We start from the raw sequence: 57,671 nt of genomic DNA, 5'->3' as shown, positions 1-57,671 counted from the left end.
TGACTTTGCATTAGGTCTTGATAAGACATTATCAGGTGATAAGTCCGGATGGAGAAACCACTTCTTGATGAACCAAACACTATAATTAAAGATATGAAGCACTTTAAAATAATCTTCACATTCGCATTACTTTTACTTTTCGGGTTAAACAATGCCCAGAAAATTGGGGTAGTGGATACCAATGAAATACTGAATAAATTACCTCAGTATAAAGAAGCTGAAGCAAGATTAAATTCTCAGATTGATACCTGGGAGTCTGAACTTCAGAGTCTTCAGTCTGAATATGAAAGAAAAAAAGCTGCTTTTGAAAGTGAAAAAGTATTATTGATAGGGGATCAACTTAAACTTCGCGAAAAAGAAGTTACAGACCTTGATAAAAATATTAAAACGACAACAAGCTTACGTTTTGGGGCTAACGGTGAAATTACAAAACTGAGAACAAATCTGGTTCAGCCTTTTCAGGATCAGATCTGGGAAGCAATCAAAACAATGTCCGAAAAAAATGGCTTGGGCATAGTTCTTGATAAAAGCAATAACATTAGTGTTATTTTCCTTCAGTCAAAGTATGATTACACTGAGAAAGTATTGTCTATTCTGTTGAAAGGAACAGACAAGAAGGAAAAAACAAATAGCAAAGGCAAAAAATAATAATAGAATTAACTTTTGCTATATTTTAAAATCTAAAAACAAATTAAATTATTTATTTACCAGTTATGAAAAAATTAAGTGTATTATTTGCAGCAGTAATGATGGTTGTATCTGTAGGTATGGCAAAAGCTCAAAAAATTGCTACTTTAGATGTAATGGGAGTTCTTAACGCAATGCCGGAGAAAAAGAAAGCAGATGCTGATCTTAAAACATTCTTAGATACTAAACAAGCTGAGATTAAGAAAAAAGCTGACGCAGCTCAGACTAAATATCAGCAATATCAGACAGAAGCTCCTAAAAAAACAGCTGATGAAAACAAAGCTAGAGAAGAGGAGATGAAAAAATTAGCTGATGAAATCCAGCAAATGCAGGAAAAAGCTCAAAAAGATCTACAGGCTAAGCAAGATGTAGCTTTCGGACCTATTGAGAAAAAATTAAATGATGCAGTAGAAAAAGTGGCTAAAGCTAACGGGTACGATTATATTATGGATGCAAACTCAACAGCATTCCTTTATAAAGCAGGACCGGATGCAACTCCAGCTGTAAAAAAAGAATTAGGAATTCAATAATTTCAGCAAATTAACAAAGATTTATAAAACCAACCGCCTCTTTTAGAGGTGGTTTTTTTATTTTTGCGGAATGGAAAAAGAAGTATCAACGACGGTCAAAGTTAGGTTTAGTGATTGCGATCCGATAGGTCATTTGAATAATGTAAAATATCTGGATTATATGTTTAATGCCAGAGAAGATCATGTAGAAACATTTTACGGATTCACCTACGAAGAATATACCAAGAAAACCGGCTGTACCTGGATTGCCATTCAAAATGAAATAGCCTATTTAAAAGAAGTAAGATACAATACGCAGGTAGTAATCAGCAGCAAAACCATCGATGTTCAGGATAGAACGGCAAAGGTCGAAATTCTGATGAAAAGTCTGGATGAAAAAACAATTCATGCCGTACTTTGGGTAACTGTTATTTATTTTAATGTCAAAACAAGAAAATCTGAAGTCCATCCTGAAGAGATCAAAGGAATTTTTGATAAATTCTATGTAGATCTGATCCAGAAAGACTTCCAGTCAAGAGTGAAGTTCCTAAGGAGCCAGAATGCCAAAAACTCTTAATCTCATTTCTTAAAGGTTCCAATTTAAAAATTAATAATAAACGAATGAAAAAAATAGCAGTAATAGGGAGTAACGGGCAATTAGGCAACTGCATAAAAAAGATAGCTCCTGACTTTGAACATCAGTATGAATTCTTATTTACAGACTCCTCTACATTAGATGTTACCAGTGAAGAACAGGTGAACGATTTCTTTTATGAAAACAAACCGGATTACTGCATCAATGCTTCAGCATATACGGCGGTGGATCTGGCAGAGAAGGAAAAAGAAAAAGCTTTCGCTGTGAATGCTGATGGAGTAGCCCATCTGGCTCAGGCCTGTGCTGAATATAAATCTACTTTGATTCATGTTTCTACGGACTATGTTTTTGATGGGACTACCAATCTTCCATATTCCGAAGATGATTTTACCAATCCGGTAGGAGTATATGGGGAATCAAAAAGAAAAGGAGAAGAGCTTGCCCTGGAAATCAATCCGAAAACAATTATTCTGAGAACCTCATGGCTGTACTCTGAATTTAATAAGAATTTTGTGAAAACCATGCTGCACCTGTTCTCGCAGAAAGATGAGTTGGGAATTGTAGCCGATCAGTTCGGGCAGCCAACCAATGCAAATGATTTGGCAGAAGCAATTATGCAGATTATCCAGACTCCGCAAAAGACCTACGGAATCTTCCATTTCTCAAACTATCCGGAGACAACCTGGTTTGAATTCGCCAAAAAAATTGCTGAGTTTTCAAAATCACCGGTAAAATTGAATGCGATAACTACTGATCAGTATCCTACTCCGGCTAAAAGACCAGTAAGAAGTACTATGTCTTTGGATAAAATTGAAGAGACATATAAAATAGAGCCCAAACATTGGGAAAACAGTCTTGAAGAATGTGTGGAAATACTTGCACACCAATAATAGATAATATGAAGAATATTGTAATCATCTTTTCCGTGTTATGTATCCAGCTGTGGAGCGCTCAGAATGTTTATATGACCAGAGTTGAAAAAACAAATGATAATTCAGATAAATTCTTTTACAGAAAAGAGGACGCAGCCACAGATGCTGTTTATTTAGGAGAAGTAGAAGTACAGGGATTTTCAAAAGATGATGCACTTGTATTTTCTCTCGTATATAAAAAAGCAAAAGAGATCGGTGCCAACACATTTCAATTAAAACCTTTCGAAAACGTTGACGGTACGCCTCAGCCATTCAATGCTGCCAATTATAAAGTTGCTTTATATTATACACCTAAAGAAAAATTGGCGGTTAAGCATGGAGAGATGTATATATTTGCATCCTCTGAAAAAGATCAGAAAATAAACATCAACCGTAAAGACTATACCATCCCGCCAAGAACATTTTTAAAATTAAAAGTAGTTCCGGGAGAAATCTATACCATCTCAACAAAAAAATTGTTAGGCTCTACAGTGAAAGTTCAGCCAAAAGCCAATGACGATAATCTTTATTTCCAGGTTTCATCTTTGAAAGTAAAGTCAGATAATACAGGAGTAGGAGGTCTGAATCTGAAATCGGGAGATATTATTGGCCTGGAAAAGTCTTATGCAGAATTTTTAAGCATAATTTATAAAGAGAAGCATCCATAAAAATCAATTATAAGAGCTGTTTTAGGATTCAATTTAAAAAAACACCTATTCAATAAATTTTTGTTTAAAATTTTTCTCCCTGCAATCCAGTGTTTTAAGAGTAAATATTACGAAACGGTAAAATTTATGTTAAATAAACTTGTTTTGCGTTGTAGGAAGTTGCTATCTTTGCCCCACTGAAAACGAGAGTAGAACAGTAAGCGCAGAAGAGCTTTTAGGTAAGCAGGAACATTATTTACTTCACAAGAGACAGACGAAAAAAAACTTTAAAACTTTTTGCAAAAAGAGTTGTAAGATAAAAAAGAGTTTGTATCTTTGCAGTCCGAATAAATCGGAGCGCAGGAGTAGAGAGATTGAGGGTTTGAGAAGGATTAAGGTTACTTAAAAAACTTTAAAATTTTCTTCAAAAACATTTGGTCATTAAAAAATAAAGTTTTACTTTTGCACTCGCAAATACGGAGCGCTACTGACAGAGAGGGTACTTCGGGAAAAGCGGAAGATATAAAGATCATTGACATACAATATAACAACCAAGTAAGGAAAAACTAAAGCGTTAAAAACTTTGAGTGAGTCAGACAAACATACAATGGAGAGTTTGATCCTGGCTCAGGATGAACGCTAGCGGGAGGCCTAACACATGCAAGCTGAGCGGTAGAGATCTTTCGGGATCTTGAGAGCGGCGTACGGGTGCGGAACACGTGTGCAACCTGCCTTTATCAGGGGGATAGCCTTTCGAAAGGAAGATTAATACCCCATAATATATTGAGTGGCATCACTTAATATTGAAAACTCCGGTGGATAGAGATGGGCACGCGCAAGATTAGATAGTTGGTGAGGTAACGGCTCACCAAGTCTACGATCTTTAGGGGGCCTGAGAGGGTGATCCCCCACACTGGTACTGAGACACGGACCAGACTCCTACGGGAGGCAGCAGTGAGGAATATTGGACAATGGGTGCGAGCCTGATCCAGCCATCCCGCGTGAAGGACGACGGCCCTATGGGTTGTAAACTTCTTTTGTATAGGGATAAACCTACTCTCGTGAGAGTAGCTGAAGGTACTATACGAATAAGCACCGGCTAACTCCGTGCCAGCAGCCGCGGTAATACGGAGGGTGCAAGCGTTATCCGGATTTATTGGGTTTAAAGGGTCCGTAGGCGGATCTGTAAGTCAGTGGTGAAATCTCACAGCTTAACTGTGAAACTGCCATTGATACTGCAGGTCTTGAGTGTTGTTGAAGTAGCTGGAATAAGTAGTGTAGCGGTGAAATGCATAGATATTACTTAGAACACCAATTGCGAAGGCAGGTTACTAAGCAACAACTGACGCTGATGGACGAAAGCGTGGGGAGCGAACAGGATTAGATACCCTGGTAGTCCACGCCGTAAACGATGCTAACTCGTTTTTGGGTTTTCGGATTCAGAGACTAAGCGAAAGTGATAAGTTAGCCACCTGGGGAGTACGAACGCAAGTTTGAAACTCAAAGGAATTGACGGGGGCCCGCACAAGCGGTGGATTATGTGGTTTAATTCGATGATACGCGAGGAACCTTACCAAGGCTTAAATGGGAAATGACAGGCTTAGAAATAGGCTTTTCTTCGGACATTTTTCAAGGTGCTGCATGGTTGTCGTCAGCTCGTGCCGTGAGGTGTTAGGTTAAGTCCTGCAACGAGCGCAACCCCTGTCACTAGTTGCCATCATTAAGTTGGGGACTCTAGTGAGACTGCCTACGCAAGTAGAGAGGAAGGTGGGGATGACGTCAAATCATCACGGCCCTTACGCCTTGGGCCACACACGTAATACAATGGCCGGTACAGAGGGCAGCTACACTGCGAAGTGATGCAAATCTCGAAAGCCGGTCTCAGTTCGGATTGGAGTCTGCAACTCGACTCTATGAAGCTGGAATCGCTAGTAATCGCGCATCAGCCATGGCGCGGTGAATACGTTCCCGGCCTTGTACACACCGCCCGTCAAGCCATGGAAGTCTGGGGTACCTGAAGTCGGTGACCGTAACAGGAGCTGCCTAGGGTAAAACAGGTAACTAGGGCTAAGTCGTAACAAGGTAGCCGTACCGGAAGGTGCGGCTGGAACATCTCATTTTAGAGCGTCGTTAGACGATAAAAAAATTAGTATCGCAAGATACAGAACTTACTTAAAGTTCAAGCTTTAGTTTTTTGTTTGGTTGATTTATATTAAAAATAAAACCCACTAGAAATTAGTAAACGGGAAGAGAAAACGAGTAAGAAGTAGAGTTGTAAGGTATATGAAAATAATTACTTATCGCTCATTACTCATCACTCATAATAGAGTCTCGTAGCTCAGCTGGTTAGAGCGCTACACTGATAATGTAGAGGTCGGCAGTTCGAGCCTGCCCGAGACTACTAATTAAAGCGGATAGCAAATAGGGACTATCTTCTGGCCACTAGCCAAAAGCAGGAAGCCATAAGCTAAAAGCACTAGAGGGGAATTAGCTCAGCTGGCTAGAGCGCCTGCCTTGCACGCAGGAGGTCAAGGGTTCGACTCCCTTATTCTCCACAGAGTGGATGGTTTAGTTTTAAAAAAGCAAATAGAGCCAAAAACAATATTTGCGAATTAAATCAGAAATAGATTTAAGATCATTGACATTAACGGTAAAGACATCACAAAGAGAAAACCGAGCGCATAAAGCGCTTGAGTAACCAATAGGAAAGAAATCGTTAAGGGCGTATGGCGGATGCCTAGGCTTTCAGAGGCGACGAAGGACGTGGTAAGCTGCGAAAAGCTGCGGGGATTGGCACACACGAATTGATCCGCAGATATCCGAATGGGGCAACCCAATACATTGAAGATGTATTACCTCGTAAGAGGAGCAAACCCGGAGAACTGAAACATCTAAGTACCCGGAGGAAAAGAAATCGAAGAGATTCCGTAAGTAGTGGCGAGCGAAAGCGGATTAGCCCAAAAGCTTTTATATGTTTAATAGAATGTTCTGGAAAGAACAGCCATAGAGGGTGATAGCCCCGTATATGAAAGGCATATTTGAGTGATAAATGAGTAGGGCGGGACACGTGAAATCCTGTCTGAATATGGGGGGACCATCCTCCAAGGCTAAATACTCCTGAAAGACCGATAGTGAACAAGTACTGTGAAGGAAAGGTGAAAAGCACTTCGAATAGAAGGGTGAAATAGAACCTGAAACCGTACGCCTACAAGCGGTCGGAGCAGCGTAATGCTGTGACGGCGTGCCTTTTGCATAATGAGCCTACGAGTTAATTTTACTAGCGAGGTTAAGGTATTAAGTACCGGAGCCGGAGCGAAAGCGAGTCTGAATAGGGCGCTTAGTTAGTAGGATTAGACGCGAAACCTTGTGATCTACCCATGGGCAGGTTGAAGCTCTGGTAACACAGAGTGGAGGACCGAACCGGTTGACGTTGAAAAGTCTTCGGATGACCTGTGGGTAGGGGTGAAAGGCCAATCAAACTGGGAGATAGCTCGTACTCTCCGAAATGCATTTAGGTGCAGCGTCGATGTTAAGTTTATTAGAGGTAGAGCTACTGATTGGATGCGGGGGTTTCACCGCCTACCAATTCCTGACAAACTCCGAATGCTAATAAATGTTCGTCGGCAGTGAGGGCATGGGTGCTAAGGTCCATGTCCGAGAGGGAAAGAACCCAGACCAACAGCTAAGGTCCCCAAATATATGTTAAGTTGAAACAACGCGGTTGGACTGCATTGACAGCTAGGATGTTGGCTTGGAAGCAGCCATTCATTTAAAGAGTGCGTAACAGCTCACTAGTCGAGCGGTCCGGCATGGATAATAATCGGGCATAAACATATTACCGAAGCTATGGATTTGTATTTATACATCTGGTAGGAGAGCATTCTATTTGCGCCGAAGCAGTACTGTGAGGTATTGTGGAGCGGATAGAAAAGAAAATGTAGGCATAAGTAACGATAAAGCAGGCGAGAAACCTGCTCACCGAAAGACCAAGGCTTCCTCAGCCATGCTAATCAGCTGAGGGTTAGTCGGGACCTAACGCGAACCCGAGAGGGGTAGTGGATGGACACAGGGTTAATATTCCCTGACTTGCTCACGATAAAAGGGGACGGTTGGATGTATCTGCTGGAGACTGACGGAATAGTCAAGGCTTAGCCTTCGGGCGAAGCTGCTGTAGAGTAATCTGATCCAAGAAAAGCCGAAGTGAAGCAACCCGTACCAAAACCGACACAGGTGGTCGAGGAGAGAATCCTAAGGTGCTCGAGTGAGTCGTGGCTAAGGAACTAGGCAAAATAGTCTCGTAACTTCGGAAGAAGAGACGCCATCAGCAATGGTGGCCGCAGTGAAGAGGCCCAGGCGACTGTTTATCAAAAACACAGGACTCTGCTAAATCGAAAGATGCTGTATAGGGTCTGACACCTGCCCGGTGCTGGAAGGTTAAGGAAGGTGCTTAGCGTAAGCGAAGGCATTGACTGAAGCCCCAGTAAACGGCGGCCGTAACTATAACGGTCCTAAGGTAGCGAAATTCCTTGTCGGGTAAGTTCCGACCTGCACGAATGGTGTAACGATCTGGGCACTGTCTCAGCCACGAGCTCGGTGAAATTGTAGTATCGGTGAAGATGCCGATTACCCGCAATGGGACGAAAAGACCCTGTGAACCTTTACTATAACTTCGTATTGACTTTGAGTAAGTAATGTGTAGGATAGGTGGGAGGCTTTGAAGCAGGCACGCTAGTGTTTGTGGAGCCGCCGTTGAAATACCACCCTTTACTTACTTGGAGCCTAACTTCTTTCAGAAGGACATTGCGTGGTGGGTAGTTTGACTGGGGTGGTCGCCTCCAAAAGAGTAACGGAGGCTTTCAAAGGTACCCTCAGCACGCTTGGTAACCGTGCGTAGAGTGTAATGGCATAAGGGTGCTTGACTGTGAGACCCACAAGTCGATCAGGTGCGAAAGCAGGACATAGTGATCCGGTGGTTCCGTATGGAAGGGCCATCGCTCATAGGATAAAAGGTACTCCGGGGATAACAGGCTAGTCTCCCCCAAGAGCTCACATCGACGGGGAGGTTCGGCACCTCGATGTCGGCTCGTCACATCCTGGGGCTGGAGAAGGTCCCAAGGGTTGGGCTGTTCGCCCATTAAAGTGGCACGCGAGCTGGGTTCAGAACGTCGTGAGACAGTTCGGTCTCTATCTATTGCGGGCGTTAGATGTTTGAGAGGGCTTGATTCTAGTACGAGAGGACCGAATTGAACAAACCTCTGGTGTATCAGTTGTACCGCCAGGTGCACCGCTGAGTAGCTACGTTTGGAAGAGATAAGCACTGAAAGCATATAAGTGCGAAACTCGCCTCAAGATGAGACATCTTTTAAGGGTCGTTGTAGATGACGACGTTGATAGGCTACAGGTGTAAAGACAGTAATGTCATAGCCGAGTAGTACTAATTACCCGTAGATTTATAGTCTATGGTTACTGTATCAGTAATATAAAATGACAAGTACTTTATGCGCAGTAAAGGTTTTGTCTTTGTGAAAGTTTTTATCGCTTAAAACGCAGATGGCGGATAGCAGTTAGCGAATGGCAATAAAGCCAATAGCCAGCAGCCAATAGCCGGATGCTATATACCTTCTTTAGGGTGGTTTTAGCGGTGGGGCTCACCTGTTCCCATTCCGAACACAGAAGTTAAGCCCACCAGCGCCGATGGTACTGCTAACGCGGGAGAGTAGGCCGCCGCCAGTTTTTATTTTATTTTTAAAAATCCTTTATCAAATGATAGAGGATTTTTTTTGCTTTATACCCAAGACAAGCTTATAAGCAATAAGTAATGAGTAATAAGTAATGAGTAATAAGTAATGAGTAATAAGTAATAATTGATAAACGATACATCAATCAACTATCAAGCATCAATTATCAACCATCACTTATCACTTAACATTCATCATTCATCACATACCCCATTGTCACTCCGTAGGAGTCTAAACAAAACGCAATAAACCGCATTCTCAAATAGCTTTGGAATTAGTTTCGTTGTTTACCTTTAAATCCTCAAGGCTCTAATAATTAAGCCTGGATTCCTGCGGAATTACACAGTAGAAAGAAGCAGCACAAATTAAAAGAAAGAGGCCAGTTGAACCACATTACAATTGGGAAGGGATGCTTTATGGCCCCAATTGGAAGATCATTACCTCGGTTCAGAATAAAATTTATTATTCTTACGGCTGATCATTCTTTGCTTTCACTACTATCGTTTATCCCACCCATCTGTCACTCCGCAGGAGTCTCTGCAATCCATTATTTTCTTCAACTCAATTCCCACAAAGTACTAGATTAGGCTATAACTTATCTGTCTTTAAATTTTACTTAATTATTTAAGTATCAAAAGCTTTACACTCATAACAGTGATTTAAGATGTTATTATTAAAAAGATTTGGTTGCTTTTATTAATGGATTTGGCATAAATAATTAATGATTGTATATTAATTTAATAATAATTACGTTATTTGTTGAAATATCTTGTGATATTATTAAATATATACCAAATCTAATTTTTATGAAAAAAACCATTTTTAAGGTTGGGCTGCTCCAATCCTTATTCTTTTTCGGTGGATTGTATGCACAAAGTGATTCAACTAAAGCGTCAAAGATTGATGAAGTAGTTGTTACAGCTTATGGTGTAAAAAAAGAAAAAAAAGCGCTTGGATATTCTTTCCAGGATGTGAAAGGACAAACTCTTGTCGATGCCAAAGAAAATAATGTTACCAATGCATTAGTAGGAAAGGTTGCCGGGTTACAAGTGATTAAAGGAAGTTTTGGACCAGGTTCTTCCTCAAAAATTAACCTGCGGGGATTTAATTCGTTTACAGGAGATAATCAGCCTCTTATTGTGGTAGATGGAGTTCCGTTAAGTAATAGCTTGGGATCAAAGGCTAAGCAGAATGGAAAAGATTCTAATAACGATTTCTGGAATCCGGATCTTGATATGGGTAATGGTTTAAGTGATATCAATCCGGACGACATTGAAAGTCTTTCTGTTTTGAAAGGTGGTGCTGCTTCTGCTCTTTATGGTTCCAGAGGTGGAAACGGTGTTATTTTGATTACTACAAAAACCGGTAAAAGAAAAGGGGGATTAGGAATTACATATTCTACAAGTTTAGGTTTTGAAAATATTTTTATGGAACCTGATTTGCAGCATAGTTTCGCACAAGGAAGTAATGGTTTGCCCAATCCACAAGGAGTTGATAACACAACTTCCTGGGGACCTGCCTTTGAGGGATCAAATATGACCGTCCATGATAACTTAAAAAATTTTTTTAAGACAGGAACTACCGCACAGCATACATTGAGTTTTCAGGAGAACTTAGGCGAAGGATCAAGCCTGTACACTTCAGCTAACTATTTAAACAGTAATAGCCAGATTCCGAACTCAAAATATGAGAGGTTCAATTTTATGGCAAAAATGAATTCTAACTTTGGGGCTAATAAAAGATGGACTACTGAGGTAAAAGCCCAGTATATGAGTGTTAAAGGTACAAACAGACCTTCTGCAGGACAAGGTGATGGAAATTACTACCCAAGAATCCTTCTGATGCCTCAGAATGTTGATGTAAGAGATTATCGTGAGGGACAGATGCAAAATGGAGTGACATCGCGCTGGATAACCTCTAATGGAATTAATCCCTATTGGACAGCTTATAATGCATTGAACGCGGATAAAAAAGACCGGTTTTTATTAAACGGATATCTTAAATATCAATTTAATAACTGGCTGAGCGCAGATGTAAGATTAGGAACGGATTTCTATTCCTTAAATAGTGATGCAAGGGTTTGGACGGGATCTGGCCGTAATAATTCTTACTCTACCGGTCAGGAAAAGTTTTATGAAAATAATTATATCATAAGTCTTAATGCTAAAAAAGATGATATTGTTGGTAAATGGGGAGGATCGCTTTCAGTTTATGGACAGATGATGGAAAGTAGGGATAAAGCATTATATTTTTCCACACAAAATCTCGTTGTTGCCAATGTTTTCAGCACATCTAATACGAGTGATCTTGCTTCTGTTACGACGACTGAAGTTGATCTGTGGAAAAAAATTAATTCAGTATTTGCTGCTGCTGAAATTAATTATGACGGATATTGGTTTCTGAATGCTACGGCAAGAAATGATTGGTCTTCTACTTTGAATATAAATAACAGGTCTTATTTTTATTCTTCCGTGAGCACTTCATTAGTTTTGACAGATATGCTGAAAAAATTAAATGGTACTACTTTAAGTGCCTTAACATTTGCTAAGCTTCGCGCGGCCTACGCAATTGTGGGTAACTCTTTACCTCCTCAAAGCTTGTATAATACATATATTGCTTCTACTGATCCAAACGGACATATTGTACTTGCAAGAAACAAGATACTTTTTAATCCGGATTTACATGCGGAAAAGCTTAAGACTTTTGAAGTTGGAGCAGACATGAAGTTTTTTGACAGAGTGTCTCTGGATGTAAGTTATTTTAATAATAATGCCACCGATCAGCTTATAGCCATTCCGATAAATCCACTTTCCGGATATGAAAGAATGATGATTAATTCAGGAGGGCTGCATAACAAAGGGTTTGAATTCGTTATGAATACGGATATATTTAAGAAGGAAAGTTTTGTATGGAATGTCAATGCCAATTTTTCAACGTTAAAAAGCAATATCGATAAAATTGATGGAATTGTTTCAAAATATCCTTTATCAGGTTTTGATAACGTTGCTTTCTTCGCAGAAGTAGGAAAACCTTACGGAGCCATTTACGGAACAAAATTCTTAAGAGTAGAAGATACCAGCAGTCCTTACTACGGAAAGTTGATTGTGGATCAAAACGGGTTACCGCGGGCAACGCCTGATCAATATTATTTAGGAGATCAAACCCCGAGAGCTTTGTTTGGTTTTGCAAACAGCTTTGTTTATAAAAATATTGGACTTTCATTTTTAATTGACGGGAGAATCGGAGGTAAATTTTTCTCTGCAACACAAGCTGCACTACAAGCGAATGGACTTGCTGCAGACACTGCGCCCGGAGGAAAACGTGATAATATGATTTTGGATGCCGTAGTGGAGGGAAATGGTGGTTATATATCAAATACAAAAGAAATTACTCAACAGGATTATTGGGGAGCTGTGACATCCGGAAATTTAGGAATTACAGAGCAAAACATTTATGATGCTACCAATATTCGTTTAAGAAATATTCAGCTGACCTATAATTTCCCTAAAAGTATTTTCCAAAAACTAGCCTTACAGAGCGCTAAAGTAGCTTTTACAGCAAATAACGTATGGATGATCTACAGTAAAGCCAAAGGAATCGATCCGGAATCTGTATTCGCAATTAATTCTAATGCTACAGGATTTGAAAACCTTGCTTTTCCTACTTCAAGATCTTATTTATTTACAATTACTTTAGGCTTTTAATTAACAACTGAAACAATGAAAAAATATATCTTATCATTTTTTACGATTGGTTTACTATGTACTTCATGCAATGATTTTGAAGACATCAATAATAACCCGTTTGCCGTAGACGCCAATAAGGCAGAACCTGAATATTTATTAAATAACTCAATTCTCGGTGCTCAGCAAGATCCTAATATTGCAGAACGTGTTTTTGTTTTATATTGGAAAACAGCAGCAAGACAACATTTAACAACCGGAATTGCAGGTGGAACTTACGACGATTCCTGGACTTCCGAATATTGGAAATACATTTCAGACTGGCTGAATAATGCAAATGCGGCCATTCAATTGGCTAATGAAAAAAAGGCGGCAGGACAAGGAAAACCTTATTATGATAATATCATTCAGGTTTCCAGAATTTGGAGAGCTTACTTAATGAGTGAATTTTCGGACAATTTCGGACCTCAACCTATTCAGGCTTTTCAGGGAACGAATCCTACTTTTAATTCTGAAAAAGAAGTGTATTATTTTATTTTGGAAGAATTAAAAGATGCAGCCGCAAAAATGGACACAACCCAGGGAGTACCATCCAATGCAAATGCCTATGATATGGTGTATGGATTTAACTGGACTCAGTGGGTAAAGTATGCCAACTCTATGAGGATGAGAATTGCCATGAGAATTGCCGAAGTAGATCCTTCAAAAGCAAAAACAGAATTTGAAGCTGCGGCTAATTCAAATATGTTTATCGCTACAAGTGCAGATAATTTTAAAGTTGCTGAAAAACCGGGCTGGGATGCGCTAACAGGCGTAATGTCCAGAGAATGGAACTCTCAGATTTTATCAGCAACCCTTAATAATTTATACATTGGCTTGGGAGGAGTAAATTCTACAGACCAATTACCAGCGGCTCAACATGCACAGGTAAAGGCATCTGATTATATTGGTATAAAATATGATCAACAGTTCACTACAATGACCAATGATCCAAGTGCAGGCTACTGGCTGGACGGATTACCTAATAAAATCGACCCAAGAGCATATAAAACATTTTATATTCCGGGGGATCTTACAAGTCCGGTTTATTCATTGTATCCGACGTATACCAATCAGGCAACTACCAATCACGGAGATCTTACGTTTGAAGATAATTCTAAAATAACAATAAATACCGTAAATACCTGGAATGCCTATACCATTGGAAATTGGGGTGTAAAAGGGCAGAGAAATGGCTTAAGAAATGTAGTAGGATGTATGCCGGCTTTAGGTAAGCAGTATAGAGAAAGTAAGAATGCAAGAATATTTTTTGCAAGCTGGGAAACCTATTTCCTTTTGGCTGAAGCTGCATTGAAAGGCTGGACCGTTCCAATGAGTGATGAAGCTGCTTATAATAAAGGAATTCAGGAAAGTTTTATTTATAATGGAGTTTCACAATTCTATGGTCAATATATTGCTTCAACGGATTATAACCGTGACGGTACTTCTGTTTCTTATAGTCATATTACAGAACCGGGAGTAAGCCATGCGATGAAATATAAAGATCCTGTAACCGGTAACTTGGTTTCTGTTGAAATTAAATATCCTGTGAATACCATTTATAAGAACGGATCGGTAAAAAATGATAAACTGACAAAGATTATTACCCAGAAATATATTGCCAATATGCCTTGGTTACCGTTAGAATCCTGGAATGATCAGAGAAGACTTGGCCTGCCGTTTTTTGAAAACCCGGCCATCGAAACTCCATTGCCCAACCTTCCTAATCTGAGCTCAGGGAACTATATGACGAATTCTATTCAGAACTTCCCTCAGAGATTAAGATATCCAAGTACTTTCAGAAATACTGATCAGCCTGGATATGATAAAGCTGTCCAATTACTTGGTGGTGCAGATGCTGTACTGACTCCTCTTTGGTGGGCCAAACATTAATTAAATTCAAATACTAAAAAACAATCCTTTTCTGATTTTGAAAGGGATTGTTTTTTTAGATACAAATTGACTGAATATCTCTTTAATGTATTATTTAATTCTGATAAAAGTAATGTATGGATTGGCCTGGGAGTATTAATTGGCTCCAATAGTAAAAACAACCTGTGTACTATATGCTGTCGCAGGAATTGTCACAGAAACGCCACCTATTTCCAGCTGTACATTAATGCCTGAATAATCTACACTGTTACCCAGTCCAAGAACTCCGGTAAAGGTAATTGTTGAAAGGGTTGCGGCACTAGCTTGTGGTATTTCTATATAATTAGCCGTACCGCCATTAATTGTCGCCGTACACAAAACACAAAGGCCATTGATTGTTGCTGTACCGCCACTTCTTTTTGCATAAAGTTTCAGAGAGCTGTTCCAGGAAGTAGGAGCAAGCTGCATGCTGATTCTGGCTCCGGAACTTGTAAGAAGATTCAGAAAAGATCCGGGCAAATGGCCTGATAATGTTAACAGGCTGGGATTGTCATAAGTTCCGGCATAATTAGTTCCGGCTTCTGTAATAGTGGGTACAGTTGCCGTCCAACTGGTTCCCGTAATATTAATGGTTTGTCCATTAAGACTGATTCCCATTATTAAAGTAATAACGTATAGAAATCTTTTCAGGGATGGTTTTATGATGGGAATTTTAGTGTTCATTTTCGGTTTACTCTGTAATGGTGTAGGTGATGACAATAGCTGTATTGGCCTGTGCAACTAAATTGGCATAAGTATTTGTGGCCAGTGAAATGGTGAGTGCATGTCCGTTATTGGCACCATTCCCTGTATAAGCTCCTCCAATACCACTAATGATAGTGACAGGAGTAGTTGTAAGGATCACCTGGCCAGATGATGTTCCCAACGCTCCTCCACCGGCTCCGGATGCTGCGGCGGCCTGAAGTCTTATATTTACTCCTGCTATCACTTTATTCACAGAGGCTGTAATTCTTCTGGTAAGTCCACTGGGAGAAATGGCAGAAGTATAGTTGACCCATTTTGACGTATTGGGGGTTGGTGTTCCAAGCGCATTTCCTGCCTCGGTAGGGGCTGTGAAGTTCAAAGTGATACTACCTGCAGGTTCAATATCCATCAAAGTTACTACAGGCAACGTAAGGCTGACAGTAGTGCTTGCGGTCTGGGAATATATTGAGCCAGATGCAATAAATAATATAATTAATAGTATGGAACGGATCAGAATCATTTTTTCTTTTTTATTTCATTATATCCTACTTTCAGGGATTCCTGCTGATATTTGATTTCTAACTGATGCTTGACAACATTGATCGTTATTTTCTTTGTTTCCGAAGGTTTTAAAGTAAACATAAATTTGTCTGTAGAGATTTTAAAACGTTTATCCAGCCCATTACGATAAACCTTAACAGTCCAGTCTCCAGGCCGGAGATAAGTGAAGTCAAACTCTTCTCCTATATAGCATACCTTGCGGAAAGTCTGGTCGTTATTACTGGTTTCTACAATAATACTTTCTCTTTTTCTCTTTCCTTTTCCTGATTGCAGCTGTTCAATGTCTAACTGATCCTTTTCTCCCGTTTCCAGGAATCTGACATACCCCTGAACATTGGCTGCAGTTGTTATCCCGAAATTAAAAATATTCTCCTTATTGATGAGTGATAGAGGAGCCGGAAATGTTTGAGTGGGAATATCATTGATTTCTGTAGTTGAACGGTCTATTTCTAAAAAATAATCACCCGGAATAACATTTTTAAATATATAATTTCCATCCTTATCCGTAACCGACAGATAACTTCCAAGCATTAATCTGACTCCATCTGTCTTTTTAACCCCCAGATTGGCAACATTGCCAGTCAGCGAAGTATATTCAGCTGTTTTTTGCACCGGAATATTAGGACGCCATGTATAACGCATCGAAAATATAAAATCTTTATCTCCGATTTCTCCTCTTTGTAATGAATATCTTCCTGACAGATCAAGTTCATTTCCAGGAAATAGCTGCTGGTGAAAAAGAAGCTCAAAAAGATTCCTGTCTTTAAAATATTCCTCCGGCATATAATTGTTCTGATAAAAAACACTTAAACTGGTCTTATCAGAAAACCGGCTAAATATCCTTGCTCCGTAATAAAGGTTTTTTTGATTCTGAAGCTGATACCTTGAGCTGATGGCGTAACTCCCGAAGATGTTAAAAGAGGTTCTGAATTTTTGAAATGAGAAATTGGCAGAATAAAAAGTGGAATTACCGCTGAACCCTGTCAGATAATTATCAGTTTTACCAAACTGTCCATCCAGATTGATCTGGAAAACTCCGATCTGCTGATTGATACTCACTTTGAAATAACGCTCATAATAGTCAAACTGTTTGGGCTCCAAACGGTCTTTATACGTCTGATGGCCATTATTAAAAATAATAAAACCGTTGGGCAGATATCTGTACTGTATACCATATTGAAAATACTTTCTGTAAGGTGCTGCCAGCAACAGGGTATCCCGTTGAAAGTTTTTTGCATCCTGCATATAGTTGGCGAATACACTGATTTTTTTGGTGATATTGTAATACACATTTCCATTAAAGGTATTTGTATTGGTAAAATATCCGGCAAAATCCGGACTGGCTCTCATATATATTAAACTTCCGTTTAACTTCTTGAAAGCGGCTTCTGCCTGAAGCAAATAAGCTGTTCCATCCGTTTTCTGTGTTGTACTGTAAGCTAATTCTCCGGACAGGCTGATGTTTTTAGAAATTTTAAATTTTCCTTTTGCGTAGGGGAGATGAGCGTCAGAATCAAGTCTTACCTCACCGTACCTTATTTCATCTTTTCTCGGTGTTTTATAGAGATATCCTACAGAAATTTCAGACTCTTTCCTGATCCTGAAGGCTGAATAGATATTCAATTCATCTTTTATATCTCTGAAGAATCTGGGATGATTATAAAACCCGCCAAAACTTACTTTATTAAGATCATAACGGATTTCTGCCCCGCGTCCGTATCTTGCAAATTCTGTGAGATAAGATGAAGAATAGGTTTTATCACCGAGATGAAGAAAAAAATTATCTCGTTTATAATTCACAAAATACTCCTCATATTGGGTAAAAGTGTTAAGTTCTACAGGATTGTGAGTGACAGCCCTGAATTCAACCTGATTTTTATTGTCTTTATCAAGAGTTCCTTTACCATAAATTTCGCCCTGAAAACCATCATGATAAACTCCCAAATTCTGCATCCCGATAAAGGATAAAGAAAAAGCAACCGGCAGCCTGTGATAAATATCTTTTTCAGTGGGCTTTACCGAGATAACCTGGGTACTTGAATAGTAATCCTGGCTTTCTTTGGGGTTTCCCTTTGGATGAACCGAAAGATTTAGGTTTTGAATTTCATTCTGAACAAGATCCGGGCTTGTGACTTTGTGAATACTGACGGTTTTTGATTCATTGGGAGATAGTATGATTGGTGAATCATGGTCAATAACTGCATTCTTGCTGTCAAGTACAATGCTTTCCGTTACATTACCATTATTTTTTAAAAGGAAAGAGGCTTTGATGGTTTCTCCTGCTCTTATAAACTCAGGGGCATCCAGAATGGTGACCAAAAGATTCCTGTTTCCGGAAACTGAGATTTCTGAAGTTTTTATAAAAGATATTCCGCTGTTACGATCAGTAATATCTAATGTTACAGAATAAGAACCTTGTCCTGTTTCTGTACCGATACGTAATGGAACCAGATAGGCTGATGTTTCATAAGGACTAAGCTGAAATTCACCTTTAGCTAAAATAGGATGTATTGAAGAACTTGATGTGCTGACTGAAATATCATAAGTCCTGCTCTCTGCCGAATTATTTTCTAATGTAAAAGGAATAGAAGTGGACATCCCCGGCATTAAACTATCTTTTTTACTGGTCAATCGGTTGGATTGCTGTTGAGAAAAAATAAATACCGGGAATAATAATATGATAATAAATAATGTCCAAGTTTTAATCATTTTTTACTTCTAATTCCACATTCAGCGCAAATGCATTTTCCTCTTCATCTGTGGCTATTATGGCGGCTCTGTACTTATCTGGTGGTACGGTATTGATATCAATATAAAATGTTTTGGAAGTATCCGGTAGCAGTCCCATCGTTAAACTTGTATACGTCCCCACTTTTTCACCTGTCTTACGATTATAGATTTCAATGGCTGCCGTAGGTTTACAATACAGATTGCCATTATTGGCAATAGCGATCTTTACAGTTTTCTTTCCTTCCTGTTTTTCTACTTTTACACTTTCAAATTTAAGGTCCGGTTTGGCCTTTTCCGTTTCAATGTCTGTAATGACCTGAATGGCATATCGTATAACTGAGGTAATACTTACACCAGGCTTTTTGTCGCTGGGTTTTATCTCCTCTACAGGTTCCACCATGATAACACTCCAATAACTTCCCGGATCCATTGCTTCATTGGGAACTGTTATTTCATAAAATACCTCAGTTTTTTCCTTACCTTTTAAAGTAACCAGATTGGTATTGAGCTTCAGCCACTCCCCGTTACTGCGTCTATTGGTACGTAATGCTGTATAGTTAATCGTTCCGTCAGCATGGTAGGTATAATCCTGTAAAAATAATTTTACACTCTGAGGATTGCTGCTTGTATTTTCGATGGCAATTTTCCCTTTGTAGACCTTTCCGTTTTCTATTTTGTAAGAATGCGTAAGCCCGTTGAGAATCACAATGCCGGCATGTAAAAAACCGAACTGCAAAATCAGGGTGATCAAAATAAGAATACGCTTTATCATATATAAAATAAAGTTTGGAGTTAAATCATAGTAATACAAAACCAGGAAGAAATTGATAACAACTTCTTCTTGTTTTGGATGAAAAAAGAATCTTTGTTTAAATTCTAATTATCTGATATTGTATAGGTAACGGTGGCTACTACAGTGGCTGTTGCCTGCAAATCTGCGTAGGCAGCTACTCCCCCGGGGCCGCTTCCTGCAGCTAGTGCATAAGTAAGATTATGTCCGTTGTTGGCACCATTCCCTGTATAAGCACTTCCAATTCCGGAAATGATAGTCTGGTCAGCCGCGCTTAAGGTTAGCAGACCTGCTGATGTTCCCAACGTTCCAGCACCTGATCCGGTAGCTGCAGCAGCAGTTACATGGATATCAACTCCCGGAATGATAGCATTCATTTTCACACTTACATTACGGGTAGGGTCTGCAACAGATTTGATGGAAGAGTAATTAAGCCATAACGTTGTGTTGGCTGCAGCAGGAATGATGGGATTCCCGGCTTCTGTAGGTGCTGTAAAGCCTAGAGTAATGTTTTTTGTAGCAGCAGGTTCAATATCTACCAGGGCCACTTCAGGAATAGACACTGTAACGGTATGGGTATCTGTATTGGTATCCTGTGCGCTCAGATTCCCTGATAGAGCAAGCGCAAATAAAGACGCTGCAATAGTTAAATTTAATTTTTTCATGACACTGTTAATTAGTTAAGTGAAGATAATAAAATTCAGGGTACGGTGAAAAAAATATACCACATTTTTTATATAAGTATTTATTTATCATATGTAATGCATTATATGTGGAAATAACTCAAAAAAAATCCTGCACAATTTTGTGCAGGATTTTGTTGGTATTATAAGCATTTTTTAGGCCCAGTGCGGATCAGAAACGGAAACTTTTCCGGTTTCTATTCTTCCGGCAAAATGCCACAGATGATCGTTTAATTTGATTTTCAGGTCATACCAGCCCTTATATTTATCAAGATCTATAATAATTTTTTCTTCCGTTTTTTGTAAAGCAATGGATTTCTTCGTTTTTCTATACAGATCTTCCACGGTTATAGAAAAATTTTTATTTTGATGAGTTCTGATGGTCAGTTCAATCTGATTTTTTGAAGTTGTATTTGTTAAAATCACCTCTGTTTCCGGATTATTATCTCCTCTAAACTTCCTGAAAAAACCATTGGGACCGAAAATTTCGTAATCATACGCTCCTGAATGTACAGCATGGGATAGTGTCTGTCTGGAATATAAGGCATATGAAAAATGATAATTGTTATTGTTGAACTGAGTCCTGTCATAAATAAGCAAAGGAACTCCATTCTCTTTTAAATTGGACATTTTGATCTTTTCCCCTTCCAAATTGACATGGAAATGATAAGGTAAAGGATTGGATGGCTTCAGGCCTCTTTCCTGAATGTCAAGTAGGTTCTCATTCAGTTCATTTTCAGAATACCATTTCAGGTTGGGAACCGGTTTATTTTTGGCAGCATTAATGGTTTTAGCATAATCTTTCTGATTCAGATAATCCATCTGTGGTGCTTTTACACTGGAAGAATTGAAAGCTGATGTAAGATCTCCACATATCGCTCTTCTCCAGTCACTGATATTCTCAACATGAACATTCTTCTTGAATTTTTTCATGATGAATTTCTCCAGGAACTGTAATACTGAAGTGTGGTCTGATACTTCGGAATTAACAAAACCACCTTTTGTCCATGGGGAAGCAATGATCATGGGAACCCTGTAGCCCAATCCTACAGTTCCTTCAATTTTTTCATAATTTTTTAAAGTTGGATCAGACATGTATTCCTGGGATTTGTCTACATATTCCACGCCTTCTTTTCCGTTCATATCAACGGGCTGGCTTGGATTCATCGGAGGGGCAAAAGGCAGCACATGATCAAAGTAGCCGTCGTTTTCATCATAATTGATGATAAATATTGTTTTTTTCCAGGTTTCAGGATCTTTGGTCAGAATATTCAAAACCTCGGAAATATACCATGCTCCATACCACGGTGATCCCGGATGGTCTGAAAAATGTTCCGGAGCTACCAGCCATGAAACCAGCGGAAGCTTTTTCTCTTCCACATCTTTACGGAACTGAAACAATACATCACCTTCCGGAACCACAAGTCTTTCTCCGTTTTCATCTTTTCCGATTTCCAGTTTCCAGTAATCAGGATCATTTACATTGGTGGTGAAAGCTTTTTCGTGAAGGTTTTTCTCTTCTTCTGAAAGTTTTGAATAATTATCAGGATGGTACTTCACCTGATCTTCCTGAACTTCAGCCAGCATGGCCTCCAGTCGTTTTTTCTGATCAGGATTTTTTTCAATTTCCTTTTTCAGATAGGTTATGATATTGGGAATATTTTCATAATATCCTTTTGAAAACTTAACATTGAATTTTGAAAACCATTCAATAGGATTATCTGTAAAATTACTCAGCCAGGCTTCCTGTTCTCCGGACATTCCTTTTGGAAGGCTGATTTCATTCTGATAAATTCTCCACGAAACATTCTGTTGTTCCAGAATCTCCGGGAAAGTTTTCCATTTGGCCTGTCTCGCTTTATCGTAATCAATATTTTCATTGACAACATTAGCCTTTACTTTTCCGTTTTGCTGTTCTCTCAATGTTCCCGACCAAAGGAATAGTCTGTTCGGAGTTGTTCCGGTAAGGGAAGAACAGAAATACTGGTCGAATATGGTAAATGCGTCCGCAAGCTGATAATAAAACGGAAGGTCCTCACGGTTGTAATAGCCTAATGTCAGTGGAATATTTTTATAATCTTTATTGCCTGAAGCTTTGGCCTGAAGCCACTGGTCAAATTTTCCTTTATTAAGAGCCTTTTGCTGATCTGCCCATGAATGAGGCAATGAGCTCATCCAGGTAGATTTTGTATTTCTTAAATCCAGGCGGGCAGGAGATGCATATTTTCCATTGTCATTCTTTTGAAAGAAAACAGGATGTCCGTCCTGCTTTATAAAAGCTCTTTTATCTAAAAAGCCTCTTACTCCTTTAAGAGCACCAAAAGCATGGTCAAAAGAACGGTTTTCCTGCATCAGGATTACGACATGTTCTGCATCATAAAATGTAGACTGGGCAGCCGGTTCAATGGCTAAAGCTTTTAAAATGGAAGGATGCAGTACGCCTGAAGTTCCTAAACCTGCTAATAAAAGACTTGATTTCTCTAAAAATTCTCTTCTGTTCATGTTCAATCGTAATAAGAAAGAAACCGCAAGTTAATAGGATTTTCCTGCGATTTCTTTGTTTTTATATAAAAATAATCAGATTTTTATTGTAACCACCATGGTTTGGAGTTGATATTATCATTTCCTCCGTACTGAGAGGCTAATGCGGCTTTTAAATTGCTGCTGTTATAATTGTATTCAGATTGCGGATATCTAAACCTGAAAGGTGCAGCAACTCCGGACTTTAACGGATAATTCGGATAACCCGTTCTTAAATAATCATAATAAGAAGTCCACTGCGCCTGATGGAACATAGTCATGTATTTTTGAGTCATGATCTTTTCCAGCTGTGTCTGTAAAGGATCGGCGTCGTTATAAACTACTAAAGGCGTTGTAAGGTACTGATTCACGTCAAAGCCTGAGAAATATTGTCCCGGATTTTTTACATACGTCTGATAAAAACTGAAGCTGGCTTTGATCGCATTATCGTAATGTGTTTTCGCAGATCCGGAAATCCAGCCTCGGGCTGCCGCTTCAGCCAGGATAAACTCAAGTTCTGAATAGCTTAATACAGAAGCGGGCTCATTGGTAGGATCTTTATAGAAACGATCGTTTACTTTGGAAATATTTTTAGCAGTGATCAGGGCTGCATTGTCAGAATAAGGCGAAGTAGGATTTCCGCCGTTATATGCTGTATAATCTGTAATTGCTTTTCCGGCTTCTTTTGCTCCCGTAGTCTGTGCAGCAAACGTGAACAAACGAGGGTCATGCCTGTCTTTAAACATATTAATGAAATAATCTGCCATATACAAACTGGAACCGTATCCGCTGTTATTAAACATCGTGTATCTACTGTCTGCAGCATCAGCAAATTTAAGTTCGCCGTTATCCGAAATGGAGGTCATAAGAGACTGGCTTCCTGCAATTGAAGCAAATTCTGAAGCGATATTATAGCTTCCTACCGTTGTTTTTTTAGATAAAGTGATCAGGATTTTCAGACGGAAGGAGTTGATCAGTTTTTTCCACTTTAAGGCATCTCCGTTGTATACAATATCCCCTTCAATTTTGTCGCTGGTATTAATAAGATCATTAGCTTCTTTCAATTCCGATAAAATTCCGGCCATGATCGCTTCCTGTGTATCATATTTAGGCTGTGTGATCCCGGATTCACCTTTGGCTGCTTCAGAATAGGGAGCACTTCCGACTTTTAGGCTGATGTTGAAGAAATGATAGGCTCTCAAGAATTTTCCGATGGCCAGATAATTTTTATTTCCTCTTTTCTCTGCTTCCTGCATCATTTTCCCTGTATTCAGAAGTCCTTTGGTATAGACTTCAAAAGAAGCATCATTCCACTTCATATACTGGTATGAATTTTCACCATCAGTACCAATCATCATTCTTGAAGCATACATATTATCCCCATTTACCTGGAATGTATATTTTTCAACAAAGGTTAGAAGAAATTTAGGATCAATGCTGGCCTGGTCATTAGGATTTTCATTGATGGTGTCAAGGTTGGATTCACATGAAGCCAATGTCAGAAGTCCTGCAGCAACTATAGACCTCATCAGCCATTTTGCTGTTTTACCTTTTTGCCCTTTTATATGATTTATTGTATTTTTCATTGTTTTGATGTACTTATTAGTTAAAACTTAAGATTAAAACCGATTCCGAACCATCTGCTGGATGGGTCCTGAATATCATTAGCAATATCTCCGCTTCTGCCTGACCTGATCTGGAAGTCCGGATCGGAATAAAGGTTCTTGGATTTTTTCCACATCGCCAGATTGTAGGCAGAAATATTGGCGGTAAAACCTTTTACCATTCCTTTTGGATTTAGTAATGAAGAAAAATCATATTCCAGAACTACCGATCTGAGCTTAACAAAAGTCCTGTCGAAAACGTTGGCAAATTCTTCACTTTCATCCTGTGTTACTCTTGCCTGGTATGGATAATTCTGTGCCCAGTCCTGGAAACTGATTGCTTTTGTGTGCGGAGTATAAAGACCTGTCGCAGGATTGTAATTTACTCCATCCGGTACAAAATAATATGTTCCCGGATTTGCATATTCAAGATCTCTGTATGCTACAGAGTTAGGATGTTTTCCTCCCCACCACATCTTTTCAATAACCTGCGATCTCATTACCCCTCCGATGCTTCCATCAATTCCGATATTTAAAGTAAATTTCTTGTATTTAAAGGTGTTATTAAAACCAAAAGTCCAGTCCGGATTGAAATGTCCCAGGTTGGTTGGGGCATTAGCTCTTGTTGGCATTCCCGTATTGGCATCAAGAATGACTTTTCCGTCCGGAGACTTTTGCCATGTATAGTCATAATAACTGTCCATTCTTTCACCCAACTTAATGTTTTGGTAGTTGGGCATATTATCATAAATGGAAGTCAGCTTTTGTTCATAAGTACTCCAGTTAATTAAAGTTTTCCAACTGAAATCAGCTGTTTTTACCGGAACCATACCAAGGGTAATTTCAAAACCTTTTGTAGTGTATTCATTTCCGTTTACATATTGTGAAGTGAAGCCCGATGATTCAGCTGCCGGGAACTGGAGAATATTGTTATAATCCAATGTTCTGAAATAAGTGGCATCCAAGGTAATTCTGTTATTCAGGAAACCTGTACTTAAGCCTAATTCATATGATTTTGTCTGCTCAGGCTTCAAAGAGTTTTCTACGTTCAGGGTGGTTGGATAATAATAAGTAGGATTTCCGTTGAATGTGATTCCCTGATTATTCAGATAATAATTCCTGATCGCATAAGGTTGGAAATCATACGCTACTTTAGCCCAGGAAGCGGAAAGCTTTAACATATTGATGGACTCCGGCATTTTTACCAGGTTTGAAATCACTGCACTTACGGATGCAGAAGGGTAGAAGTAAGACCTGTTGGCTTTAGGAAGTGTGGATGACCAGTCATTACGCCCTGAAATATTAATGAAGAAAGTGTTGTATAATCCAATATCAATCGTAGAGTAAGCACTGTAAATCAGTTTTTCCTTCAGGTAAGTATAGTTTTTCAGCGCTCCGATAGAGTTTTCAAACGTATACACTTCAGGAATCTTCAATCCGTCCGTAGACCTTTCATTGTTGTTGTTCTTATAATAGAAAGCAGAACCTCCGGCATTGATGGTGAAATCAAAGTTATCAGATATTTTTTTCTTGTAAGTTGCCAGCACATCATAGTTAAGGTTCCATGTTTTATTATCTTTCAGAATATATCCTCCACTTCTCGGTGCACTGTAATTGAAATAGGAATAAGGACTCAATATCTCCGTTTTGCTATGGTTTTCCACAATGGATATTTTTCCTTTTACCGAAAGATCCTGTGTAGCTTTATACTCTAAACCTGTCTGCGCATTGATGATATTCGTTCTGTTCTGATTTTTATAATACTCAGCTCCGAACCATGGGTTATTGTACCATGCATAGTTCCAGTTGGCTTGCGCCCTTCCTTCTTTTCCGGGAATCCACATATGATTTTTAAGTGCTTTGCCGTCTACATCACCTCCCATCCAGATCAGGATGGTGTACATGTGTCCGCTTGGGTTGTAATCATAGTTGGGAATGTTAGGAGTGAAGGCCTGGTTGAAGTTGAATTTTGTATCGAAAATTAGTTTATCTCCAAGATGGTTTTCAGAAGAGAAGTTGATTCCATATTTCTGAAGATAAGAATTCGGAACCCTGTCATCATAATTCATGAAATTCCCGGAGAATCTGTATACGTCTTTGTTATTTCTATAGCTGATGGCAAAGTTATTATTGTTGATAACCGCCGGCTTTAGGAAAGTACTTAAGTTATCGTGATATTTCCAGTCGATCGGAACTCTTTCATATCTCGATTTATCATCATACTGAGTTCCCGTCACAGCTCCATACCACGGAACGACCTGGCCTGTTACTTTATCTCTGATCGGGCTGTTCCACTGGGCAATCTGCAATCCGGGAACAAACTTTGGCCCCCAGATCATATCTCCGTCATTAACTCCCCCGTCAGCTCCGTCCCAGAATTCATATTTTCCATGAGAACCGTTACCATATTCAGTCTGAGTTTTAGGGAGATTGGTAAAGCCTCCTGTGATCATCGTATTTTGGGAGAATTCAACAGAGAATCCCTTCTTCTTCGCATTTTTTGTGGTGATCAAAATAGCTCCGTAGCGGCCTCTTGATCCATATAAAGCAGAAGCTGTAGCCCCTTTCAGAACGTTAATATTTTCAATATTGTTGGGATCTAAATTCTGGAAGACCTCTTTTTCCACAATAACACCGTCAATTACAAAAACAAGATTTGAGTTTCCTCTCAGCGTAAACTGTGGAGCCTGCTGCATTCCTGTTGGATTGGAAACATTCAGACCCGCAACCTGTCCGGAGAATAAATTTCCGATACTTGGTGTGGTAATTGTTTCAAACTGTTTTGTTCCCACTTCCTGAGTCGCATAACCAATCTTTTCTTTTTTCTTGGCAATACCCAAAGCGGTAATAACCACTCCTTCAATCTGCTTTTCGTTTGACTTTTTTAAAACAACAGAATACTGTCTTCTGGAAGAAACCTCAACGGTATACACAGAAAAGTCAGGAGCAAAAAATTCAAGAATATCTTTGGGATTTGCAGAAATGGTGAAATTCCCGTTTTCATCAGTAGTTGCGGTCTTTCCTGTATTTTTGTCGGTGATATTCACACCGGAAACACTGGAACCGTTTTCTGATTTTACATTTCCGGTAATATTAATTTCCTGGGCAGAAAAATAAAGAGGAAGTAAAAAAACGGCAAAAGTGGCTAGAGTTTTCTTCATTTTTTTGAAGACAAATTTAGCAGAGCACTGTTACCTGTATTTTAATGATGTATTAAAATAAAAATACGATTTAATATTTTTTAACAGGAAGAATTAATAGAAAGGTAAAATTGAAAATGCCCCTTGTATAAGGGATTTTGCTTTATTATATAGTATTATAAGGTAGAAGCTGGAATAGGGAAGCAGGAAGTTATTGTGGTGGTGTTAACTTCTTGAAGCCCTCAGTAATAAGTTTTTGAAGAAAATCTTTCTATAGAAATAAAAGAATAGTAAAAATGCGAATTCAATAACTTCCAGTTTCCGGTTTCCCTCTTCCTTTCTATTCCTAAAACCTGCTCAGAATTCCCCAGTGGATTTTTGTGTCATTAAACTTAAAAGGATTTCCAAATTCATTACCATTAGACAGCTGGAAGCTCATGAGGCCGATAGGAATAAAGAAATTGAAACCAAGCCCGACACTGTAAAGTTTGGGCTTTACATTCAAAGATTTATTATTGAGCTGTCCGTATTGCCCGAAGACATCGAAGAAGGCCTGATTACCGATCAGATACCGGTACTCCAGACTTCCGTAGTAGTAAAAGTCGGCGGCGAGCGAGTTTTCATTGAATCCACGCATGGAATTCCAGCCTCCGAAACGGTATAATTCGTTGGTGGAAAACTCTATTTTTGAATCCATCATGGCACCCTCTCCCTTAATATTCAGGAAATGGTTTCCGGAAATATGATAATTGTGTTCCCCAAAGAAATAAAACTGATTTTGATTAGCTTTGATGTTATCTTTAGAATAGGTGGTTGTCAAAAAATCATATCCTGCATTAATCCTTGTCTTATAAAGGAAAAGATCAATATCAGTAGGCTCCGTCATTTCAAACCATACCCCAATCCCTTTTTTGTTATAGTCTTTCCCCTGAACATATAAGGAGTCAATAATGGTAGAGCTTTCCAAAGTTCCTCTTAACCCTATTTTGTTTCGGTTGTTGATATGATAATAGAAAGCAGGAAGGAATTTTACATTGGCAAATGTAGAATCCTGTCTGTAGATATTCACTTTTGCATTCATTCCGACATTGGATTTGAACAGGTACGGAATATCCACCTGAAGATCAAAAGTCTGTCCTTTATCCGGGTTCCTCTGCCAGTATAAATTGACGGTCTCAAAACCGTTGAACATATTCCTGAAATTCACATTCATCGTTCCATTCAATGTAAACTTGGAGGTTTTGTCATTCCCGAAACCGATTACCCCGTCAAAAGTATTGGTTTTTTTCTTTTCCAGAAACAGGAAAATACTGGTGGAATCTTTTGTGAACAGAGTTTGCGGCTGCCGTTCGAGCGTTAAAAAAGGATGGCTTTGGAAGGTTTTATTGATGGCTAAAAGGTTTTTGTCATCATAATTTTTGCCTTTGAACTCCTTTTCAAGGTTCTTGATGAATCTTTTAGGAACTTTTTCGTATCCTTTTACTACAAATCCGTCGATCGTTCTTTTATCATTTTTATTGATGTCAAGTTCCACGATCGGATAGCCGTTTTTCTGACCTTTATATTTAGATTTGATCCTGCTGAAAGAATAGCCTTCATCAATATATGTTTTGTTGATACTCTTCTTGGTAGAGTCTAAATTTTTGGTGAAAAAATCTTTCTGAATTTTCAGTTTCTGAACCAGGGAATCCGTAAGGTTTACATAGGTTTCATTAAAGTTCTTTCCTTTATCATAGAAAATTTCAGTGCTGTCTCCCTTTACTTTTACGTCTTTCAGTTTGGTAAAGAAATAGTTATTCTGAGCTAATGAATCCAGGAATTTTACTGCAGAAGTAGAATCTTTTACTTTTTTTCTGACTTTGGTTTCTGTATCAATCAGCCAATACTGCTTCTTCTGCGCTTGTGTAAAAACGCAGAATAGTACAAAAAATATTTTCAGAAACAGTTTCAATCCCAAATATATCTACACCATAGGTAGTGATGAAATTAAGCGTAGTTAAGATAAAACTTAAGGCGAAGCTTATCTTAATGATTCTTTACAACTTAATTCTTCTTAATGGTTTAAAATTTTATTATCAAATAGCTTACTATACAACTGAAACTAATCCAGTTTATTATATTTTTTCATCAAATTCTCATAAGCTCCCTGCGGAAGAATCCATTTCAACGGAACTCCTATTTTCTGCCCGAATTTACCAAAATAATAATGAGCTTTCCATTTATCTTTTGCTAAAAGTTTTTCAATGTATTCCGCAACTTCCAAAGGATCAGTTCCGTCATTCACATGAGAATTCATCAGAGCATATACTTTGTCAAAAACGTTTTTGTAAGGCTGGGAAACCTGTGCAATCACTCTGTTGTCCGCTATATTGGTTTTGATATCCCCAAGATGCAATGAACAAACGTCAATATTCCACGGGTAAACTTCATACCTCATTGCTTCGGTTACTTTATCCAGAGCAGATTTTGATGCCGAATAAAATCCACGGAAAGGAAGTCCCATTTCACTTCCGATACTGGAAACATTGATAATTTTTCCAAATTTATGCTCACGCATGTTCGGAAGCACAGCACTCATCATCTGTACAGGTCCGGCAAGATTCAGATTGAAAAGCTTCAGAATATCTTCTTTGGTAGAATCTTCTACAGCGCCTACCATTCCCATTCCGGCATTGTTAATCAGAACATCAATTTTGCTTTCTGTTTTTAAAACCTCCGCAACAGCATTCTGAACGGCAGTGTTATCTGTTACATCTGTAGGGATGGATTTGAAATACTGACTTTCTGTATGTTTTCGGCTTAGCCCATAAACTTTATGTCCTTTTTTACCAAAATATTCTGCCAATGCAAACCCGATTCCTGATGAGGTTCCTGTTATTATGATGGTCATTGAATTCGTATGATTTTTAATGTTTTTATTTACTTCTGATATCAGTGAGACGTTTTTAATGGTCTGTGGTCAAAAGTAAAATCTATTTTCAGCAAATGTAAAAAAAGAAAAATGAACTCGCTCACTTATTATTCGTGAAATAAATTAATGATTTCTTCATCCGTTTTCATTAACGGATGATAAATTTAAAATAAAGTTAATCTGAATCATGCAGAGAATGTTTGGAGAATAATTACTTTTAAATACTTATGTTATTGAAATACAAATGTTTATTTGTTTTGTGTGGTAGGTGCGATTTAAAAAAGCCTAAAATTTCTTAATAAAAACGTAAGAAAATCTTAATGATACCACGGAGCTGGCTGCTCTAATTTTGCACCTAATCAAAAAGGAGATCATGAATGTATTTAAAATCCCTGTATCCGTAACTTATTTAACGGGAAGGGTATTACTTATTGGTGCAATATCAGCTTCACCGATGTTCCTCGCTCAGAAAAAAGACAGCTTAAAAGAAAAATCCATCGACGAGATTGTCGTGGTTGGATACGGAACACAGAAAAAAAGTAAAGTTTCCGGGGCTGTTTCAGAAGCTTCACTGGATAAGCTTACTTCCAGATCTTTGTCTGGAGTAGGAGAAGTTCTTCAGGGTAAAGCTCCGGGGGTAACGGTAGTGAATGAAGGTGGAGATCCCAACGGAGCCCCTAAGGTTAATATCCGTGGTCTGGGAGGTATCAACGGAGAAACTCCTCTGTATGTAGTGGATGGAGTGGTCTTTAACGGAACACCTTCTATCAATCCAAACGATATTCAGGATATCTCTGTACTGAAAGATGCTTCTGCAGCCATTTACGGAGCCAGATCTTCCGGAGGAGTTATCCTTATTACCACAAAAAAAGGGAAAAAAGGAAATCTTACCGTAGATTTTGATGTTAAATATGGCGTAAACCAGGCGTGGAGGCTGAAAGAATCCCTGAATGCAGCAGAATTTCAGGATGTCATGTACAAAGCCTATGAAAATGCCGGAAAACTGGGAAGCTTACCGATGGCTTTTAATCCCAGTCAATATCCTGACGGAAGAATTACCAGAACAGACTGGATGAAAGAAATTTTCAGAACAGGAACCATTCAGGAATACAATGTAAATCTTAGCGGCGGAAGCGAGAAATCCAGATATTTTGTAGGGATGAACCACAGAAGCCTGGAAGGAATTTTATTGAATACTCAGGCAAAACGATATAATTTCAGAGTCAATTCTGAACATAAAGTAAAAGACTGGTTAACGATCGGAGAAAATATGTACTATAATTACTCTGACGGAAACACAGCAGATACCAAAAGTGGATACACAGGAGCCTTGGTTGCTGCTATGTACTATCCGCCCAATGTTCCGGTATATACACCCAGCGGTGCTTTCTCAGGATTGCCTATTGATGTGGCAGGTGGTTACGGAGATATGATCAATCCTGTTGCTTATCTTAAAAGGATCAGCATTAGAAATCCTACTCATGAGATTTTGATCAATCCTTATGCTGAAATTACGCTGGCCAAAGATTTAAAATTCCGTTCCAACTTCTCACAGACTTTTAAACTGGGAGATGTAAAGAACTTCACGTACAGAGTTTTGGAAGTCGGGAAAATTTTTGATACTAATAATCTGGAATACCAATCCAACAATTCTTCTACAGCGCTTGCAGAGCAGTTGCTGACTTATAAAATAGCTTTAGGACAACATAATTTTGACTTCCTTGGCGGTTTTACTTTCCAGAAAACGATTGATGATGGTTTTGTAGCAAAATCCTATGATTTCAGAAGTGAAGCTGAGGTTTTCCAACACCTTCAGAATGCAGCAGACACCAATAAAGATGTTTCCAGTTACCGGTTCAAACAGTCTTTGGTTTCTTATCTGGCAAGGATAAACTATGACTATGCAGGAAAGTATATTGTGAGTTTATTGGGAAGACGTGATGGTTCTTCATTGGTAGCGAAGCAAAACAGATTTGCTAATTATTACGCTGTTTCCGGGGCATGGGTGGTTTCGAAGGAAAATTTCATGCAGGATATTTCATGGCTTTCAAGCCTTAAGCTGAGAGGAAGTTATGGTATTCTTGGGAATCTTGGAGGAATTTCACCTCAGGCTGTCAATCCTTTGATGACAAGAGATAACAACGTTATTTTCGGACAGGATCCTTCTCAGAATATTGCTTATTATGCCACCACACGTCCGAATCCGGACCTGAAATGGGGCAAATCTGAGCAGACCAACTTCGGGGTAGATGCTTCATTTCTTCACAACAGTCTTTCCTTACAGTTTGACTACTTCGTGAAAAATTCCAAAGATCAGATCTTCAACGTAAGCTTACCAAGTACAGCAACGTACAATAATCAGTATGTAAATGCCGGATTATTCCAGGATAAAGGGTATGAACTGGGAATCAATTACAATAAGATAATTTCGGGTGATTTCACGTTCTCAATAGGAGCGACAATGAGTCAACTAAAAAATACGGTGAAGCAACTTGCCAATGTGGATGAGATCTTTATCAATGACAACGGGGTAAGAGGGGTATTGAAACCAACCAGGGTGAAAGTAGGTGATCCTCTGTATTCTTTCTATGGTTATAAGACCGGAGGAATTTTCCAGACTCAGGAAGAAATCAACAATTATAAAGATGCCAATGGAAACCTTATCCAGCCGAATGCAAAACCCGGAGATATCAAATTCCTGAAAAAAGAAGGAAACACAGGAGTGCTTAATAATAACGATTTTGTCAATCTTGGAAGTCCATACCCTAAGTTCTCTTACGGATTTTCTTATAATATGACATGGAAAAACTTTGACCTGAACTTATTCTTCCAGGGAGTTTACGGGAATAAAATATTCAACGGGATGAAGTTTATTTCTTTGAATCCAGGCGGTACAGGACAGAACTACAACATGGACAGAGATATCCTGAATGCATGGACCCCTCAGAACACCAATACCGATATTCCAAGACTGGTACACGGAGATCCGAGTGGAAATTACTCAAAAGTATCAGATTTCTATGTGGAAGACGGATCGTACTTAAGACTGAAAAACCTTACCATCGGGTATTCATTACCAAAAGAATTATATAGAAAACTGGATGTAAACAAAGTGAGAATTTATATGACTTCAAACAACCTGTTTACTATAACGAAATATACAGGATTTGATCCTGAAGTAGGAATGAACTCTTACGGAGTAGATACCGGAAGATATCCTCAGGCACGTTCATTCATCTTTGGAGTAGAGATCGGACTATAATTTTTAACCAACAAAAAGTAAGAAAATGAAATTTTTCAATAAAATATTTTTAATATCAGGAATATCTGTAATGCTTTTATCCTGTACAGGAGAGCTGGATGTTCAGCCGGAAGGAACACCTACTGAAGCCAGCTTCTGGAAAACGGAAAACGATCTGATTACCGGAGCAAATGCCATGTACAAGCCTTTGTTTGACGGTGAATTCTACGGAAGAGGTTTGTTCTGGTTTATCAATGCCAGTGATGATATGGTAACAGGAAGGGCAAAAAGTGAGGCAGATAATGCCAAAAACTTCAGCAGTAATTACATCGCGGCAGGAGACCTTGAAACTCAGTGGAACAAAAGATATAATGTGATCGGAGTGGCCAACCGTGTAATCCGTAATGTTGATAATATCCAGACTTCACAGGCTATTAAAAACAAATACCTTGGAGAAGCTTTATTTATGAGCAGCAGAATGTATTTTGAGCTTGCTTATTCTTATGGAAATGAAAAAGCCGGTGTTCCGATTATCGACCGTTCAAAAGATCCGGATCCAAACCCGATTCCAAGAGCGGCCAACGTAATGGAGAATTATACTTACATTGTAAACGACCTTAAAAGAGCAGCAGAATTATTACCTATCCAGGCAGAACTTCCTGCAAAAGATTATGGAAGACCACATAAAGCTGCAGCATGGGCATTGTTGGCAAAAGTATACCTGTTTATGAAAGACTGGAATAACGCAGAATTCTGGGCCAATGAAGTCATGACGAAAGGAAACAGAGCCTTATTGGGAAATTTCGCCGATGTTTTTAAAGCTGAAAATAACTACAGTTCAGAATACATCTGGTCTATTCCGGGAACACCTAAGTTTACTGCATGGGGAAGTATTCTTCCAGGGGTAATGCTTGAAAACAAAGGTTGGGGAGAATATAACGGATGGGGATATTTCCAGCCGACAAAAGAACTGTATGATGAATACGAAGCCGGTGACCTTAGAAGAAGTGCTACCATTCTGAAAATCGGAGATAAATTTACTTTTAATGGAAAGGAAAGAATATACGCTTCTACAAATTCTCTTACCGGATACCAGTTCAATAAATATATGGATGCCTTCAAATATCAGCTGAACAGCGGTCACGTGAGTGCCAACGGAGATTATCCTTGTACAGACCTTGCCGTTCCAATTATGCGTTATGCTGAAGTCATCCTGATTAAGGCAGAAGCTTTACTGATGCAGGGAAAATCTGCAGATCAGGAGATCAATATGATCAGAGTACGTGCAGGTTTATCTCCGAAAAACGGATGTACAATGGCAGATCTGAAGCATGAAAGACGTTGCGAACTGGCTGGTGAATGGGCAGACAGACACAGAGACCTTGTGCGTTGGGGAGATGCGCAGGCAGCTTATGCTAAACCTCTGCATGGTATCAATGGACAGGTAGTCTGGGCCGCAAGAAACTTTAATCCGGCAGTACACAATGTTTGGGCAGTTCCACAGGCTGAAATCGTAAACAGTCATGGGATCATTAAACAAAATGAGGGCTGGTAAAATTTAATCTTTATATAAGACACTCTATCATTGCAGAACATTCTGTGATGATAGAGTTTTTTCAAAGATAGGTTGTTCATTCGACCTATAAAACAAAAGATCTACGAATGAAATTATCAAAAATTGTAGCCGTTCTGGCACTGGCTGTTTTTTCTGAAAATCAGGCACAGAATTATTTAAATTATAATGTTGGGAATGCACATTCGCATAATGATTATATGCAGGAAATTCCGTTTTGGCAGGCTTATTATGCCAATTTTGGTTCTATAGAGGCAGATGTATTTCTGGTAAAGGAAAAACTTTGGGTAGCTCATACCGAAAAAGAGCTTTCTCCGGACAGAACACTGGAAAGTCTTTATCTCGATAATATTTCAAAACAGATTAAGCTGAACAAAGGAAATATCTATTCTGATGCTAATAAAAAGCTTCAGTTGCTGATCGATATTAAACAGGATTATAAAACGTCACTGGCAGCTTTGGTCAATACATTAAAAAAGTACCCTGAGATCACCGGAAATTCAGGAATTAAAATTGTGATTACCGGAGGACGTCCCCAGCCGGAAGATTTTAAAAGCTATCCAAGCTATCTTTATTTTGACGGAGATCTAGATAAAAACTATTCTGCTGATCAGCTGAAAAGAATCGGAATGTTCAGTGCAGACCTTCCCGGATTAGTAAAATGGAACGGGAAAGGAATTCCAAGGGATGAGGAAACTGCAAAAATTAAAAGTGCGGTAGACAAAGCGCATGCCCAGCAGAAACCTGTTCGTTTTTACGGGGCTCCGGACTTTCCGAATGCATGGGTAAATCTTATGGATTTAGGAGTGGATTATATCAATACCGATCATATTCCGGATCTTAAAAAATTTATGAACACTATTCCGAAAAACTTTTATAAGAATACAAAAGAGTACAGCACTTATACTCCTACCTATAAAACAGACGGAGTGGAGAAAAAGGTAAAGAATGTGATCCTTCTTATACCTGACGGAACTTCTTTACCTCAATATTATGCTGCCTTTACCGCGAATAAAGGAAAGCTGAATGTTTTCAACATGAAATCCACAGGCCTTTCCAAAACCAATTCATCCAATGCGTATATTACAGATTCAGCACCAGGTTCTACAGCGTTTGCCACAGGTGTGAAAACCAAAAACACTTTTGTGGGAGTGGATAATATGGGGAAAGCATTGGCACAAATCCCTGATATAATTGCCGAAAAAGGATTGGTTTCCGGATTGATTTCCACAGGGGATGTTACGGATGCAACTCCTGCAGATTTTTATGCTCATTCAGATAACAGAAACAGTTCGGAGCCTATTCTGAAAGATTTTGCAGCCTCAAAAACGAAAATATTGATCGGTGGTCCTACAAGTGGATTGTCTCAGGAAAATATACAGAAATTCAAAGATGCTAAAATCGATCTCTATCAGGATTTGAAATCAGTCACTAAAATCAACAACCGTACTTTGGTGATTGATCCTTTGGCTTCACAGAGAATTACTAATGGAAGGGGAAACTGGCTGACTGATGCATTTGATCTTACTTTAAATGATTTAAAAAACAATAAAGAAGGCTTCTTTATGATGATTGAAGCTTCGCAGACAGATGGCGGAGGGCATAGCAACAATATAGAGCAGCTGGTCACAGAATTATTGGACTTCGATCATGTGGTAGGAAAAGCTATGAAGTTTGCTGACGAAAATAAAGAGACATTAGTCATTGTTGTGGGAGATCACGAAACAGGTGGTTTAACCCTTTTAGACGGAAGTCTCAAAGATGGCTGGGTATTCGGAAACTTCAGTACAAATGACCATACCTCTATTCCATCAAGTGTTTTTGCTTACGGACCGAATTCAAAACAGTTCACAGGACTATTTGAAAACACAGAGATCTTCAACAAAATACTTTCAGCCTACGGAATTCAGAAGTAGCTTTGATGGATACTTTTTTACTTTACAAAGAGACTGTTTCGGCCTGAAGCAGTCTTTTTTCTCTCAATAAAAAAGGCTGCCTCAAAAAAAGACAGCCTTTGAATAAATCTAACAAATAATAATTTAGAAATTGGTGTTAACGATCAATTGAGAAAGTTCAGCATTCACAAAGTCAATCGGCATGATTCCAAATGATCCCTGAGTATTCGTCTGGAAGAATGTTTTAAGTCTAGGATTAATATTGTTGGATACTGTAGGAATACTTGGAATACCGAAAATTCCAGGCTTGTAACCACTGGTGAAATTCACGAAAAGTTTGCCGTTCGTATCAGTTTTAGCTTCATTAAGAAGACTGGAAATTCCGTTCCATTTATCATCATTGTTCGTTACCTTATAATAATCCTGAACCTTAAGTTGTACTCCGGAATTGTTGATGTCAAAAGTTGTATTGTCTGCCCATGGTGAAGCATTGATTCCTTTGGTTGTTCCCGAAGAGAATCTTCTGAATAATTTGATCTTTCCTCTTACAGCTCCCAGTGTAGGAATATTGGCTCCAAGATCCCATTTTGAAGGATTTTTCTGAACATAAGAATCAAATGTTTCTTCAAAACTTCGGGTGATGTTGGACGCATCATATTCTTCTTTTACAGACATAATGATCGTTTCAGATGGATTGCTCTGAAGGAATGCATAACACGCATTTAATACGTCGTCAAAATTCATATTCTGGTAAATCGAACCATGATGAATGGCGAAAGCATTGTTAATATGTCTACATCGGATATCCAGAAAACGTACACCGGCATTCAGCTGTTCTGCAATGCTGAGGTCCTGGGTTTTAGCTGTACCAGATACAACTGGGGCATCTATACGTGCTCCGGAATCATGAGTACCGGGTATGGAGATCTTTGAAATGGAAATATTATCCTGAAGACCGGACATCCAGTTATTCAGGGCAACAGGCAATAATGAAGCCCTGCTACTTGATTTTGCTAAAGAAACAGCTTTCATTTCATTAGAATCCCTTTCCAACATACTGTCGTTTGAACAGGAGAAAAAGATAGATGCAGTTACCACTCCGAGAGTAATGTTGGTAAAACGTTTCATGCTTTGTTTGAACATAGTTTTTTTATTTTTAATGTAGCTTAAAAATAAGGATATATCAAAGCACGAGGAGTTAATTTAACTTTAATAGATAATTAAGTTGATATAAAGTAAGGGATCTTGAAGTTGAAGGCTGGAAAACCAATTTTTTATTAACGCAAAGTTTATTTTTAGTTTCGGAAATATTGAGGAAGCAAAGCTGAAATCAATAAATTGATCTTTCTAAGCGAATGCATAACAATTAAGCTTCATCAGCGACATTGTCGCCTTCTTTGCTTTAAATAGAACTATAGAATTGTTTTCATTGCGTTTTTAAAAGATACAGCTTTTCCAGATAGAAGTCTCTCTTAAAAAACAAAATCCTCCTTCAACCCGGGAATTTTGAACTTGTGGTCTCCGATAAAGAAATCATTCATTTTAATAAGAGCCGGGAATTTATGGATAAATTCTTTGTGTGAGTTTGCCGGTGTTTTTGCATTTTCGTCGCAGGATGAATATTCTTTGTCAACAATAACTTTACCTGTAGAAAAATTGACTTCATTCGTAAAACTGAAATCACAGGTATCTTCAAAATGATCGTACAAACCGATCAGATAAAAATCTCCGTTCTGAAATCTGAAGGTATGTTTATATTTCTGAGTATGTCTTGAATTGGTAAAAAAAGTTTGCCCGATTTGAAGGCTGTTGTTTTTTATACTGACTTCAAGTGTATTGTCAGAAGGATAAAATCCGAATCCGCTTGAAAAAATGATATCAGAATTTTCTTTCCATACTTTCAGACCACTGTTTTCATTTTTCAGAATATAGAAAACCCTTTTATAGTCACTTGTACCTTCCGGGTTCTGCTCGTATGATGCTTTTATATTCGTATTAAATACAAGGACCGTTTCGTCTTTTCCATCTTTGTCAAGATCGCCTTTGGCTTCTGCAATCTGAGTATAACCCTTCGGAACCGAAAAATTTTTCAGCTTCTGAGCAGATAAACCTGAAACAGCTAGGACAATCAAAAAGGAAAAGAAAGTTTTCATCATTATTATATTCAACTTGTTTAAACTTTTGTTTTTGAAACATTAAGATTGTATTAAGGTGTTGAGAGTATTAAGATGAGCTTCGCTTTTAAGCTTAAAAATCAGAATGATTCATCTTAACTATACTTTATCTCTTTAATCCATTCTTAATGGTTTTAAAATATACAACTTTAAACAGCTTCATTGTAAAAATGTGGTAATCCGAAATATAAATCATCTTCAGATTACCACACTTTATAATATTAATTAATGAGTCAGTATGCTTTCAAGATCTTCCCAGAACATTGGATAAGACTTTTCCACTACATCTTCATCTTCAATAGTAAGTTCTTGAATCAGACAAAACGGAGCAAAACTCATAGCCATTCTGTGATCCTGATAGGTTTTGACAGAAATATGTTCTTGTGGCTCTTTAAAACTGATTGATTGAATAGTGAGATCTGTAATTTCTGTTTCAGTACCCAGCTTCTGAAGTTCATTATATAAGGCAAGAAGTCTGTCGGTTTCCTTTACCCTTAATGTTCCCAATCCGGAAATCTCAAAAGGAATTTTCAAGGCTGCAGCTGTTACACAAAGAGTTTGCGCAATATCAGGACAATTATTCATATCCAGGACAATTTTTTCCGGAAAAGAAAAATCAGGTTGAGGTTCCAGCGTTAGCTGATGTTCATCTTCAGAGAATGTAGTTTTGATTCCAAAGAATTTCTCATAGATGCCGGCAATTGCAGAATCCCCCTGTGTTGATTCTTTGTAAAAGCTTTTCAGATGAATCGTTTTTCTTCCCAACGCACAGATAGAGTAGAAGTAAGAAGCCGAGCTCCAGTCACTCTCTACTTCATAATGTACAACCTCAGCATTCTTGTCAGGAGTGAAAGGTTCTACCTTGATGGAATTCCCTTCAAAACTGCTTTGGATTCCGAACTTAGTCAGAATATCCAGTGTCATTTCAATATAAGATCTTGAGGTCACTTCACCTACAAGATTAATTTGCAATCCGTTTTCAAGCTTTCCGGCAATAAGAAGCAGGGACGTGATAAACTGGCTTGAGATATTCGCAGGAACATTTACGGAAGTCTGGGTGATTTTTCTTCCTCTGATTTTTAAAGGAGGAAATCCTTCATTTTCCATATACTCAATTTCCACTCCAAGATCCCTCAAAGCACTTACCAGATTTTTGATAGGTCTTTCTTTCATTCTTCCGGAACCGGTAAGTATTGTAGTTTTACCTTCCTGAATAGAATAATAGGAAGTAAGAAAACGCATAGCGGTTCCTGCATGATGGATGTCTACAACATCTGTATTCTCAGATAGTGCCTTTTTCAGTAACTGAGTATCCTGGGAGTTGGATAAATTCCCGATTTTTATATTGCTAAACAGACTTTCCAGAATCAATAAACGATTCGAAATACTTTTCGAACCGCTGATCTGTACTGTTTTATCTCCTGATAATTTTGATTTTTCCAGCTTCTTCATTATTATTTTCTACATTAAGAAATGATGAGTTAAAAATGTAGGAATAATTTAAAACTCATCATTGATCATTATTTTAATTTTTCATTATTCTGATGCCGGTCTTTATCCCGGTCAGTTTTGATTTTCATTTTTCTGTCGAAAGCATCCTGCAGATTAACTCCGGTTTGGTTAGCCAGGCAAAGTGTTACAAAAAGTACGTCCGCCAGCTCTTCGCCAAGATCTTTATTCTTATCGCTTTCCTTTTCGCTTTGCTCACCATACCTTCTTGCAATAATTCTTGCGACTTCACCTACTTCTTCCGTCAGCATGGCCATATTGGTCAGCTCATTAAAATATCTTACACCGATGGTTTTGATCCACTCATCGACTTGCTGCTGTAAACTGGTAATTTCCATTATTGGTAAGCGCCTAGCGTTGGGTTAGTTGTTCTGGATACATTCACAATATCAAAAGGTACCGTTGCTGCAACAGCCGTATTTCCCTTTCCAAGAGCTGGTGAACCAGGTTTCACCCTTAAATTCATTTTAGCCATAAAATAATTGACAAACTGTGGATCTGTATTTTTGGTAGTTTGAATCACTCGTGGATTATTGTCAAAAGTGAAGCCCGAGCCCGTTGCACTGGTATATTTGATTAATGAATTTTGAAGCAGGAATTCAAATTGCTGTCCCGGAGTTTGTTCAAAATGAATCGCATCATCCCTGTCAGAATACACAATACTGTTTTTGATGTCAAGCAGTTGTAAAGCTCCTTGCTGTGTCTGTCCGGCATCATTCTTCCATTCGTTGGCTGCAAAGATTCCAGACCTGTCAAAAGAACTCATAGTATTGGAGTAATTGGCAATGGTAGCGTGTGTATAGCTGTGTTTTCCGCCAAGGAAAATTCCAATACATGATAAGCCACAGTTATTCATCACAAGGTTGTTGGCGTTCACTGTAGAACCTACCGCATAAATTCCGTATTCAAAGAACGTATGAATAAATGAATTGGTAATCGTCGCATTGGTTTGTCTCATATCAAGCCCTCTTGTTCCTCCAAAAAGTCTTGCATGGTTCATCTTAAGGGTAGAATTGGCTTCCATTCTGATAGAATTCCAGTTTTTAGGAATCGTATCATAATAAGTATCATTTCTGTCTCCACGAAGGATAACCTGGTCAGCCTGGGTTCCGTTGATATTCAAAACAGCTCCGGAAGAAACCTTCATTCCGCTGTTTTTATGGAAATACACTTTAGTTCCGGCATTGATATCAAGGGTTACATTAGGATTAATGGTTAAATTTCCGTAGATGATCTTTGCTTTATTATTGTTCCATGTAGTAGAACTGGCAATTACATTTGGATTTCCGGGTGTCTGGATAAAAAACTCGGCATCCTGAACCACAGAAAATAAAGTTACATGCTGCTGCCCGGTTGGGCCTGTGAAAAGAATTTTGTCTTCAGCAATAGCTTCCGGTCCTGTGGCTTCCGGGGCAATCTCAACAAATATATAAAGGCTGTCCTTTTTTCTTAAAGGAACATTGTTAAAATCATATCCCGGTTTTCCATCTACATTGATTCTGTATAATGAGGCAGCTCCCTTTTCAAGATTTACCCTTGGGATCATGATATCCTTATCTTCATTATTATATACTTTTACAACATAGGTTTCTGAACGTACCTGATGGTATACCGTATCACAGAATACCGTGTCGCTGGAAAAACGCAGTTCCTGTGTAGGGCTGTCGAACGTAATATCATCTTTATTACATGATATAGCTGCAAGTAACATCCAGAAGGAAAAAGCCAGTAATAATTTGAATTTCATTGAAATTAAGGTTTAAGTAAGCTCCAAATTTAACGAAAATACTTTAAATTTCTTATCTATAAAAAATATTGAATCGAGTATTTGGAATTTAGAAAAAATGTTGTATTTTTGCAACCTAAAATTTAGCAGAGAAATATCCATTACTATTTCGAAAGCAAAGTTTAATTTTTTAAAAATAGTATTATGAAAAACGGAATCCACCCAGAAAATTATAGACTTGTTGTTTTCAAAGATATGAGTAACGACGAGGTGTTTCTTTGCAAGTCTACTGCAGAAACAAAAGACACTATCGAGTATGAAGGACAAGAGTATCCTCTAATCAAAATGGAAATCTCTTCAACTTCTCACCCTTTCTACACTGGTAAAGTAAAACTAGTTGACACTGCAGGTAGAGTTGATAAGTTCATGAACAAATACAAAAAATTCGCTAAGTAATTTTTGTACACTAAAAAATAATAAAGTCTTCCAGTTTTTGGGAGACTTTTTTTATTGTAAATTTGTTAACCTTGAATTTTAAACCTTAAACTTAAAAAACTGAATGATGCAGTTAGTATTTTCAGATGCACAATATTGGGAAGATTTCCTTCCGCTTACTTTTACCCGTCCGGTTGCTGCTATGCGATGCGGAATTCTTACATTCGCTGAAAGATGGCAGAAAATCCTGGAAAACACAGAAGTTACCTATTTCACTGAAACCTATCTTCAGGATAAATTTAAAAGTCCGGAGGAAAAAGAAAGTCTTTTTCTGGTTCCGAATTTTCTGCCGACAGAAACTGTAATTCAACAGATCAAAGACCTTAAGCAAGGAGAAGCATTGGTTTATGAGGATGAATTGATCGCTGCAAAAATCAATATGAAAGGTTTTTCTCTGAATCAGATTGAGAAAATGACAGATATTAAGGAAGATCTTGTTTTCTTTAAAAGACCAAAAGATCTGTTTACCTATAACCACCACGCCATTGATTTTGACTTTGATCTGCTGACTAAAGGAAGGACCTCACAGGAACTGTCTTCAACCAATGGATTCTTAGGAGATAAAAAAGATCTGTTTATTGAAGAAGGAGCTTATGTTGAATTTTCTACCATCAATACCAAAACAGGTAAGATTTATATTGGTAAAAATACTGAGATCATGGAAGGTTGTCATCTTCGCGGGCCAATAGCACTTTGTGATGATTCCAAATTTAATCTGGGGGCAAAAATCTACGGGGCAACCACAGTAGGACCACATTGTAAAGTAGGAGGTGAAGTAAACAATATCATTATATTCGGATATTCCAGTAAAGGACATGAAGGTTTTGTAGGAAACTCTGTAATAGGAGAATGGTGTAATTTCGGAGCTGATACCAATTCTTCGAATATGAAGAACAACTATGGAAACGTAAAATTCTGGAGCTACAGAACTAAAGCTTTTGAAGATACAGGATTACAGTTTGCGGGTCTGATCATGGGCGATCATTCCAAAACTGCGATCAATACCCAGCTGAATACAGGAACAGTAATTGGCGTAGCCTCCAATATCTTTAAGCCGGGCTTTCCGCCGAACCTTGTGGAAAACTTTTCATGGGGTGGACTGAAAGATGATGAAAGGTTCAAACTTGACAAAGTATATGAAGTGGCAGAAAGAGCCATGGCAAGAAGAAAAGTAGCTTTATCAGAAGAGGATAAAGCGATTCTGAAACATATTTTTGATACGTATTAATTCGAATATCATAAAAACTTCAAATTTTTTTGAAGTTTTTTTATTTTTGATGTAATAGATATGTAACGGCAGTTGTCTTACCTATAAGAAACAAAACTCATGACCCAAGAAACTTTCAAGAATACGGTGTTTATTCTCAAAGACGAGATGTATCGTTTTGCGAAACGGTTTGTCATGAGCAGTGATGAAGCAGAAGATGTCGTACAGGATCTCATGATGAAGTTTTGGCAGAAGAGGGATGAGCTTGAGCAGTTCGGGAATTTTAAATCCTATGCGCTGAAGTCGGTCCGGAACGAATGCCTGAACAGATTGAAGCATCACGATGTAAAGATCGGCTTTGCGGATATGCAGCTTCACCGCTCGGAGCTTTACAGTATGGAAGTTGATAACCTTAAGGAACATATTGTAGGATTTATCAATCAGCTCCCCGAAAAACAGAAGATGGTCATCCACTTGAAAGATGTAGAAGAATATGATGTTTCCGAAATTTCTGAAATGCTCGAAATGGAGGAAAATGCAGTAAGGGTAAACCTGATGCGTGCGAGACAAAAAGTAAAAGAACAAATCTCACAACTGATGAGCTATGAAAAAAGATCAATTACAAGATAAATACAACGAAATCTTCCGGGAGATCAAGGAAGAAAAAATGGACTGGAGCTTTGAAGATTTTCTTCAGACTGCAGAAGGTGCGGAACCTGAACAGGATACAACACCCATTATTCCACTGGACGGAAAAAAGAAGCCCTCCTTTCCCAAATGGTTCTGGATGGCGGCCGGAGTAATACTGGTTTTCAGTATCGGTTTTTTCCTGAACAACTATAATACAGATGTTCAGGACAGGGAAAAGCTGGTAAAAGATGAAATCCTGAAGCAGAAATCGGATTTTATTGAAGAAAACAGTGATCACCAGGAACAGGTTGCCGTTAACCATACCGATTCTATTTCCGGAGCAAAAAAAGATTCCGTATTTCAGGATAACCAGGTAGCGGAAAAAGATGTAATGGATGAAATCCTTCCAAAAAGAGGAAGACTTAAAAAGGAAACAAGACCAAGATATGTCAGCAATCCCTCAAATAACAAAAATTTAAGTGATTCCGCAGCGGCGTACAATGACTCTTATGTGATTGTAAACGGAAAAAGAATCAGCAGTGAAAAAGAAGCCATAGATGTTGCCAAATATTCCTTTATGAAATTAGGAAATGAATTTAAAAAAACAGTAGCATCTTCTCAGAAAAACGAAAATCTTGACAGCGAATACTAAAAATCAGATCAATCTCATGAAAAGAATATTTTTTATAATAGCCATAATGCTAAGCAGCTTTGCAACTTCTTTTGCACAGACTGATAAACTGAACAAGCTTTTTCAGGATTTTGAAAAAAATGGGGGAGTAACATCCATCAATATCAAAAAACCAATGTTCAAACTATTAAACACCATCGATGTTGATGATGCTTACGTAGGAAAAATAAAGCCTATTTTGAACGATGTTGATGGTCTTAAAATTCTGATCATCCCCAAAATTACCTTTCCGGATCGTCTGAAAGATGAGAATCTTGCGAATGTAAAAATGAATGAAGAGAAGACTGACAGGGTGAATAAAGCTTTGAAATCTCTCAATTTCAATGAGCTGATGTCAATGAACAGTGACGGAACCTCTATGAAGTTTCTTGCAGAAGATGAAAAAGATAACTATCTGGAAAATCTGGTGTTCAATGTTGATTCCAAAGAAGAGAATATTATTTTTATTCTTAACGGAAAAATGAAACTCTCTGATGTAAACAAGATCATCAACTCAGGTGAAACAGCAACATCTTCTGTTACATCTTCCGTGAGAAGCAGTCTTACTTCAGATAATACATCCTCCTATCTGAACGGCGACAGCAGAAATGTAGGTGAATTCTCAAAAATAGATGCCAGTGTAGGTGTAAATGTTACCTTTAAACAGGAAACTCCAAGAAGTGTAAAAGTGATTGCTGATGCAGACAAGCTTCAGTATGTCATTACTAAGGTGGAAGATGGGGTTTTAAAGATATATGTTGACAATAAAGGTGTCAGAAATCTTAGATTTAAAAATCTCAATATTAATGTTTCTGCTCCTACTATTAATAGTATAAAAACGTCATCTGGAAGTGTATTTACAGCAGTAAATCCTGTTACAGAAAACAGTCTGGCAATTGAAGCGGAATCCGGTTCTGTTATTAAAGGAAAATTCAATGTAAAAGAAGCGGCGGCAGTGGAAGTAAGTTCCGGTTCTGTATTGGACGTTGATATAAAAACTTCAAAACTGGTATTGGATGCTTCAAGCGGAGCCAGTATAAATTTATCAGGAGAAGCGGCTTCTGCAGTAGTGGATACCAGCAGCGGTGCTTCCTGTAAAGCAGATGACCTTAAAATTGCTACAGCGGTGGCAGAATCTACTTCAGGTGCAAGCCTCTCCCTGCTAGTTACCGATAAATTAAAGGTGAACGTTTCATCAGGAGCTTCTGTGAAGCTGAAAGGAAACCCGGAAGTAGATGCGAAAGTAGACAAAGTTTCTGGAGGAAGCTTCAGACAAATCAAATAAAAACTACACTATGAAAACTCTTAAGAACATTTTCCTCACCATTCTGACAGTAGCTATGCTTCAATCGTGTATCGTTTCAGAAAAACCGAACATAGATTTTTTTCAGAATTCAAAATATGATTTTAAAGGAGCGGAGTTTGCGAGTATGAATGTTCCTATATTTCTTGCCAAATCTTATATTAAAAAGGCTTTAAGAGAAGACGGAGAAAGTGAAGAGACAATCAACCTGATAAAAAAAGCTTCAAAAATAAAAGTGCTTACCGTGACCAACGGAAGCAGAGAAATGCTTTATGACTATGCCCGGTATCTGAATGATCATCATTATGAAGAATGGGCAACCATAAAACATGACGGAGATAATATCAATGTAAGGGTAAAGCAGGATGGAGATGTGATTAAAAATATGCTGCTCACCGTAGGTTCTGATACTAATGAAATGGTATTTGTAGATGTGAAAGGTAATTTCACACCAAATGATATCTCAAGAATGATTAACTCTGTTTCCGCTAAATAATCCTGGCAATTCCAAATCTTCATCGCATGGAAAAATTAATAAGAGAAGTTCGGATCCTTAAAATCTATGCAGCTGTACTTACGATATTATGTCTCATGTTTTTCTTTCTGGCATTTAAGAACCAGGCATCCAGCGAACGCTTTAAAGAAATAGATGTAGAACGGATCAATATCATTGAGAAAGATGGCACTTTAAAAATGGTGATCAGTAATAAAGAACGCCAGCATCCCGGATTGGTAAACCACAAAGAAATGAAAGCCCGTGAAAGAGAAGCAGGACTTATATTCTTCAATTCTATGGGAGATGAATGCGGCGGGCTGGTATACGATGGAAATGATAAAGGTTCCGGAATGGTATATTCTGTAGATCAGAGAAATACAGATCAGATTATGCAGTTGCAGTATTCTGAATCAGCAGGAAATGATAAAAAAAGAGCATATGGATTGAAGCTTTGGGACAGACCGGATAATTTTCCATTGGAAGATCTTATTAAAGCAGGAGATTCTATCAAAAAACTGAACAATCCGGAAGCCTCAAAAAAAGCATTTGCCCAACTACAGGAAAGTGGCAAGCTGGGAAGTGAACGTTTCTTTGCAGGTAAAATGGCTAATGGCGATGTGGGTATTTTTATCCGTGATACAAACGGTAAAGTAAGATTAAAAGTGTATGTGGATAAAAATAATCAAACCCATATTGAAAATCTGGACGAGAATGGGAAATTGGTTAAATAGCTTTTATCAAGAATTATAACACGTAACAAGTAGTTTCTACATATTCAATTATTTTGTACCGTAACCGTTCTGCTAAAAAAGAGCGGTTTTTTTGATTTAAGTTATTGATTATTAAATTTTATTTAAACTATTAAAAAGGATTTTCATATCTCACCAAAATAACCTAATTTTGCAAAGAAAGTAAAGATGTCTATTCATAACAAAATTGTAGAGACAGCCATCACTTTCGATGACGTTCTTCTAGTCCCTTCTTATTCAGAAGTTTTACCTAACCAGGTTTCATTAAAATCAAGACTTACCGACAAAATTACGCTGAATGTTCCGATAGTTTCCGCTGCGATGGACACTGTTACTGAAGCTGATCTGGCTATCGCCTTGGCAAGAGTCGGAGGGTTAGGCTTTATTCACAAAAACATGACGATCGCTGAGCAGGCTGCTCAGGTAAACCGTGTGAAGCGCTCCGAAAACGGAATGATCTCAGATCCGGTTACATTATCTAAAGACCATACGCTGGGAGAAGCTAAAGATCTTATGTCAAGATATAAGATTTCAGGTCTTCCGGTGGTAGATGCTGATAACGTTCTGATCGGAATTATTACCAACAGAGATGTAAAATATCAGGAAAATCTTGATATGAAAGTGGAAGAGATCATGACCAAAGAAAATCTGATCACTTCAGATAAGGATACCAATCTTGAAAAGGCGAAAGAAATCCTTCTTAAGAACAGAGTTGAAAAACTTCCTATCGTAGATAAAGATAATAAACTTGTAGGATTAATCACTATTAAGGATATTGATAATCAATTGGAGTATCCTAATGCTAATAAGGACCAGAACGGCCGTCTTATTGTAGGAGCAGGAGTAGGAGTAGGAGAAGATACGCTGGCGAGAATTGAGGCTTTGGTTCAGGCCGGTGTTGATATCGTAGCTATTGATTCTGCACATGGTCATTCTAAAGGAGTTTTAGACAAAATTTCGGAAATCAGAAGAGCATATCCGGATCTTGATGTTGTAGGTGGAAATATCGTAACGGCAGAAGCTGCTAAAGATCTTATTGAAGCTGGAGCTAACGTGCTTAAAGTTGGAGTAGGACCAGGTTCTATCTGTACAACAAGAGTAGTTGCAGGAGTGGGAGTCCCTCAGCTGTCTGCAATCTATAACGTTTACGAATATGCGAAGTCAAAAAATGTAACGGTAATAGCTGATGGTGGAATCAAACTTTCAGGAGATATTGTTAAAGCTATCGCGAGTGGTGCAGGAGCAGTAATGCTTGGTTCTCTCTTGGCAGGTACAGATGAAGCTCCGGGAGAAGAAATTATCTTCCAGGGAAGAAAATTCAAATCATATCAGGGAATGGGAAGTCTTTCGGCAATGAAGAGAGGAGGTAAAGAGAGATATTTCCAGAGTGAAGCTAAAAAATTCGTTCCGGAAGGAATCGAAGGAAGAGTGCCGCATAAAGGAAAACTGGAAGATGTGATTTTCCAGTTGACAGGAGGTCTTAGAGCAGGTATGGGATATTGTGGTGCAAAAGATATTGAAGCACTTCAGAAAGATTCTAAACTGGTAATGATCACAGGAAGCGGATTGAAAGAATCTCACCCGCATGATGTAATTATTACACAAGAAGCTCCGAATTATTCTTTATAAAACGATAATTTAAATTTTAAAAAAACCGCATAATATTATGCGGTTTTTTTATTTGTGATTGTTTTTTAACAATTTGATTTGCAGTATTTTATTTTTAATTGATTATTTTGTTGTATTGTTGATTTATTTATGTTTTTAATTGTTTTTTAATTATAATTTAAATAAAATAACTACCATTTATGATCGTGTTAATTTAATTTTTTGTTTAAAATGTAACAATGTTTAACTTTTTTCTACTAACTATAATAAAATTTTAAATTATCAGCCTTTTTTCAGTGAGTAATATTGCTGATTTACATTTAATATTAATAAATTTACAACTTGTTTAATTTTTTTAAAATATTGAAATGAAGAAAACTATCCTTTGTGGGGCATTGTTACTATCCCTTTCACTATCTGCACAGCAAAAAAAAGAGTGGTGTGATTTTGATAATGAACAGAGAGTACACCAAAAACAGAATGGGGAAATTGATGAAATGATTCGCAATATCCGTAACAAAATTATTAGCAGTAATCAGAATACCGCTTCTAAAAATGGGAGTGCCTATAAAATTGTAAATGGAGTTTATGAAATTCCTGTAGTAGTACACGTGATTGTGCCTACAGGCTCTGGTCTCGGAACAGCTTACAATAAAACGGATGCACAAATTCAGGCATGGTTGGATCGTTGTAATCAAATGTATGCAGGTACTTATCAATGGGCGCAGGGAATTCCTGCTGATTTTGGTACTGCTGCTACAATGCCGATTAAATTGGTATTGGCTAAAAGAGACCCAAACTGTAATGCTACTACAGGTATTGTTAGATATGATGGAGGAACTCTTGCAGGATATGATACTTACGGAGTAAAACGAAATGGTGCAAATGGTGTTACTACTGCACAGGTAAAAACTATTGCGCCGCACTGGCCGGAAGCTTCTTACTTTAATATTTATATTATGAATAAAGTAGACGGAGGCGGACAATATGGAATTATGGGCTGGGCTGGATTACCTCAAAATCCAGACTCTTCTTACGAATCCTTTATGAAATCTTTTGTAGTTACTTTGCAGGATGATATTACCCTAGCCCATGAATTTGGACATAGTATGGGGTTGCTTCACACTTTTGGTAATGCTAACGCTCAGCCACCACAAGGAGATACAACTACCAATTACTGCCCAGCTACTACCAATAACTGTGCTTCAGATGACGATCAGGTTTGTGATACGGAAAGATCAAGAAGTTTACTGAATGATTTTCCTGCACCTACCAACAATGATATGAATTATTGTTCCGGAGCAAACTATCAGGGGGTACAGTATAATATGATGAATTATACGAATCCGATTGCATTTAAATTTACGAATGGACAGCATGACAGAGCTGCTCTTTACTTCTTTTTAATGAAAGGAGCATTAAGTACTTCATTAGGAGCAACGGCACCTTCTGCAGCTACGCCGATTGGAACACCTATTGCTGCGACATGTAATCCAAGTGGCATTACTACACCAAGTAATTATTTTGTAGGACCAACTTTGGTGAAGTTGGGTAATATTAATAATGCTTCTACAGGATATTGGCAGAGCGCAGCCAATTTCTATGAAGATTATACAGGAGCAAGCTGTCTGAGAGCTACATCAACTGAGCTTGCAGCAACGGGTACTCATAATCTTCAGATCAATGTTTCGGATTCAAATAATGACGTAAGAGTATGGATAGATTACAATAATAATGGAACGTTTGAGTCTTCTGAATTGGTAGGCTCAGCAGATAATATTGTGGCAGATCCGGTTACAGCTATCGGTACTTACAGTACTACCATTACGGCTCCTGCTTCAGTAGTACTTAATACTCCGCTAAGAATGAGAGTTCTTGTAGATGATGAGAACACTAACATGACTCCTTGTGGGCAATTAATGTATGGTCAGGTTGAAGACTATACAGTAAAATTCGTTACCAACTTAGGTACTAGTGAAGTAAAAGCAGATAACGGAGATTTAACTATTTATCCTAATCCTGTTGCAACCGGAGACAAAATCTTCATTAAAGCTAAAAATGGTAAGAATCTAAAAGTTTCTATTTCTGATATGTCGGGAAGACTGATATCAGCTCCATCTGTTACTGAAGAAGGAAATGGTGTTTTCAAAGTTGACCAGCAGTTAGAAAAAGGAGTTTATATGATTCAGGTTTCTAATGGAAAAGATTCTAAGTCATCTAAATTGATCATTAAATAAGCTAAATACCGCTTATTATAATAAATATAAATGTCTCCATTCTTATGGGGACATTTTTTATTCAATCTTAATATATTTAAATCTGGGCTTGATAACCTTGTTCAGGAATTGCCCTTTAGATCTTGCCTTCCCGAATTTTTCAACAATATCTGCGGAGACTTTCAGATAGTCATAAACCGCTCCTGACTGATATATAATTCTCAATATTTCAGTCTCAGGGAAATAAATAAAATGGTTGACAACACTTGATGGCATAATACAATTCATGCAAAAAATATTCCTTATCCTAAAAATGACAACTTCCGGAATTACCGGAAGCTGTCAATAGATTTTCTAAAAATGTAGTTTATTTTTTCACAAATTTAAATTGATGAGTCTGAAAATTTCTGGTATTTATTTTTAATATATAGCCACCAGGAACTAGTTGCGAAACATCAATTCTGGAATCAAACATTTCTGATTTTACAAGACGTCCATCTATATTATAAATCTGGATAGACATACCGTTATCAATACCGGAAATACTGATAAAATCTGTTACCGGATTAGGGAAGATCTGAATTTTATTTTTAGCAAATTCTGACGTTCCTAATGTTGTGGTCTGTACATCACCCGTCATAGTGGAATTTCCTGTAGTAAGATTTCCTCCACATTGTCCGTTGGTCATTGCTGTATTTTCAACCCAGGTTCCGACATTATTACCTGGAGGTATTGATAATGAATTATTTCCTGTTGAATTATAATAGATCAGATAAGGAATGGTAAAAGTTCCATTGCCCTCATCGCCTAGAAATTCCCATCTTGTAAGAGCATTATTCCATTGAATCTTAAATTCACAGGTGCCTAATCCACTGCAATCCTGTCCGCCGTCAATGGGAGTTGTCATATAAATGTTCTTGTTAAAAGCATCTACACCGGTTTTATTAAAAATAAATGTGTTGGGAGGGCTGCTGAACAGATTAGGACATCCACTAAATGTTATGGTCTGTGCCAAAGCTGTGCTTCCGGCTATCAGACATAATAAGTAAAGAATTTTCATAAATATTAATTTTGTGATGGGTAAACCCCTGCCAATGCAATGATGCATTTCAGGGTAATAAAAGGAGGCCTGTTTTCATGAGGCTGGTTTCCTCCTGTATTTCCTATCATCGTGTTTTTCATAGTTGTATTTGCTGCTGCATCAGAATATTCTTTATCAAGAACTTTTGTGTCTGCCGGAAGATTATTGGTTGGTGAATTTTGGTTTCCTTCTGCTGTTACAGCACTTACAGTATGATTATGGGCTGGCATTTCTGTTATAGTTAATGTTACGCTTTCAGCTCCTCCAATTTGCCCCATGCTGTAAGTAGTACCTCCTCCCGGAGCCTGTCCATTATGTACAAGTACCCTTCCTCTCATATCAGGTAAGGCAAATGTGGTAGTTCCATTTCCTCCATACGTGGTTCCTAACAATGAAAAAAGAGCTTGGTTTTGAGCGATAGGCAGGAGCTGCCCATTACATTCTGCCCAGTATTTTGGAGCAAAATTATAAGGTACAAAGGCTATTTGTCCTAAAAATGGTTCTGTTGCTTGAGCTTTTAGGACAGGAGCAAATGCACTGCATATTAGCAGTGTACATGCAAAAAATAAGTTTTTCATGATAATAAGGATTTTAAGTCATATAAAATTAGAAAATATTTCGCATAAAATACCTCATTAAAAGAAAAACCTTTCACTATAAAGCAAAAGGTTAGATTTTATTTATTAGAATTGATATTATTATAGATTTTTTCTCTAATGTATATCTTAATGTATTCTCTTAGTTTTTCAAGTTATCCTTAAAATCCTCAATTCTAAAGTCTGTCAGAGCATTTCCTTTTTCAATTTTTTCTTTGGAATACAATCTGAAATCATTTTCTGTTTTTTCTAAAAGATAATCATAAGGTCCTATGTGAGAAATTAGCTTTACCAGAACCGGAGAAATCTCGAGACAGATGAATAATCCCATAATAAAGGCTGCTGCAAGTCCTATGATAGCGGAATTTTTACCAAGCTCATCCAGCGCCTGAAGTCTGGCAGCAAATCCATTGAATTTATCTTCAAAAGTTTCTGTAGATTTTCTTTCTGTTTCCAGATTGGTATATACTTTTGAAATTTCCTTGTCTAAATATTCCAGTCGTGGAGCTGACTGTTTTTGAAAGTTCTCAAGATCCTGTCTGCGTTGCTCTTTCAATTCCTGTTTACGTTTGGCATTGGGTCCATAACCTTCTTTTCCGCTGGTTAAACCAGATTGTTTTCCCAGAATTTCTTTTTCAAGCTCTACGGAAGCAGAATCATAAGCTTTCTGATAATGTGCTATTTTTCCTGAGATCTGTTGCTTTTCTGTCTCAAACGGACCGCTTTGCTGAAGGATCCTTCCGTTCATTTCTCCCTGAAGCTGCTTTTTATTTCTTTGAATAATGGTATTCAGCTGTTTGTTTACTTCTTTTTCAAAAATTTTAAGCTCCAGTGGTTTGGAAATGATAATTCCCAGAAATGTAGCAAGTATAAGACGTGGAATGGCCATCAGAATCTGATTCCACCACGTTCCGGTTTTCTTGATGGAAGAAACAATATAACGGTCAAGGTTAAAGATCATTAATCCCCAAAGAATTCCAAATCCTACAGCCGCCCAAATATTATCAAATACTGTATACATAGCATAACCTGCAGATAATGTGGCGAACACTGCAGTAAAAAGTACAATCCCTCCAATTCCGGAAAATTTATTCCATTCACTTGGAGTCTTTCTTAAGATATGGATGTTCCCGCCTGAACATACCATCAGAAATTTTTGGAACCAGTTTATTTTATGAGTCCCTTGATTTATAGTTTGTTGGTTTGTTTTCATACCTGAAAATTTATACAAAGGTAGTACTAAAAATCATACCAATGTAAAAGATAGTATTATGTTTTACCAAGTAATTATGTGTATTTATGTAAAATGCTGTTTTTTAGAGTTTTAAATTTTCTTTTTGAAGATTTGTAAAAAAAGTAAGAATTACTTCAATCTGTCCGGATTCTGCTTTAAAAAACTTTCCCATCCGGAATACGATTTGGTATCCGTAATGGTTCCGGAATTGAAATGATGACATACTGCAACCGCAAGTCCGTCAGAAGCATCTAAATATTTGGTAGGAAATTCTTTTAACTTGAGAAGATTCTGTAGCATTCCCGCTACCTGTTCCTTGCTCGCATTTCCGTTTCCGGTAATGGCCATTTTGATTTTTTTGGGGGAATATTCTGTAATAGGGATATTTCTGTAAAGACTGGCCGCCATGGCAACTCCCTGGGCGCGTCCCAGCTTCAGCATACTCTGTACGTTTTTTCCGTAAAAAGGAGCCTCAAGGGCCACTTCATCAGGATGAAATTCATCAATAAGAGAGAGGGTCCTTTCGAAAATGTATTTAAGTTTAGTTTCGTGATTGGGATATTTTTTTAAGATCAGTTCATGAATAGAAACCAGCTCCATTTTTCCTTTTTTTACGGAGATGATGCCAAATCCCATTACAGTTGTTCCCGGGTCAATCCCTAAAATTATTTTCTCTGAAATCATTGCTCCAAAGATAGGGACTTTCTCTGTTTTTTAATGAAAAAAGTATTGATAATGGTTTTTATATTATGTTTAAAATTTTAATACCTTTAAATAAAAATGATTATGAAAAATGTATTTAATGTTTTTATTGTTCCTGTTTTTCTGTTGTTTGGTCTTCAGGATGGAAATAATTTAATTCAGAATAAGCATTCAGACACTATGAAAACAAATAATGACCGGATTATTTATTTGTTTTTCAAGGCAGATAAAGATCAGTCAGGAAATGCAAAAATTACACTGCAAAGCACAAAAATTGCAGAGGGAAGATTGAAATATATGCCTCCTTTTGAAAGGGATAATGTCCGTAAAGGCGATCTTATCATCACACTTACAGGTTCTGCTGATAAAGAAGAGGGAAAACTGCTTGTAAAGGATCCATTTAACCCGGAAATGGAAGTCTATGAAAAAGAAGGAATTTCCAGACATAAGGCTTCTCTTCAGAATGCAGAATTCAGTACCCGGTTTTCATATTCTGAAAATGTTCAGTCTGTGAAAATTGAAAAGGTAACTGATGACGGTGTACAAATCATATTCACACAAAAACTATAATTATGAAAGAAGTTTTATTATCCCTTTTGATAGGCGGTAGTTGTTTTGCCCAGACATTCGAGACCGTTCCCCTTTTGCAGAACGGAGATAACAGTAAAAGAATTGTTATTGCAGTTTTAGGAGACGGGTTTACCTCGGCACAGCAATCTACTTTTACGACATCTGCTCAAAATACCGTCAATTATCTTTTTACAAAAAGTCCCTATACAGAATATAAGAACTATTTTAATGCCTATGCAGTAAAGGTAATTTCCACAGAATCCGGGGTAAAACATCCGGGAACAGCAACAGATGTTGCAGAGCCTGTGATTCCTGTAACCAATCCTAATAACTATCTTGGATCCACTTTCGATGTAGGAGTTCACAGGTGTATATACAGCAATACTACCAATAAAGTAGGACAAGTTCTGGCCGCAAATATCCCGGACTATGATATCACTTATGTGCTGGGTAATTCTACAGAGTATGGAGGTTGTGGTGGTACATATGCGTTTGCTTCACTAAATGGATCATCCAATGAAATTGTTGTACATGAGCTGGGGCATTCTTTTGGAAAGCTTGCTGATGAATATTGGTTTTCAGGTTCACTTGAATCTGCAAATAAAACGCAGAACTCTAATCCTGCAACCATAAAATGGAAAAATTGGGTGGGATTGAATGGAGTAGGAGTATATGCTCATGCAGAAAGCCCAAGTTGGTTCAGACCACATCAGAGCTGTGAGATGAGGTATCTTAACCAGCAGTTCTGTTCCGTATGTAAGGAAGCAATTATAGAAAGAATTCATACTTTGGTTTCTCCTGTGGATTCTTATACTCCTGCAAATAATACGACTGTTAATGCTACTTCCAATGTTACTTTTACGGTCAACGAAATCCTTCCTATTCCCAATACTCTGGTTAACACATGGAGGTTAAACGGAACAGTATTGGGAGCAACAGGAAATACTGTTACGATTACCCCGGGACAGCTGAATAGCGGAAGCAATACCCTGACTGTTTCGGTTGTTGATAATAATCCGCTTCTAAAAGTAGATAATCACAGTACACTTCACATTACTAATGTTTCCTGGACATTAAGTAAATCAACTCTAAAGCTTTCAGAAGTTAAAGCAGAAGAAAGACGATTCAGTATTTATCCGAATCCGACAGACGGAGAGTTTTTCATCAAAGGCAAACAGGAGTTTTCAAAAAATATAAGTCTTGAAGTATATGATGTTTCAGGAAAACTGATTCCATCCGGATTTGAACTGAAAGATTCTGCAATACGGGTCGATCTTAAAAACTATCCTGCGGGAACTTATCTGCTAAATGTAAAAGAAAATAATAACCTGATCATTTCCCAGAGAATTATAAAAGAATAAACTAAAAGAAACCGGCTCTTAGGCCGGTTTTATTTTTTCAGTTTCTTTTCTGCAATAGGAATCCATCTTCCATCATGACGTAAAAGTAGTATTTTGTCAACTAAGAATTTCGTTTTGTATTCCTTCGTTTTATATTTTTCCCAGGCCTTGAGATAATTCTCCCAGGTTAAATTTCTGTATCCGACAGTCATATGTGGATTAAAAGAATAGTGGCCGAAATTAAAATGTTCTTTTACCTTATGATAAAGTTTTGCTAAATGTACATTTTCTT

At 38.0% G+C, this 57,671-nt stretch carries 43 protein-coding genes, 2 tRNA genes and 3 rRNA genes (2 of these 48 only partly in view); 27 read left to right on the top strand and 21 right to left on the bottom strand.

The window, feature by feature from the left end; all coding sequences use genetic code 11:
• From bamA to EL165_RS14115, 13 genes are all read left to right on the top strand, one after another.
• On the top strand, positions 1-85 hold the end of the coding sequence (gene bamA / locus EL165_RS14175) for an outer membrane protein assembly factor BamA (RefSeq protein WP_002983682.1). It extends 2,450 nt beyond the left edge of the window; the window shows 85 of its 2,535 coding nt (coding positions 2,451-2,535); its start codon lies beyond the left edge, outside the window; the stop codon is at positions 83-85.
• An 8-nt stretch (positions 86-93) separates the two neighbouring features.
• Entirely contained in the window at positions 94-648 is a 555-nt protein-coding gene (locus tag EL165_RS14170) for an OmpH/Skp family outer membrane protein (RefSeq protein WP_041462104.1), read from the top strand.
• A gap of 65 nt (positions 649-713) precedes the next feature.
• Positions 714-1,217: an OmpH/Skp family outer membrane protein gene (locus EL165_RS14165; RefSeq protein ID WP_002983679.1), complete on the top strand. Its 504-nt coding sequence runs from the start codon at positions 714-716 to the stop codon at positions 1,215-1,217.
• 70 nt (positions 1,218-1,287) lie between these two features.
• Entirely contained in the window at positions 1,288-1,773 is a 486-nt protein-coding gene (locus EL165_RS14160) for an acyl-CoA thioesterase (protein ID WP_002983678.1), read from the top strand.
• Positions 1,774-1,817: 44 nt separating this feature from the next.
• Positions 1,818-2,681 (top strand): dTDP-4-dehydrorhamnose reductase, encoded by an 864-nt coding sequence (rfbD, locus tag EL165_RS14155; RefSeq protein ID WP_002983677.1) that lies wholly within the window; start codon positions 1,818-1,820, stop codon positions 2,679-2,681.
• A gap of 8 nt (positions 2,682-2,689) precedes the next feature.
• On the top strand, positions 2,690-3,370 hold the full coding sequence (locus EL165_RS14150; RefSeq protein ID WP_041462080.1) for a hypothetical protein: 681 nt from the start codon (positions 2,690-2,692) through the stop codon (positions 3,368-3,370).
• Between the two features lie 583 nt (positions 3,371-3,953).
• Positions 3,954-5,469 (top strand): 16S ribosomal RNA (locus EL165_RS14145).
• Between the two features lie 207 nt (positions 5,470-5,676).
• Positions 5,677-5,750 (top strand) — tRNA-Ile (locus EL165_RS14140).
• A gap of 80 nt (positions 5,751-5,830) precedes the next feature.
• A tRNA-Ala gene (locus EL165_RS14135) sits at positions 5,831-5,904 on the top strand.
• 151 nt (positions 5,905-6,055) lie between these two features.
• Positions 6,056-8,807, top strand: a 23S ribosomal RNA gene (locus EL165_RS14130).
• Positions 8,808-8,974: 167 nt separating this feature from the next.
• Positions 8,975-9,082 (top strand): 5S ribosomal RNA (gene rrf / locus EL165_RS14125).
• Together the 16S, 23S and 5S rRNA genes with 2 tRNA genes alongside form the textbook arrangement of a ribosomal RNA operon.
• Before the next feature lie 811 nt (positions 9,083-9,893).
• Positions 9,894-12,791: a SusC/RagA family TonB-linked outer membrane protein gene (locus EL165_RS14120; protein ID WP_002976168.1), complete on the top strand. Its 2,898-nt coding sequence runs from the start codon at positions 9,894-9,896 to the stop codon at positions 12,789-12,791.
• Between the two features lie 15 nt (positions 12,792-12,806).
• On the top strand, positions 12,807-14,702 hold the full coding sequence (locus EL165_RS14115; protein WP_002976169.1) for a SusD/RagB family nutrient-binding outer membrane lipoprotein: 1,896 nt from the start codon (positions 12,807-12,809) through the stop codon (positions 14,700-14,702).
• Positions 14,703-14,837: 135 nt separating this feature from the next.
• On the opposite strand, the gene EL165_RS14110 is transcribed toward EL165_RS14115, so the two are convergent.
• The 10 genes from EL165_RS14110 to EL165_RS14065 form a co-directional block, all read right to left on the bottom strand.
• A complete protein-coding gene (locus EL165_RS14110; protein ID WP_002976170.1) occupies positions 14,838-15,404 on the bottom strand; it encodes a hypothetical protein in 567 nt (188 codons plus the stop codon).
• Positions 15,405-15,411: 7 nt separating this feature from the next.
• On the bottom strand, positions 15,412-15,945 hold the full coding sequence (locus EL165_RS14105; protein WP_002976171.1) for a hypothetical protein: 534 nt from the start codon (positions 15,943-15,945) through the stop codon (positions 15,412-15,414).
• A complete protein-coding gene (locus EL165_RS14100) occupies positions 15,942-18,695 on the bottom strand; it encodes a COG1470 family protein (RefSeq protein WP_002976172.1) in 2,754 nt (917 codons plus the stop codon). The genes EL165_RS14105 and EL165_RS14100 overlap by 4 nt, the downstream gene beginning before the upstream one ends.
• Positions 18,688-19,488, bottom strand: a complete 801-nt coding sequence (locus EL165_RS14095) for a WxL protein host-binding domain-containing protein (protein ID WP_002976173.1) — start codon at positions 19,486-19,488, stop codon at positions 18,688-18,690. The genes EL165_RS14100 and EL165_RS14095 overlap by 8 nt, the downstream gene beginning before the upstream one ends.
• Positions 19,489-19,592: 104 nt before the next feature.
• On the bottom strand, positions 19,593-20,171 hold the full coding sequence (locus EL165_RS14090) for a hypothetical protein (protein WP_002976174.1): 579 nt from the start codon (positions 20,169-20,171) through the stop codon (positions 19,593-19,595).
• A gap of 174 nt (positions 20,172-20,345) precedes the next feature.
• The gene (locus EL165_RS14085; protein ID WP_002976175.1) at positions 20,346-22,691 is read right to left on the bottom strand and encodes a phosphocholine-specific phospholipase C; all 2,346 of its coding nucleotides are present in this window, start codon (positions 22,689-22,691) and stop codon (positions 20,346-20,348) included.
• An 83-nt stretch (positions 22,692-22,774) separates the two neighbouring features.
• A complete protein-coding gene (locus tag EL165_RS14080; RefSeq protein WP_002976176.1) occupies positions 22,775-24,295 on the bottom strand; it encodes a SusD/RagB family nutrient-binding outer membrane lipoprotein in 1,521 nt (506 codons plus the stop codon).
• A 20-nt stretch (positions 24,296-24,315) separates the two neighbouring features.
• Positions 24,316-27,474, bottom strand: a complete 3,159-nt coding sequence (locus EL165_RS14075; protein WP_002976177.1) for a SusC/RagA family TonB-linked outer membrane protein — start codon at positions 27,472-27,474, stop codon at positions 24,316-24,318.
• A gap of 325 nt (positions 27,475-27,799) precedes the next feature.
• The gene (locus EL165_RS14070) at positions 27,800-29,404 is read right to left on the bottom strand and encodes an autotransporter assembly complex protein TamA (protein WP_126358646.1); all 1,605 of its coding nucleotides are present in this window, start codon (positions 29,402-29,404) and stop codon (positions 27,800-27,802) included.
• Between the two features lie 150 nt (positions 29,405-29,554).
• Positions 29,555-30,343 (bottom strand): SDR family oxidoreductase, encoded by a 789-nt coding sequence (locus EL165_RS14065; RefSeq protein WP_002976179.1) that lies wholly within the window; start codon positions 30,341-30,343, stop codon positions 29,555-29,557.
• A gap of 394 nt (positions 30,344-30,737) precedes the next feature.
• On the opposite strand from EL165_RS14065, the gene EL165_RS14060 reads away from it, so the two are divergent.
• The 3 genes from EL165_RS14060 (at position 30,738) to EL165_RS14050 (ending at position 37,094) form a co-directional block, all read left to right on the top strand.
• The gene (locus tag EL165_RS14060) at positions 30,738-33,626 is read left to right on the top strand and encodes a SusC/RagA family TonB-linked outer membrane protein (protein ID WP_002976180.1); all 2,889 of its coding nucleotides are present in this window, start codon (positions 30,738-30,740) and stop codon (positions 33,624-33,626) included.
• A 25-nt stretch (positions 33,627-33,651) separates the two neighbouring features.
• Positions 33,652-35,160, top strand: coding sequence for a RagB/SusD family nutrient uptake outer membrane protein (locus EL165_RS14055; protein ID WP_002976181.1), 1,509 nt, complete (start codon positions 33,652-33,654; stop codon positions 35,158-35,160).
• 107 nt (positions 35,161-35,267) lie between these two features.
• The gene (locus tag EL165_RS14050; RefSeq protein WP_002976182.1) at positions 35,268-37,094 is read left to right on the top strand and encodes an alkaline phosphatase; all 1,827 of its coding nucleotides are present in this window, start codon (positions 35,268-35,270) and stop codon (positions 37,092-37,094) included.
• 123 nt (positions 37,095-37,217) lie between these two features.
• Here EL165_RS14050 and EL165_RS14045 read toward each other — a convergent pair whose 3' ends face one another.
• The 5 genes from EL165_RS14045 to EL165_RS14025 form a co-directional block, all read right to left on the bottom strand.
• Entirely contained in the window at positions 37,218-38,216 is a 999-nt protein-coding gene (locus EL165_RS14045) for a phosphatidylinositol-specific phospholipase C (protein ID WP_002976183.1), read from the bottom strand.
• Between the two features lie 329 nt (positions 38,217-38,545).
• Complete coding sequence (locus tag EL165_RS14040) at positions 38,546-39,229, bottom strand: hypothetical protein (protein ID WP_002976184.1); 684 nt, start codon at positions 39,227-39,229, stop codon at positions 38,546-38,548.
• Between the two features lie 243 nt (positions 39,230-39,472).
• Positions 39,473-40,699, bottom strand: coding sequence for a 3-phosphoshikimate 1-carboxyvinyltransferase (locus EL165_RS14035; protein WP_002976185.1), 1,227 nt, complete (start codon positions 40,697-40,699; stop codon positions 39,473-39,475).
• Positions 40,700-40,767: 68 nt separating this feature from the next.
• Positions 40,768-41,094: a nucleotide pyrophosphohydrolase gene (locus tag EL165_RS14030; RefSeq protein ID WP_002976186.1), complete on the bottom strand. Its 327-nt coding sequence runs from the start codon at positions 41,092-41,094 to the stop codon at positions 40,768-40,770.
• On the bottom strand, positions 41,094-42,503 hold the full coding sequence (locus EL165_RS14025) for a hypothetical protein (RefSeq protein ID WP_002976188.1): 1,410 nt from the start codon (positions 42,501-42,503) through the stop codon (positions 41,094-41,096). The genes EL165_RS14030 and EL165_RS14025 overlap by 1 nt, the downstream gene beginning before the upstream one ends.
• Positions 42,504-42,686: 183 nt before the next feature.
• On the opposite strand from EL165_RS14025, the gene EL165_RS14020 reads away from it, so the two are divergent.
• From EL165_RS14020 to EL165_RS13980, 9 genes are all read left to right on the top strand, one after another.
• Positions 42,687-42,938 (top strand): type B 50S ribosomal protein L31, encoded by a 252-nt coding sequence (locus EL165_RS14020; RefSeq protein ID WP_002976190.1) that lies wholly within the window; start codon positions 42,687-42,689, stop codon positions 42,936-42,938.
• 106 nt (positions 42,939-43,044) lie between these two features.
• Entirely contained in the window at positions 43,045-44,205 is a 1,161-nt protein-coding gene (locus tag EL165_RS14015) for a putative sugar nucleotidyl transferase (RefSeq protein ID WP_126358750.1), read from the top strand.
• A 99-nt stretch (positions 44,206-44,304) separates the two neighbouring features.
• Complete coding sequence (locus EL165_RS14010) at positions 44,305-44,814, top strand: RNA polymerase sigma factor (protein ID WP_002976192.1); 510 nt, start codon at positions 44,305-44,307, stop codon at positions 44,812-44,814.
• Entirely contained in the window at positions 44,789-45,466 is a 678-nt protein-coding gene (locus EL165_RS14005) for a hypothetical protein (protein ID WP_002976193.1), read from the top strand. Before EL165_RS14010 ends, EL165_RS14005 begins: the two co-directional genes overlap by 26 nt.
• Positions 45,467-45,482: 16 nt before the next feature.
• Positions 45,483-46,769: a DUF4252 domain-containing protein gene (locus EL165_RS14000; protein WP_041461568.1), complete on the top strand. Its 1,287-nt coding sequence runs from the start codon at positions 45,483-45,485 to the stop codon at positions 46,767-46,769.
• 10 nt (positions 46,770-46,779) lie between these two features.
• Positions 46,780-47,283, top strand: coding sequence for a DUF4252 domain-containing protein (locus EL165_RS13995; protein WP_002976195.1), 504 nt, complete (start codon positions 46,780-46,782; stop codon positions 47,281-47,283).
• Positions 47,284-47,309: 26 nt separating this feature from the next.
• Positions 47,310-48,014 (top strand): hypothetical protein, encoded by a 705-nt coding sequence (locus EL165_RS13990; protein ID WP_002976196.1) that lies wholly within the window; start codon positions 47,310-47,312, stop codon positions 48,012-48,014.
• Positions 48,015-48,200: 186 nt separating this feature from the next.
• The gene (gene guaB, locus EL165_RS13985; protein WP_002976197.1) at positions 48,201-49,661 is read left to right on the top strand and encodes an IMP dehydrogenase; all 1,461 of its coding nucleotides are present in this window, start codon (positions 48,201-48,203) and stop codon (positions 49,659-49,661) included.
• Between the two features lie 347 nt (positions 49,662-50,008).
• Entirely contained in the window at positions 50,009-51,877 is a 1,869-nt protein-coding gene (locus tag EL165_RS13980) for a GEVED domain-containing protein (RefSeq protein ID WP_002976198.1), read from the top strand.
• A 57-nt stretch (positions 51,878-51,934) separates the two neighbouring features.
• On the opposite strand, the gene EL165_RS13975 is transcribed toward EL165_RS13980, so the two are convergent.
• The 5 genes from EL165_RS13975 to ruvC form a co-directional block, all read right to left on the bottom strand.
• Positions 51,935-52,144: a KTSC domain-containing protein gene (locus tag EL165_RS13975; protein ID WP_198418438.1), complete on the bottom strand. Its 210-nt coding sequence runs from the start codon at positions 52,142-52,144 to the stop codon at positions 51,935-51,937.
• A gap of 79 nt (positions 52,145-52,223) precedes the next feature.
• Positions 52,224-52,916 (bottom strand): T9SS type A sorting domain-containing protein, encoded by a 693-nt coding sequence (locus tag EL165_RS13970; protein ID WP_002976200.1) that lies wholly within the window; start codon positions 52,914-52,916, stop codon positions 52,224-52,226.
• 5 nt (positions 52,917-52,921) lie between these two features.
• Positions 52,922-53,515: a phage tail protein gene (locus tag EL165_RS13965; RefSeq protein WP_002976201.1), complete on the bottom strand. Its 594-nt coding sequence runs from the start codon at positions 53,513-53,515 to the stop codon at positions 52,922-52,924.
• A gap of 160 nt (positions 53,516-53,675) precedes the next feature.
• Positions 53,676-54,746 carry a DUF4407 domain-containing protein gene (locus EL165_RS13960; protein WP_002976202.1) on the bottom strand — a complete coding sequence of 357 codons (1,071 nt, stop codon included), beginning with the start codon at positions 54,744-54,746 and terminating at the stop codon, positions 53,676-53,678.
• Positions 54,747-54,896: 150 nt separating this feature from the next.
• On the bottom strand, positions 54,897-55,451 hold the full coding sequence (ruvC, locus tag EL165_RS13955) for a crossover junction endodeoxyribonuclease RuvC (RefSeq protein WP_002976203.1): 555 nt from the start codon (positions 55,449-55,451) through the stop codon (positions 54,897-54,899).
• Between the two features lie 102 nt (positions 55,452-55,553).
• Here ruvC and EL165_RS13950 point away from each other — a divergent pair, with 102 nt between their 5' ends.
• The gene (locus EL165_RS13950; protein ID WP_126358645.1) at positions 55,554-56,039 is read left to right on the top strand and encodes a hypothetical protein; all 486 of its coding nucleotides are present in this window, start codon (positions 55,554-55,556) and stop codon (positions 56,037-56,039) included.
• Between the two features lie 2 nt (positions 56,040-56,041).
• Positions 56,042-57,400, top strand: a complete 1,359-nt coding sequence (locus tag EL165_RS13945) for a peptidase M64 domain-containing protein (protein ID WP_002976205.1) — start codon at positions 56,042-56,044, stop codon at positions 57,398-57,400.
• 29 nt (positions 57,401-57,429) lie between these two features.
• Here EL165_RS13945 and EL165_RS13940 read toward each other — a convergent pair whose 3' ends face one another.
• Positions 57,430-57,671: the final stretch of a 2'-5' RNA ligase family protein gene (locus EL165_RS13940; RefSeq protein WP_002976206.1), read on the bottom strand. Its footprint extends 283 nt past the window's final position; 242 of the gene's 525 nt are visible here — the last part of the coding sequence; its start codon lies off the right edge, out of view; its stop codon occupies positions 57,430-57,432.

It is taken from the genome of Chryseobacterium gleum, assembly GCF_900636535.1.
Classification (GTDB): Bacteria; Bacteroidota; Bacteroidia; order Flavobacteriales; family Weeksellaceae; genus Chryseobacterium; species Chryseobacterium gleum.
Note: the sequence above shows the minus strand (reverse complement) of the source record. Positions and strands in the feature narration are given on the sequence as shown.

Coding starts and splice junctions, on each gene's coding strand:
- EL165_RS14170 (WP_041462104.1), top strand. CDS start 94: ATGAAGCACTTTAAAATAATCTTCACATTCGCATTACTTTTACTTTTC.
- EL165_RS14165 (WP_002983679.1), top strand. CDS start 714: ATGAAAAAATTAAGTGTATTATTTGCAGCAGTAATGATGGTTGTATCT.
- EL165_RS14160 (WP_002983678.1), top strand. CDS start 1,288: ATGGAAAAAGAAGTATCAACGACGGTCAAAGTTAGGTTTAGTGATTGC.
- rfbD (WP_002983677.1), top strand. CDS start 1,818: ATGAAAAAAATAGCAGTAATAGGGAGTAACGGGCAATTAGGCAACTGC.
- EL165_RS14150 (WP_041462080.1), top strand. CDS start 2,690: ATGAAGAATATTGTAATCATCTTTTCCGTGTTATGTATCCAGCTGTGG.
- EL165_RS14120 (WP_002976168.1), top strand. CDS start 9,894: ATGAAAAAAACCATTTTTAAGGTTGGGCTGCTCCAATCCTTATTCTTT.
- EL165_RS14115 (WP_002976169.1), top strand. CDS start 12,807: ATGAAAAAATATATCTTATCATTTTTTACGATTGGTTTACTATGTACT.
- EL165_RS14110 (WP_002976170.1), bottom strand. CDS start 15,404: ATGAACACTAAAATTCCCATCATAAAACCATCCCTGAAAAGATTTCTA.
- EL165_RS14105 (WP_002976171.1), bottom strand. CDS start 15,945: ATGATTCTGATCCGTTCCATACTATTAATTATATTATTTATTGCATCT.
- EL165_RS14100 (WP_002976172.1), bottom strand. CDS start 18,695: ATGATTAAAACTTGGACATTATTTATTATCATATTATTATTCCCGGTA.
- EL165_RS14095 (WP_002976173.1), bottom strand. CDS start 19,488: ATGATAAAGCGTATTCTTATTTTGATCACCCTGATTTTGCAGTTCGGT.
- EL165_RS14090 (WP_002976174.1), bottom strand. CDS start 20,171: ATGAAAAAATTAAATTTAACTATTGCAGCGTCTTTATTTGCGCTTGCT.
- EL165_RS14085 (WP_002976175.1), bottom strand. CDS start 22,691: ATGAACAGAAGAGAATTTTTAGAGAAATCAAGTCTTTTATTAGCAGGT.
- EL165_RS14080 (WP_002976176.1), bottom strand. CDS start 24,295: ATGAAAAATACAATAAATCATATAAAAGGGCAAAAAGGTAAAACAGCA.
- EL165_RS14075 (WP_002976177.1), bottom strand. CDS start 27,474: ATGAAGAAAACTCTAGCCACTTTTGCCGTTTTTTTACTTCCTCTTTAT.
- EL165_RS14065 (WP_002976179.1), bottom strand. CDS start 30,343: ATGACCATCATAATAACAGGAACCTCATCAGGAATCGGGTTTGCATTG.
- EL165_RS14060 (WP_002976180.1), top strand. CDS start 30,738: ATGAATGTATTTAAAATCCCTGTATCCGTAACTTATTTAACGGGAAGG.
- EL165_RS14055 (WP_002976181.1), top strand. CDS start 33,652: ATGAAATTTTTCAATAAAATATTTTTAATATCAGGAATATCTGTAATG.
- EL165_RS14050 (WP_002976182.1), top strand. CDS start 35,268: ATGAAATTATCAAAAATTGTAGCCGTTCTGGCACTGGCTGTTTTTTCT.
- EL165_RS14045 (WP_002976183.1), bottom strand. CDS start 38,216: ATGTTCAAACAAAGCATGAAACGTTTTACCAACATTACTCTCGGAGTG.
- EL165_RS14040 (WP_002976184.1), bottom strand. CDS start 39,229: ATGATGAAAACTTTCTTTTCCTTTTTGATTGTCCTAGCTGTTTCAGGT.
- EL165_RS14035 (WP_002976185.1), bottom strand. CDS start 40,699: ATGAAGAAGCTGGAAAAATCAAAATTATCAGGAGATAAAACAGTACAG.
- EL165_RS14030 (WP_002976186.1), bottom strand. CDS start 41,094: ATGGAAATTACCAGTTTACAGCAGCAAGTCGATGAGTGGATCAAAACC.
- EL165_RS14025 (WP_002976188.1), bottom strand. CDS start 42,503: ATGAAATTCAAATTATTACTGGCTTTTTCCTTCTGGATGTTACTTGCA.
- EL165_RS14020 (WP_002976190.1), top strand. CDS start 42,687: ATGAAAAACGGAATCCACCCAGAAAATTATAGACTTGTTGTTTTCAAA.
- EL165_RS14015 (WP_126358750.1), top strand. CDS start 43,045: ATGCAGTTAGTATTTTCAGATGCACAATATTGGGAAGATTTCCTTCCG.
- EL165_RS14010 (WP_002976192.1), top strand. CDS start 44,305: ATGACCCAAGAAACTTTCAAGAATACGGTGTTTATTCTCAAAGACGAG.
- EL165_RS14005 (WP_002976193.1), top strand. CDS start 44,789: ATGAAAAAAGATCAATTACAAGATAAATACAACGAAATCTTCCGGGAG.
- EL165_RS14000 (WP_041461568.1), top strand. CDS start 45,483: ATGAAAAGAATATTTTTTATAATAGCCATAATGCTAAGCAGCTTTGCA.
- EL165_RS13995 (WP_002976195.1), top strand. CDS start 46,780: ATGAAAACTCTTAAGAACATTTTCCTCACCATTCTGACAGTAGCTATG.
- EL165_RS13990 (WP_002976196.1), top strand. CDS start 47,310: ATGGAAAAATTAATAAGAGAAGTTCGGATCCTTAAAATCTATGCAGCT.
- guaB (WP_002976197.1), top strand. CDS start 48,201: ATGTCTATTCATAACAAAATTGTAGAGACAGCCATCACTTTCGATGAC.
- EL165_RS13980 (WP_002976198.1), top strand. CDS start 50,009: ATGAAGAAAACTATCCTTTGTGGGGCATTGTTACTATCCCTTTCACTA.
- EL165_RS13975 (WP_198418438.1), bottom strand. CDS start 52,144: ATGAATTGTATTATGCCATCAAGTGTTGTCAACCATTTTATTTATTTC.
- EL165_RS13970 (WP_002976200.1), bottom strand. CDS start 52,916: ATGAAAATTCTTTACTTATTATGTCTGATAGCCGGAAGCACAGCTTTG.
- EL165_RS13965 (WP_002976201.1), bottom strand. CDS start 53,515: ATGAAAAACTTATTTTTTGCATGTACACTGCTAATATGCAGTGCATTT.
- EL165_RS13960 (WP_002976202.1), bottom strand. CDS start 54,746: ATGAAAACAAACCAACAAACTATAAATCAAGGGACTCATAAAATAAAC.
- ruvC (WP_002976203.1), bottom strand. CDS start 55,451: ATGATTTCAGAGAAAATAATTTTAGGGATTGACCCGGGAACAACTGTA.
- EL165_RS13950 (WP_126358645.1), top strand. CDS start 55,554: ATGAAAAATGTATTTAATGTTTTTATTGTTCCTGTTTTTCTGTTGTTT.
- EL165_RS13945 (WP_002976205.1), top strand. CDS start 56,042: ATGAAAGAAGTTTTATTATCCCTTTTGATAGGCGGTAGTTGTTTTGCC.